Below are 52718 nucleotides of genomic sequence, written 5' to 3' on the forward strand. Positions count from 1 at the left end.
TTATACTCATTATTAAGCAATATCATTATGTTCCATCATTATTACTATAATTCATAAAGAATGAGTTCTTTTCTAAATGATATCTTTAGGCTAGGTAAAAATAAAAAACCACAATTAAAAGTGTGGTCAATTTGGAGAAAGTCTCAGGTCTAAAAAGAAAAAAATAGTTAATTTTCCTCTTCACAGAAATTAGTAGAGCAATGCTTTCCTGATCTTTTTATCTGTCTTATACTGCGATAAAGTATATACAGCCCAGATTGCGGCCGGAATCCACCCTAAAATCGTAATCTGAAGAAATAAACAAATCATTCCTGCAAATGGACGACCTATCGTAAAAAACAGCAGCCAGGGAAAAATTAAAGCAACCAAAAGTCTCATATTACGGTCCTACTGATACGTTATTTCAGGTGAATTAATTTTCATTGAAGGGGTAAATTAAACAATTTTCGATCACGTTCTTCTGTTAAATACTTATCCATTTGTGTAATTAATTTGGCTCTAGCCTTTTCATCATCTCCGGTAATTTTCAACATGCAGGATCCGATTAAAATCTTGCGTCTAGTATCACTGAGAAAATCCACGATTTGATGCATTTTTATCATCATCTTGATTAGCCATATCTATACCGCCTTTGATTATTCTTCGCGAAAGGTAAATAGCTTGTCTATCTTAGTGAGTCGGCCATACTGAATAGCTACCGATTTTGTAGACACCTTTTAGTTAGATAAAAAAGCAATTTTTTTGATCTTTAAAGAATGAGGATATAGTATTTGTAAAATTACTTAGCTGCTTAAAACTTAATTCTAATTGGTTAATAGGTGAAAAATGAAATTAGCAGAAGCTCTCTTACTTCGAAGTGATCAACAAAAAAAAATTATTTCATTAAAACAACGTATCAATGCAAATGTATTGGTACAAGATGGTGATAAACCATCTGAAGATCCAAATGAACTATTAAAACAAGTATTTTCTTTAATTCAAGAATTTCAAAAATTAAGTTATGCAATTCATGAAACTAATGCTTTAACAAAATTAAATGATGGCCGTTCTCTACTTGCTTTATTGTCTTTGCGTGATGAATTTGTAGAACAGCACAAAACCCTAACTGCAGCAATAAGTAATACATCTCGTGAATCTGATCGTTATAGTACGCGGGAAATAAAGTGGCATAAAGTTATTCCAGTTTCATCACTACAAAAACAAGCTGATGATATTAGTCTTAAATTACGTGATTTAAATGTGTTAATTCAGTCGAATAATTGGAAAATTGATTTGATTGAAGCCTAATAGTCCTTTAGATATAATCAAGTTGAACATACTGGGCGAGTACAAGATCCCTTACTTCCACAACATAGGATTGTAAATAAAGTGTAGTGGCTTGCAAAGCAAGTGGATAAGCTTAAAATTTTAAGTACAAATCAATCCATCACTTGGCATAATTCAAATCTTTGTGCGAACAAAGTTACACGTTACTTATAACTACCATGTACTGACAGTATGTTCACCTCAATTACTAAAAATAAAGAAATGAGCAAGCATCAGCTCAACTACATTTCTATTTTTAATTCAGTTCGGCTTTGTTGCATAAAGAGTTGAAAGATAGACTTTGAAAATTATTGTAAGCCCAAAATAGAAATGTCCGGTTTCTCCAAAGTAAAAATGTCCGCTTTTAGAATATGCACTTTTGCAATTTCCTTAGCGGACGGTTTGATATGTTGGTGTCTATGTCGGATAAAGAACTTAAACGATTGTCGATCTTGCAGGAAATCTGTGATCAACGCATAACTCAATCCCAAGCTGCTCAGCTACTGCATATTTCAGAACGTCAGATCAGACGCTTACTGCAAAAATACAAAGCTCAAGGTCCCACTGCATTAGCCCATGCCGGTCGTGGCCAAACCAGCAATTCTAAACTTCCTGAAGAGATCAGACTCAAGTGCCTCAATATTGTTTCAGATCAACTTTATGGTTTCGGACCCACTTTAGCGCATGAAAAGCTCACCACCGTGCATGGATTCGATCGTTCAGTAGAAACCCTGCGTTCCTGGATGATTGCAGCCGATTTATGGATTCCTCGCGCCAAGCGCCTGAAACGCCCGTATCAGCCTCGATATAACCGGGATTGTTATGGTGAACTGATCCAAATTGATGGCTCACATCATGACTGGTTTGAAGGACGTGCAGCTAAATGCTGTTTACTGGTGTTTATTGATGATGCCACAGGAAAATTGCAGCATTTACGCTTCTGTGAATCAGAATCAACCTTTGACTATATGATTTCAACACGCCTGTATGTTGAACAGCACGGTAAGCCCTTAGCGTTTTACAGCGATAAACATTCAGTGTTTAGGGTAAATCAAAGCAGTAAGAAAGACATCAGGATTACCCAGTTTGGACGCGTACTCAGTACCCTCAAAATCGATATCATCTTCGCTAACTCACCCCAGGCCAAAGGTCGTGTGGAACGAGCGAATAGAACACTTCAGGATCGTCTGATTAAGGAGATGCGCCTGGAAGGTATCAATTCGATTGCAGATGCGAATAAGTGGTTGCCCTGCTTTATTGAGCAATTTAATCGTAAATTTGCCAAGATGGCTTTTAATCCCAAGGATCTACACCGGACTGTCACTGAAACAGCCGAAGAGTTAGATGATGTTTTTACCTGGCGTGAACCACGCAGAGTGACGAAAAGCCTGACCATTACTTATGATAAATGTGTATATCTCTTGGAGAATACAGAAGAAAATCAGAGGTTGATCGGCAAGTATCTTGAATTTCTAGAATACCCGGATGGTACTGTGGCCATCATGCATGAAAGTCGGAAGATCAATTACAGCATCTTCGATAAATTAAGTCAGCTGAACCAGCGAGAGATTGTTGAGAATAAACTGTTGGGTGCTGTTCTGAATCATATCCAACAGCAGCATGAAGAACTGGAACAGCAAAACAAACGCAATCGTTCTCAAAAGATGCCAAGCAGACGTGCACAGAAAACAGCAATTCAACAGCGAAATCTGAATCCTGTGCTTGACTTGGAAATGTCCATATAGGACATTTCTATTTGGTTATTAGGTAGGACATTTCTACTTGGGAATAACACTAACATAACAGCATTCAAAAAAACATCTATATATCAATGCATTGTGATAAAATTAATGTAGCGCAAAAAACTAGAAAAGCCGACTTGAAAACAAGTCGGCTTTTTATGAGCAGTTTTAATACATTCCGCCGATAAAATCGGTTAAAAAATAATTAAATTTGATATTTCCCCAATATTCTCGGTCTTCCCCAGGCCAAAAATATCCCCAATTTCTGTGGATAAAATTTAGGCTATCCAGTCAAAATAAATTTAACAATAAAATTGAATATTTTAGAACTTTGTATGAAGGCAGTCCTGAGGAATTTAAAGTTGAAGCACCGCATAGGGTTTATGGAAAACTTGGTTCTAGTCCGATAATTAACTTAAAACTTGTTCCTGATTTTAATCCTAAAAGTAATTTTATTGAGTGAGTCTATTCAGAGATAAATCATTAGATTTTTAGAGTAGAACGACTTACTATTTTTTTATTTATCTTTTACATCTTACTCAAATATTTGCTTGCTTGGGGTAACCCTGTTCTTAGCCTTCTCTTAAGATAATTAATATAAATATGTCATCGAAAAATAGACTTTTCCAAATTAAAATTTATTTCACGGAAACAAGACTATTTAAGCTTAACAGAATTAAACATTTTATCTATATTTTATATATTGTTAGGTTAAGTTTTAAGTGCTACTTTAAGTCTGCGAATAAAAGAAACGCCTGTAAGACGAAGAAAATGACTGCAACATTAGCCCACTTAATCTTTTGATTAAGTGGGCTTTTAATTATTAAGAAAAAAGCAATACTTTGTTTTTTTGAGGGAGCTATTTTAATGTCCAGAATTGCTTTATTCTTTAGAAAAGAATGGATCAATATCATGAATGTTTTTTCTATGGAAGAGTTGAGGTCACTACTCGTGGCTACTACACAAGAGAATGAAAAGTTAAGGGAAGACAATCAAAGACTATTACTCATTGTCGCTGATGCTACTAAGCAAATAAAAGAGGCGAGCAATATGGCGGAAAAATATCAACGAATGTTTAATAATTTATCTGAATCTGTTGAAGCTAAATATGACAATGAATTCAGCATTGATAACATTCCAGGGCAGTAAAATCTATATTTGATTATTTTCCAACCAAGTCTTTAATAAATAATAACTTAAGGCAAACATCTCCATACACATTACTTATACTTACTATACTTTTCATTTAAATTTTTAATGATATAATTTAGTCATTCCAAGAACTTAACAATTAGAACAATGTAATGTGAATTAAAAAGCCTACTTGATTAGCAGCAATTAAGTAGGCTTTTTATTTTCATCAACAGTAAGTTAATCCACATACTAAAAAGGGGGGAATTTATGCTCCGATTGAACTGTACCGGGTTTGTCGGAGAGACAATATTCTGAGAGACTATCCCGATGACAAAATTAAAATATACCCCTGAAATCAGAGAAAGAGCGGTTCAATTATTGATTGAATCTGAAAAAGATTATCCATCGAATTGGGCTGCGATCACTGCTATTGCTCCCAAGATAGGTTGTACTCCTGAAACACTAAGTGTTTGGTATCAAAAATATTTAGATAAACAAAATCCAGTTAAAGTACAGCAGCTTTCAGACCAAGAACGTATCAAACAACTCGAACGCGAAAATAAAGAACTGCAACGCGCCAATGAGATTCTACGTAAAGCAGCCGCTTTTTTCGCCCAGGCGGAGCTCGACCGCCCACACAAATAATGGTGGATTTTATCCATAATAATAAAGAGCTGTACGGAGTCGAGGCGATTTGTAGAATTTTACCGATCGCACCTTCAACCTATTACCGGACTTTAGATCTCACAGTAAATCCAGAACATCGAGCGAAACGAGATTTACATGATGTGCATCATGCTGAGGAGATTAAGCGAATTTGGAAAGAAAGTTCAGGTCGATACGGTGTGCGTAAGGTCTGGCAACAACTGAAACGTGAAGGCTATGTGATTGCCCGTTGTACTGTGGTTCGATTGATGCAAAAGCTGGGTATACAGGGTGTTTGGCGGGGTAAGAACAAACAAACCACATGTAGTAGAGATGATCAAAAACGAGCACCTGACTTGGTGAAACGGAATTTTAGAGCTGATCAGCCTAATCACTTGTGGGTTGCTGACTTTACCTATATTCAAACTAATTCTGGCTGGGTGTATACCGCCTTTATGATTGATGTGTTCTCACGAGCCATTGTTGGATGGAAAGTATCTACACGAATGAATACCGATATGGTGCTCGATGCATTAGAGCAAGCATTGCAGGATCGAGGCATGCCAAAGAATGTGATTCATCATTCCGACAGAGGTGATGTGTGCTGAAAAAACAGGAGAAATTGTTACTTATGTTTGGGGTAAAAGAGATATAGCTATAGTCCAACGACTGAAGGAAAAGTTGAAACAGTTAGGTATTCACTATACCCGAATTTCAAGTAATCAATGGGATAGTTTTATCACTACATTTAAAGACTGTCAGCAAAGTATTGGTAAGTTTTTCACTATAGGTATTGAAGGAAATAATTGCAAAATAAGGCATCGGATTAGATGTATTAGTTCAGTATTGAGTGTGGCTTTAGCGAAATACGGATATTAATGCTTCTCGCAATATTTTAGCGGTAGGACATACCACTTTGTCTGTGGAGGGAAGATGCGGTAAAGGTCGCTCTGTGAAGCAGAAAGCATGCGAAATCCGTGAGGAAGTCGCCTAAGAGCTTTTGCTTTTAGAATCCCTGAGAAACATGTTTCGTAAAGAGTTAGTCGAAAGTGGGGGGAGTATGTCAGAAGTTTAATTTTATAAGCTATTGTAAAGATTCGGAAAGTTAATTATAGCATCCAGTTGCAGAGCCAATAGTGACTTCATTTAATCTCAGCATACTTTTTGAAAACTACCTAAATTTTTAAGGTTTATAAAAAATATTGTTCTTTTTTATACTATGGGGTACTATAGTATCAATGCTAGAAAATAAGGAGGTCTGATGCCTAATCAGGTCGAAGACAAAAAAAAGATTCTTCTACGCGTCAGAAAGATCAAAGGTCAGACACAAGCGATTGAAAAAGCGCTAGAAGACAATGTGGAATGTGGTGCGATTCTGCAACAAATATGCTCTGTGCGTGGTGCTATTAATGGTCTAATGAATGAGATGTTAGAGGTTCATTTAAAGGACACTTTAGTATCAGGTGAAACCACAGAACAACAACGAAAAGAAGAACTGGCTGAAATCGCCAAGATTCTAAAATCATATTTAAAATAGATCTGTATAAGGAATTATTCCATGAAGTCACGTGCTGCCGTTGCGTTTGGTCCTGGTCAACCTCTTCAAATTGTTGAAGTTGATGTTGCACCACCGAAGAAAGGTGAAGTATTAATTAAGATCTCCCATACCGGTGTGTGTCATACAGACGCATTTACTTTATCTGGCGATGATCCTGAAGGTGTTTTTCCGGCTATTCTCGGGCATGAAGGTGCTGGTGTTGTAGTTGAGGTTGGTGAAGGCGTGACTAGCGTCAAACCAGGTGATCATGTTATTCCACTTTACACTGCTGAATGTGGCGAGTGCGTATTCTGTAAATCTGGAAAATCGAACTTGTGTATTTCCGTTCGCGAAACTCAAGGTAGAGGGGTAATGCCAGATGGTACCACTCGTTTTTCCTACAATGGTCAACCGATTTATCACTATATGGGCTGCTCAACGTTCAGTGAATACACGGTAGTGGCAGAAGTATCATTGGCTAAAATCAATCCTGAAGCCAATCATGAACATGTATGCTTACTGGGTTGTGGGGTAACAACGGGTATCGGTGCAGTACACAACACGGCTAAAGTACAAGAAGGTGATAGTGTTGCGGTTTTTGGTTTAGGGGGTATTGGTCTGGCAGTCGTACAAGCCGCACGTCAAGCTAAAGCAGGACGTATTATTGTGGTTGACATGAATCCAGACAAATTTGCGCTGGCAAAAGAATTTGGTGCAACGGACTTCTTGAATCCTAAAGACTACGATAAACCAATCCAGCAAGTAATTGTCGAAATGACTGGCTGGGGTGTAGATCATTCATTTGAGTGTATTGGTAACGTGAATGTGATGCGTGCAGCCCTTGAAAGTGCACACCGTGGCTGGGGACAATCCGTAATTATTGGTGTAGCTGGCGCAGGTCAGGAAATCTCTACCCGTCCATTCCAACTGGTTACTGGTCGTAAATGGCTAGGTTCTGCCTTTGGTGGCGTAAAAGGTCGTACGCAACTTCCAGGAATGGTTGAAGATGCCATGAAAGGTAAAATTCAATTAGAACCATTTGTGACACATACGATGGGCTTGGATCAGATCAATGAAGCCTTTGATCTAATGCATGAAGGTAAGTCAATTCGTACTGTAATTCATTACGAATAATTGCGTCAGACCTTATGCTTTTCCATGCATGTGAATCATGATTGACATGCATGGAATCCTCTAAAACGGTACATTATCTGTAAACAGATTTATCTGTGTAGGCATCGTGTATAGGTTCAATAAACCTGCCTACATTTTAATTCTTTATCACTATTCTCTGTGGAGAATGTCAGACTCTTTGTTTACTCGATTTCTCATGAAGTCTTGCTCAACATAGGTAATTGATTATGGAAATAATTGAGAAACATGCTTCTTTTGGTGGATCGCAAGAAGTGTATCGCCATCAGTCAACAGCATTAAACTGTTCAATGAAATTCTCAATATATCTGCCACCTCATGACAAAGATGAGCGGTTGCCAGTTTTATATTGGTTATCAGGACTGACTTGCAACGAACAGAACTTTATTACTAAAGCCGGAGCACAAAAGTATGCGGCTGAACATAAAGTCATTATTGTTGCACCAGATACCAGCCCACGTGGAGAGGATGTACCAGATCATGCAGATTATGATTTAGGCCAAGGTGCAGGATTCTATGTGAATGCAACACAAGCACCCTGGTCACAGCATTTCAAAATGTATGATTATATTGTGGAAGAGCTCAGAAATCTGATTGACCTAAATTTTCCGACCAATCAAGTCCAAAGTATTATGGGTCATAGCATGGGTGGTCATGGTGCATTAGTCATTGGGTTAAAAAATCCTGAGCTGTATAAAAGTATTTCTGCTTTTGCACCAATTGTTGCACCTAGCCAAGTACCTTGGGGGAAAAAGGCTTTTACACACTACCTAGGTGAAACCGAAACTTTATGGAAAAGCTATGATGCGATTGAATTAATCAAAAACGCAGAAGTTCATTTACCTATTTTAGTCGATCAGGGAACAGCTGATGATTTTCTTGAAGAACAGTTAAGGCCTAAGCTTCTTAGTGATATTTGTTTGGAACAAGAATATCCTCTTACACTTAACCTAAGAGAAGGCTATGACCATAGCTATTACTTCATTGCGAGCTTTATAGAGAAACATATAGAGTTTCACAGCAAATTCCTAGCTAAATAACTTTCATAGATATGAGGATGTACAATATTGTTCTTGAATGCTTCTTGAGCAATATAATTTCCAGATGAAGAGATCAGCTTATAAATCTAAGGTAGAGTCAATTGGTCCTTATATAACTAAGATTGAATTTAATCATCTCATATCTTGATTTTTTGATTCAAATGTTAATGATATTAACTTGAATAAATTCATAGCATTATGTCGAAATAAAAACCTAAATTTTGGCTCAGCTATGGGATTTTTTTTAACTTTTATACAACAAAACTTTCTGACATGCATACATTAGCAATGTCAGAATCAGTTTGAATTCTAATCAATTGTGGAGTTTTAGTCATGCTTAAAACAGCTTTATATGTCCGCCTTGAAGCTAAACCAGGTAAAGAAGACGAAGTGGAAGCTTTCCTTAAAGCCGGTTTACCTATTGTAATGGAAGAACCTGCGACAGTTGCGTGGTTTGGCTTACGTCTTGGACCTACAACATTTGGTATTTTTGATGCATTTCCTGATGAGGCGGGGCGCCAAGCACATTTATCTGGCAAGGTTGCAGCTGCGTTGATGGCTCAGGCCGATGATCTATTTTCAGAGCCACCGTCTATTGAGAAAGTAGATGTTTTGGCGAGTAAACTACCAGGTTAAACCGACGCTTAAATGTATGAGTGTGCTGCCTGAAATTTTGAATGAAAGGCAGCACTTTATCGCTGTGAGGTTTGTCAGAGGCTTTTTATTCAAGTTGGGCTACTTTATTTATTGGCTTAATCTCATCATTTAAATGGGTCAATATCCAAAACAGGGCAGGGTAAATAAACGAATGCAACTATTTACATGCTTTATATTGAACCAATCTATCTAATTTACTGTCGCATTTGTACATCTGCTAAACCGTGCCAATCTGCTTTTAAAATATTCAATCATTGCTATTTTGTATGAGCCATTCACTGTTTTAGCCAATGCGTTCACGACCATGTCAATAGTCATACATGTTTATACCTTCCATCCAACAATCGCTCGTGAAAATACATCAATAATAAAAGTGGTATAGAACAAGCCTGAATGTGTTTAACCATCACTCAAGTCGCCAAGTTGAAATAATTTTTTATAAAAAATAGACGACTGGTCTATTTTTATGTATAGTTAGCAAATAGTGCATTCAAAAGCCGCAGTATTGTCCAATTTTTTAAAGTTTATTTGATGAATAACGGTGGTTTTTCAAATCAATTAACTGATTATCCTAGGATAAAAATATGCTGAATTTTAACTTTTATAATCCGACCCGCATTATTTTTGGTGGCGATACAATAGCTAAAATCAATGACTATGTGCCTACAGAAGCAAAAGTATTAATGTTGTTTGGCGGTGAAAGTGCACGTAAGAATGGTACTTTAGCTGAAGTGCGTGAAGGATTAGGTGCAAGAGAAATTCATGAATTTGGCGGAATTGAGCCGAATCCGAGTTATGAAACCCTCATGAAAGCTGTAGAGCTGATTCGAGAACAAAAGATTGATTTCTTGATGGCTGTCGGTGGTGGATCGGTAATTGATGGTACTAAATTTATTGCAGCAGCAGTCAATTATACAGGGGATACATGGGAGATTTTAGAAACCCATGGTACTAAAATTACTCAAGCTTTGCCTTTTGCGAGTGTACTCACCCTTCCGGCAACTGGTTCAGAAATGAATAGCGGTGGGGTAGTCACCAGAAAATCGACCCAAGCCAAATTGTCATTTAGCAGCCCCTTTGTTTTTCCGCAATTTTCCGTACTCGATCCGAATAAAACTTTTAGCTTGCCGACGCGCCAATTAGCAAATGGCGTAGTCGATGCATTTGTTCATGTCATGGAACAGTACTTAACTTACCCTGTCAATGCACAAGTACAAGATCGTTTTGCCGAAGGTCTATTGCAAACTCTGATTGAGATTGGACCGAAAATCTTGGACGATTCAGCAGATTATGACACGCGTGCGAATTTGATGTGGGCTGCTAGCATGGCACTGAATGGGCTAATTGGAGCTGGTGTACCACAAGATTGGTCAACCCATTTGATTGGGCATGAGCTCACGGCTTTACATGGTATTGATCATGCTCGTACCTTGGCCATTGTGTTGCCGGCCAATCTACAAGTGCGTCGTCAAGAGAAGCGAGAAAAATTACTACAGTATGCAGCTCAAGTCTGGCAGATTGTCGAAGGTGATGAAGAACAACGTATTGATACTGCTATTGCTCGTACTCGAGCCTTCTTTGAGCAACTTGGATTGCCGACTCGTCTTAGCGATTATGGACTGGGGGAGACAGATATTGAGATCATCATTACGCAACTTAAATCACATAATCTTACACAGCTAGGCGAACATAAAAATGTTTCATTAGAGCTCAGTCGCCAAATTCTCGAGATGAGCATCTAAGCTAAATGCGCGTATCTGGCATGCTCTGACCCTGTAACAATGCTCCTCAATCATGAAAATTATCGGAGAAATAACATGAAAATTTTAATCGTTTTAACCTCACATAATCAACTTGGCAATACTGGTAAGAAAACAGGTTTTTGGTTAGAGGAACTTGCTGCACCGTATTACACCTTTATTGACTCTGGTGCTGAAGTTACGCTGGCGTCGCCTCAAGGTGGGCAGCCACCACTAGATCCGAAAAGTAATTTAGCCGATGCTCAAACTGAAACCACTCATCGTTTTGAAGCAGATCCAACTGCAATGCAAGCATTAACACAGACGCATAAACTTAGCGAAATTTCTGTAGCTGATTATGATGCAGTGTTTTATCCAGGCGGGCATGGCCCATTGTGGGATTTAGCAGAAGATCCGATTTCAATTTCTCTGATTGAACAGGCGATTCAGTCTGGCAAACCTGTTGCAGCAGTGTGTCATGCCCCGGGTGTTCTTCGTCATGTGAAAGCGAGTAATGGAGCGCCTTTAGTTAGCGGTAAATTAGTGACTGGTTTCACCAATACTGAGGAGGCCGCTGTAGGTTTGACTGAAATTGTACCATTTTTAGTCGAAGACATGCTTAAACAAAACGGTGGTCATTATTCTAAAGTGGATGATTGGCAAGTATATGTTCAAGTAGATGGCTTGCTGGTTACTGGACAAAATCCAGCCTCTTCTGCTGCAACCGCTACAGCATTACTTCAATTGTTGAAATAAAGAGTAGCTAGTGTGTGTTGTGGTGCTTAGCAGTGAATAAAACTTCTGACTCTGAGCAACTGGCGCAATAAGCAAAATAACCCTCATTTAATGGTGAAGGGCCTGAGTGAATAGCTTTACTTCCTTTATTTTTCTATATACAGGAAGGAAGGGTATTTTTTTAATTTAGATCAATTAAGTCATGATGACTTGGATACAATGAAATGAAAGACAGCAAACTTTTTCAAAACTTAAGCTTAGGCCCTTATGTTTTGCGAAACCATATTGTATTGCCACCATTAACGCGGTCGCGCAGTACTCAGCCAGGGAATATTCCAAATGAATTAATGGCAACCTATTATCAACAGCGTGCCGGGGCAGGATTTATGGTCACCGAAGGTACGCAAATCGAGCCACGTGGTCAAGGCTATGCTTGGACTCCTGGTATTTACAGCCCTGAACAGATTGCTGGATGGCGTAAAGTGACGGAAGCAGTGCATGCTAAAGGAGGCATTATTTTTGCACAACTTTGGCATGTTGGGCGTGTTTCACATACATCTTTGCAACCCAATCATGCATCACCGGTCGCACCCTCGGCTATTAGGGCTGATAGTAACGTTAAAGTGTTTATTGAGACCGGGCCCAATGCAGGGGCCTTGGCTGATCCTTCAATGCCACGTGCTTTAAGCAATGCAGAAGTTAAAGAATTAGTGCAACTCTATGCTCAAGCAGCACGCAATGCCTTGGCTGCTGGTTTTGATGGGGTTGAAATTCATTGTGCAAATGGTTATTTGGTGAATCAATTTATCTCTGCACATAGTAACCACCGTGAAGATGAATATGGTGGATCACTAAACAATCGTTTGCGTTTTTTACGTGAAGTAGTAGAGGCAGTTGCTGAGGTGGTTGGTGCAGATCGTTTAGGAGTGCGTTTTGCCCCGCTATTTGAAAGTACAGAGGAAGATCGTGTTTACATAGGGTTGGTTGAAGATGATCCACATGTGACTTATATTGAAGCCATAAAAATACTTGAAGAAGTTGGGATTGCCTATTTATCGATTGCAGAAGCTGATTGGGATAATGCACCAGAACTTCCTCATGATTTTCGTAGAGATGTCAGAGACACTTTCAGTGGTCGGATTATTTATGCAGGTCGATATACGGCAGAAAGAGGGACTCGAATTTTAGAGGCAGGACTGGCCGATTTAATTGCATTTGGACGCCCATTTATTGCGAATCCAGATTTACCCGATCGCATCGCCAATGGCTGGCCATTGAATGCAGTAGATGCAAGCACTATGTATGGTGGGACGGAAAAAGGCTATATTGATTATCCAGCTTACGCAGATTAATCTCGACTAAGTGAGTTATTTTGCCAACCTTTGTGGTTGGCAAAATAAGGGCTTAGGATTGCTGTTGCCAGCACAATTTCTTGTTAAAACAAATTCTTAAAATTTTTTAGCTGTGTAATGAGCCAACCTGCCAGTGGGAAAGAAATCAGTTGCGTTACTGGCACAAATACTATGACTTCAATCAACACCATCATCGGGAAACTTTGATGCTGAGTAATTGGCTTTAATAAAGTGAGTACCAGTAATAGCGTGGGATATAAGCCTAAATATTCGACTAAAATACGAGTCATGAGGGCTTTAGAAGGAGAATTCATTGTGCGCTATACTCATGGATTGTAAATCGATCTAATAGCAATACATGAATAAGTAATCATTGGACTGCTATCATGAAAAGTTAATTATGTAGTTGATATTTAATTTTTATGAATCTTCACTTTTTAATAGAAATTTAGTTGCTCTCAGAGCTTGATGTAATGGTGTTTTATCTTTTTGCAACTTACTCAGTAATGCTGCACCTAACCACATTTGGTAAAGTACTTGTGCCAACGTCGAGGCCTCAGTATCTGCTTGGATAGACTGATCCTGTTTTCCCAAATCAATTAAAGCAGCAATCCGTTGGATTACATCATCGACGCCAGCGGACATAATGGAGCGCATATCTTCAGATAGATCGGCAACTTCTGCGGCAAGTTTCACAATTAAACAGCTATCCGCCCAACCACACTGTGTTTCAGGATCTTCTATCCATAAATTAAAATACTCAATCAGCTTTTGATAAGGGGATTTATCGCTACGCCATACATCATTTAAACGGACTTGGTAATTATCTACATAATGCTGTACCAATTCACATCCGAAAGCTTCCTTGGATTGGAAATAATGATAAAACGAGCCTTTAGGGATTTCACAGCTCTGTAAAATTTCCTGTAATCCTACGCCAGTAAAACCTTTATGCAAAATCAGGTCTGAACTGGTGTTAAGAATGTGTAAGCGCTTCGCTTCAGACTTTTTAATAGGAGTAGGCTTCATATTAATTATTTACTCTATTATAAAAAATAGACCAGTCGTATTGTTTTTTATTATAACTCATCTACAATGGATGTAAAGAAATTTTAATCATAATTTTTGATTATGAAGAGAAATACTTTTAAATAAAACATGGAGTTATATGTGTGAAAACAGTTATTAATCAACGCATCGTTTTAGCTAAACGGCCAGTGGGTGAGCCAAAACACAGCGATTTTCGTATTGAGCAAGTTGAGCTCAATGAACTTAAACAAGGCGAGATATTGTTAAAAACCATTTACTTGTCACTCGATCCTTATATGCGTGGTCGCATGAGTGATGCTCCTTCATATGCAGCACCGGTTGAAATTGGTGAAGTGATGGTCGGTGGAACAGTCAGTCAAGTGGTGGCCTCTAAAAACCCAAAATTCAAAGAAGGCGAGTGGGTTCTTTCAGGAAATGGCTGGCAGGGCTACGCAATTTCTAATGGGACTGCATGTCAAAGCTTAGGTATGCAACCTGAACATCCATCTTGGGCATTGGGTATTTTGGGAATGCCAGGATTTACTGCTTATATGGGGCTGTTGGACATTGGTCAGCCTAAAGCCGGTGAAACTTTAGTCGTTGCAGCTGCAACGGGACCTGTTGGTGCTACGGTTGGACAGATTGGCAAACTTAAAGGTTGTCGCGTGGTTGGCATCGCAGGTGAGCCTGAAAAATGCCGTTATGCTGTAGAAGAACTAGGCTTCGATGCTTGTATCAATCATCATGATGAAAATTTTGCAGAGCAATTACAACAAGCAGCTCCCAACGGTATTGATATTTATTATGAGAATGTGGGGGGTAAAGTGTTTGATGCGGTATGGCCATTGCTTAACTCTGCGGCACGTGTACCGGTGTGTGGTGTGGTTTCCCAGTATAACGCTACCGAGCAAGCACAAGGGCCAGACCGTTTACCGGGCTTTATTTCCACCCTTTTAAAAAAGCGTATTCGCATGCAAGGCTTTATTATTTTTGATGATTATGGCAGTCAGTATCCGGAATTCTATCAGCAAATGTCTGAATGGTTGAAAGACGGAAAAATCAAATATAAAGAGCATATGGTGCAAGGTTTAGATAACACGATCAATGCTTTCAATGGTATGTTGAAAGGCGAAAACTTTGGCAAAGTGGTTGTAAAAATCTAAAAAAATAGGAATTATCATGATCACACTACATCATTTAGATCAATCACGTTCTTTTCGCATTTTGTGGTTACTTGAAGAAATCAAGCAGCCCTATGAGCTGAAACGCTATTATCGTGACTCAAACACGCATTTGGCCCCTGACTCTTTAAAAACCATTCATCCTTTAGGGAAATCTCCAGTATTGGAATGGGATGGCAAAGTTATTGCAGAGTCAGGCGCAATCGTTGAGTTATTAATTCAGAAACTTGCGCCGGATTTAGCACCAGATATGGATGAACCTACCTATGTCGATTATCTACAGTGGATTCATTTCTCAGAAAGCTCTGCCATGCTGCCATTTTTGTTAAAAACGTTTAATGCGATAGAAACCAAGCAGGGCACGAAGTTGGTATTTCTAGAAAATTATACTCAAGTTGAGTTCGATAAAGTATTTGGCCATTTAAATGAATATTTAAAAGATAAAGAATTTCTAGTGGCAGACCGTTTAACCGGTGCTGACTTTATGATGGGCTTTGGACTACATGCTTTAGTTTATCATATGGGACAAGGTGGAAATTATCCCCATATCCAACGTTATGTAGCAGGTTTAAGCCAACTACCTAGCTGGCAAGCCGCAGTACAAATTGAACAAAATGGTGTGAAAAGTCAAAAATAGCAAGATTGTTTTTTTTTTAAGGCAATTGAGAAAAAGAATCGTCATTGACAAGTACATCTAGTTATAAAATAAGCTGACACTTTTTTAAAGTAAACGCCTAATGAATTTCATCGGGCGTTCTCTATTTTAAAGATAAGGAATTACCATTATTTATGACAAGTTTCGCCTATTCTTCCCCTTCAAATTCCTATCAAAAGAGTTTGAATATCTCGACGGTTACGTTGAAAGATATAATCAACTTTTGAAAAAAAGAAACGTGACTAACGCACAGCAAGATTAAATTATTCCTCGGGTTATTAAACAAGTAATCTATATCATTTTAATAACATAAAAACATATGCGTAAAAATCACGCTCCGTTTAACTGGCAATAGTTTTTGAACCCTTGTATAAAAGTTTAAACGAATCTAGCAAGTCTTTATTTAATGTTAATACTCATCCAGTATTGAGGTTTTTTATCTTTTCTTGCCTGTGATCTAGGTTGTAATACTCTAATTTCATACTCACCTGAAGCAGGTAAAATATAAATACCATTATCATCAAGCTCTGGAGAATATTCTCCAAGATTGATGGAGTCTTTTAATTGATTACCCCATAAGTAAGTTTCAACATTTCCTCCAGTCAACCTCACTTTTAACTTTTGCCCTTTTTTAGCATAAAATTTGTAGGAATCATACTTGTATCCATCTATCCTTCCGTAATAATTTGCAGAGTAAGCTTTTTTTGCAAACTTAACTACAACAGTCTTTCGTATATCATTGTTATCATTTGCAAGTACGGCAGGGCTAAGCATAGTTAAAGTTAGTGCCATAAAAGCACCAGCTAGTAATTTCGTATTCGCTATTTTCATAAGGTTACCTTAATTCTTGTATCGCCCCTGACATAGTAACATAAGTAATAAGTAACCATGAATCATGGAACAGAAATGTGAATAGTCACCAAAATTCTATACACACATGGCTTGGTTGCATAAATCTACCTCTTAAGGCTTATTCAGCAATATAATTCTCAGATGAATAAGCCTACACCTAAAATTTACCGTACAACAAATTGGTCATCTAATGTGGTTCCGTTAATTAGACCACTCAATTCAGTTTTATAAGTGATAAATCCGCTCTAAATATTTAAATTATGCTGCCATTACTTTTAGTAAATGTTGATCATAAAATTCATTCGGTGTTGCCTTATTCAAACTTGAATGAGGATGTATCATGTTATAAAAATCCAAATATTCAGCAATTGATTGTTTCGCTTGTTTAACCGTATCGTAAGCCTTCAAATAGACTTCCTCATGCTTCACGCTGCGCCATAAACGCTCAATCATCACATTATCCATTCATCGTCCTTGGTCTGTATTAAAGACTTCAGGACAACCATATTTCACAATTGCTTCTTGCAACGCATCTATGCAAAAGTCTGTTTCCATACTGATCGATACACGATGAGCCAGTACTTTACGACTATGCCAATCTATAATTGCACACAGATAGACAAAGCCTTTAGCCATAAGAATGTACGTGATATCTGTATACCAGACTTGATTAGAGTGATCTATGACCATGTTTTTCAAAAGATATGGGAAAATACGGTATGCAAGATTAGGCTTACTGGTATTGGGTTTTGGATACAAGGAATGTATTCCCATCAAGCGCATTAAATGTCGGACTTTACGCAGACCTATTTGATGTCCTTGACGCTGTAGCATATCTAGTATCATTCGACTGCCCATAAATGGGTAGTCGAGATGAATTTCATCGATCAGACGCATCAAACTCTAATCAGTTGATGAAATCTCTTTGGGCTTGTAATACAACGTACTGCGATTGATTTGAATCAATTGCGATTGTTGTCGTACCGAAAGTTGATGGGTCTTATCGATCATTTTTTGCCGCTCAGCTGCCCTATTTTTCTGAGCGCACCTTCTAAAAAATCAATTTGCAATGCCTGATGTCCTATCTTGGCATGTAAAGCTTTGAGGTCAATCTCTGGTTCTTGTTGTGCTGTTGGTCGTGAAAAAATATTGACTGATTGCTCAAGCAGTTGATTTTGCCAATCAATTATTTGGTTTTGATGTAAATCGAATTGAGTAGAAAGTTCAGCGAGTGTGTGGTCGCCTTTAATTGCTGCGAGAGCAACTTTAACTTTAAACTCTGCTGAATGATTACGACTTTTTCTTCGTGTCATGGTTGACTCCAAAAACAAGCATTTCCCATGCTCATTGGGGAGTAGATTATCACTTATAGGCGTGGTCTAAAATCCTAGACCCACATCACAACAAAGCTTATTTCTTTCCCTAGCTCAACCATGCCAAGTATAAACTTTAATAAAAAAGATTACTTTTCACTTATGAAAGAGACCTAATCGATATTCTATAAAAATGTTATAGTCATAAGGAAAGACTAATGTTTCTTGTTAAGGGAGCAGTCATAAATGGAAAATATACAAACTTTTATAATAATGAAGCCAAGAATAGACCAAGGATTGAATAGAGGTTAAGCGAGGGTAGGAGCAAATGAGAGAGAGTTATGATACGTATCATATTTTTAGTCTTATAGGGCAGCACGCTGAATTAGAACCCATTCTAAATGCAATTTCTGGGTGGCTTGAATCCCATATTCCAGATGCCTTAGTTACGATCATGCTTTATTCTGAACATGACCAAACTTTAAAGCTTATCAGTGGTAAACAACATTTCTCAAATCAATACTGTAAAGCCGTCAATAATTTAAAAATTGGTCCTCAGCGCGGTGCTTGTGGAACAGCTGCATTTTTACGTAAGTTGGTCATTAGTCAGGATCTGATGGAAGATCCGAATTGGGCAGCTTATCGTGCATTAGTAAAGGCAGAGCAGCTTTCAAGTTGCTGGTCTATGCCTATTATTAATGCAAGAAATATTTTATATGGAACTTTTGGGACTTATTACCGAACTCCCAAAAAACCGACGAAACATAATATTCGTCTTTTAGAACAGGCCGCCTCTTTAGTTGCATTAGCGATTGAGCTTGATGATGAACGCCAACAAAAAATAGCCATAAATGAAAAATATAGTTCTTTTTACAATTATCATCCAGATGTAATTCTTGAACTTGATCTGCAAGGATACGTTCTTAATACCAATATTGCTTGTCGTGAAATTACGGGTTTTTCACAAGAGCAAATACAGGGGAAACACTATTGGACATTAATACCAGATGAATATCATGAATTAGTTGATGCTGCATTTAAATCTGCTCTACTGGGGAAATCTCAACATTATGAAATTCCCGTTTACAATGTGATAGAGAAAATTATATGGCTTGATATTATCAATTTACCAATAATTCAAAATCAAAAGGTTACAGGTGTATTTACGATAGCACGTGACATTAGTGTAAATCGGAAAAATAAGGAGAGCTTACGTCTTTTAAAGCGTGGAGTTGATGCAAGTCCGAGTGGGATGTTTATCACGGATGCCTCTGAAAACATGGTGATCAGCTTTGTTAATCCTGCTTTTCTTAAACAAGTTGGTTATACAGAAGAGGAAGTCATAGGTCGTAATTATAATTTTTTACAGGGCCGAGATACTAATCTAGAGCAGCTTGCTTTGTTTAAGCAAGCGGTAAAGGAGCAGAAAGATGTTCAGATAACGTTAAAAAATTATTGTAGGGATGGGAGCTGGTTCTGGAATAGATTAATGTTGGGGCCAATTTTGGATCAAGATGGCAAATGTACTCATTTTCTTGGAATTCAGGAAGACATTACTCAGCAACGTATCCATGAAGAATATATTGAATATCAAAATACTCACGATCAATTAACAGGCTTACTGAATCAAATAAATTTTGAAAAAGTCCTAGAGCAAACTTTCGAAAAACAAAAGCTTCTAACTTTACTTTATATTGATCTTGATGACTTTAGTTCGATGAATGATAGTTTAGGTTACTACGTTGGTAATAAAGTTATTAAAAATATAGCGAGCCGACTAAAAGATTTTTTAAAACCTGATGAGGTTTTGAGTAGGTATGCCGAAGATGAATTTGTATTATTGATCAAAGGCCAACATGATCATAAAAAAATAACCACAAGAGCTGCAAACATTCTTGATTTGATTTCAGAGCCGTTTCAAGTCGATGACCATACACTCCATCTAAGCGCAAGTATAGGTATCGTCATAAATAACAGTTTTATACAATGTGCTTCAGAGCTTTTATATCGGTCTACTTTGGCTATGAGAGAAGCAAAGAGACAAGGCCGTAATACTTGGCATTGTTATGAAGAAAGCAATAAAATTTCACCCAATTTAGATTATGCTCATCTGCGTTTAGAACTTATGGAAGCAGTAAAAAAGAAGCAGTTTACACTATTCTATCAACCGTTAATCAAACCATTAACAGGCGTGGTTCAGGGAGTAGAAGCGCTGATTCGTTGGTATCATCCCGAACGGGGTTATATTTTTCCAGATTTTTTTATTCCTTTAGCTGAAAGAACAGGACAAATTGTAAATATTGGACAGTGGGTTTTAGAAACAGCATGTTTAGATATCGCTAAATGGAATAAGGCGCATGATAGTCAGCTCACAGTTTCAGTTAATATTTCTCCTTTGCAGTTTGGACGTGCTGGATTTCTTGAGGAACTCCAAAAAGCGCTAAAAATAAGTCAATTACCAGCTGAGCTGCTTAAAATTGAAATTACCGAAGGCGTTATTATTAGTGGTGCGGACAGGGCAATTGAAATTCTAAAATCAATTCGTGCTTTAGGAGTGCATGTGGTCATTGATGACTTCGGCACTGGTTATTCGAGCCTTAGCTATCTACGACTACTACCGATTACTCAAATCAAACTGGATCGAAGTTTTATTGTGAATCTGACAATTAGTGTTCAAGATGCTGCAATTGTTCGGTCGATAATTTTTCTAGCCCATCAGCTGAATTTAGAGGTCGTAGCGGAAGGTGTTGAAACACTAGAACAAGCTAGTCTGCTCTATCAACAAGATTGTGATTTATTTCAAGGCTATTTTTATGCACGGCCTGCCCCAATAAGTGACTTGAATTCGAAATTTTTGCCGTTGGAAAGTTTAAGTTAACGTAATTAATCTTTGTAAATTGTAATAAAAATCTAATTGTAACTTTAATTCTATGTTAAAAGTGTAATAGAACTAATAAATTGTGGCTAATTAATTAAAAATGGAAATATTTAAAATTAATTTAAATTTAAGAAAATTAATACTTTTTTTAGCGATTTTTTCGGTATTAAGTCTTTTTATTATTAGCTCAGTAATTAGCTATTATATAGTAAGAAATCAGCTTATAAATAATTCATTAGCACTTAATTCCGAACACGCAAACAAGATTGCAATAATTATAGATAATCACTTTAAGAATATACTGATCGAACTTGGATACAGCGCAAAGATTTTAGGGAAAAAATTTGATGATAATGAGATCCGAGAAACAGAAGTACAGAGATTAAAAATGCAATCTGATTACTACAATAGCGTGGTTGTCAGTGATTCAGAGGGTAGATTGATTAATTATTCACCAAATATATTGAATATTGATAAAAATAAAGTACAAACTACGTTAGGAATTAGTAATTCAATAAAGGAAAAAAAACCATATATATCATCGCCATATCTTTCTGTTAAAAAGAATATGATTGTTTTTATTTCATATCCGATATTCGATGAAAAAAAGCGCTACAGAGGGTTTGTTGGATCTGCGATATATTTAAAAGAAAAAAATGTAATTAATCAACTTTTATCAACGAATGAAACATATCGAAAAAGTTACATGTATGTAATTGATAAAAATGATAAAATTATATTTCATCCTGATCATGAAAGAATCGGTGAGATAATCAAAAATAACACTGGTTTAGATTATATAAAAAAACAAAATTCAGGGAAAATTCGTCTTATCAACAGTAGAGGTGTTGATAATCTTGCTGGATTCTCACATGTAAAAACGACGAATTGGATAATTGTCTCCCAGCAACCCACAAAGCAATTATTAAAACAAGCGAATTCGATTATTTATAAAGTATCAGCGGGAATCTTTATATTTTATTTACTAATTTTTTATGTTGTTTGGAAGTGTTCTTTTTTTATAGCATCTCCTCTGCATAAGCTTGCAAATATGGCAAGCTCTTTATATCAGCCTGAAGCAAGTAGGGAAATTAAAAATATTAACCCATGGTATTATGAAATCGTTAAATTTAAACGTGCTCTTTTATTGAGTGTTCATCACTTTTCAAAAAAAATGACTGAGATGGATTATTTCATTAATACGGATCCTCTTACTGGTTTGATGAATCGTAGAGGGATGCATTTGTCTATAGATCAGAAAATAGCTTTGAAAATCCCCTTTTCAATATTATTAATAGATATAGATTTCTTCAAGAGAGTAAATGATACATATGGACATGCTGAAGGTGATTTAGTACTGAAAAATATTGCAGAAATGATGCAAAAGAACTTTCGGAAAGATGATGTTTGTTGTCGCTATGGTGGTGAAGAATTTATTGTTATTGTACCTGATGTTAGCCAGCAAGACGTTTATGAAAGTGCTGAAAGATTTAGAAGAGAAGTGGAAGCGCAATCGATAGAAAAGGTTGGATCGATTACAGTCTCTATAGGTATCGCTTCTTGGCCTGAAGCTTCTGAAGATATTTCAGAAGTATTTATTCTGGCTGATAAGAATCTTTATGAGGCTAAAAACAGTGGACGAAACTGTGTAAGATTATAATTTATATGATTTTATTGAGAAAGTATTTCACCGTTAAATCTACTCTAAGTTGGTCAGATTTAGTAGTAACTTGGGTATGAGGTCTACTAATAATTGGATGAATTTTATACTGCATTTTTTACAAGATAAAAAAAAGCCTATAATCCGCCTATATTTTAATTTAGTGCGTCGTATTTCATATTACACGGGGGCATGGAAAAGATTATTGTTTCGGCAGTTTTAGGTTTTTTTTGGTATCCGCCATGGATCAAGTTGAAGCAAAATGACACAAAGAGCATTATGAGCAAAACATAAACGGCGCATCAATGATTCATCTAAAGGATATGCCACAACACTTGGTTGATGGAGGGCTTATTTCATTCGTGACCAGCGCCGTAAGATTCACAACATCGAAACCAATTTAAATGGTGATTAATCATGTCATGTAAATCATGTGAAGAACGTCGACAGAAACTAAAGGCAATGTATGAGCAGTCGATAGAATCCATCACAAAAGTAATTACTTACCTTACCAACAAAGGTGGTAAAACAGAACAATCACCTGCAAGTGCAGACGAACCTGAACAACGAATTATTGTTAACACTCGAAGAGCAGGAAGAGCCAAACAGCCATGAGTATATGAATCAGTAACCATGCCAAAGCTACAACGATTGCAGAGCAGACTTGATGCCATATACTAGACTTGCCAGCATTCCCGCCTTATTACCACACAACTAGAACTAGAGCATATTGTTAATGTTGCTTAGAGTGTTACCGATGATGAATCTAACCTGCAATCGTTGTGTCCGCCGTGCCACAAAGATAAAACCTTAAAGGAGAGTTGGCAGTGAGTCATGAAGAACTACTAGAGCAAATTGAATCAGCGGCTAACTTTGTGCGAGGTATACAGTTTGATCAACGCTTGCTAAACGATGCTCGAGAAGCTTTACGAGAACGTGTGATGGAACTAGATGATTTTGTGGATAATTATTCCAATGAAAATGCATCAAAATGGTGCATAAAAACCAGCAGGCAGGGGGGCGGTCAAAAGTTCAAAACCTTTTGCCCTCGGACTCCCCCACTGACGTATAAAAAATTTTCCATTTCGCAAATATGTTAAAGGAGTGCATATGGCTTTAACAGCAAAAAAAGAAGGCATTTGCCCAAGCTAGAGCTGATGGCTCTTTTAGATTTGTCCCACCGAGCAACTTTCCAAAAAAAATTATTTAACTCCGGTAGTAGAAGCAGGTGTGGTTGAACGCATTCTTTCTGATAAGCCTTAGAGTCCTAAGCAAAAATACAAAGTAAAAATTGAGTTATAATGGGGTTAAGGTGATTATTTGTACTATAAGAAAATAATTAAAATGATATAAAATTGTAATTATTTTCAAATATAGAGTTCTGCTATAATGCCCTACTCCATTTCAAATCCGTGCATTGGGATGTGAACAAGATTTATAAGTGATTCAATACACTAAATCTGATGTGGGTCAAAATTGGGTCAATGAATTTTTTTATTCAATGAAATGTCTTAAGAATTAATGTTTTGGGTTTTGAGTTCAATTGACGCCACCTCAATTGGTGGAACGCCATTTTGGCGAATTAACATTTGCAATGCTGAAACAATATCTACAAAAAAATCATTCAACTTAATGGGGGAGTAACTCAATAAACCCATATCTTAAACTCTTCGCTACGACGGTATTGTTATTTCTTTAACGATCATTACAAAATTAAAAATTATTATTTCTTTTTTACTGGTGATGTAGTTATAAGTTGACTAAAAGGCTATTCACTACATCTTCTAGGAGAGTTTTATTTGAAATGTTTTTGTTTAGGGTGCGTAAATCGTAGTAACCAGCTAAAAAACTTTGAGCCATTTCAAGGGCTGAAGCTTTGATATTGAATTCCCTATGTACTTGTCCCTCGATGAATAGTGCGATGAAAGATTTCTCTAAACGTTGTCGATATTATTTATTCAGACTTGCGATGACCGGCTATTTATCTCCTATTTCTAAATCGCAGAATAAGACTATTGCTTCGTGCTTTTCTGATTGTGAAAGATCCTCGACAATCTCCCAAAGCAAGAGGTGTCATAATCGAGCGATACTGAGAAATAGTTTTTTAATTTAATAGTTTTAATTCGATAGCAAATTTTTCTCTTACGAAATAATCGGGCTAAAAGCCCGATTTATATATTTCTCAAAGAAAGTATATTGGAACTTGAAATAATAATTTTTCGTAGCTTAAAATTTAAAAGAGTATGTCGTAAAAAATCTATTCTCTGTGTAATCACCTTGAATATCATTTTTATAATTCAAATTCAGCCACTGAAAACCTAACCCTTTTAATTTACCCTCAGTAATTCTATAGTTCGCAATAAAATCAAACTCACTTTCGTCATATCCTTTTTGGCCATTAATTGCATAGTTTTGTCCATCAACATAGCGTGCCAATAGGTTTAAACCTGGAACTAACCAACTGGCATCATGATTAAAAGTGAAATGATAGGAAAGTTCATTTGCTTTATTAAAAGTTCCCTGAGTCCAATTGACATAACTTAAAACTGGAACAGCACCATCTAACATCGGGAAATTACTCTTCCCTTGAATTTTTTGGAGACCTAAACCAATAGTATTTGGCCCATAACCAAATTCTTGCATCAAGCCAAAGTACTGGTTATCAATATAACCAAGTAGTTCATCACCTGTTTCTTCTGTATAATAATACCTAAATTTAGTATTCAACCGAAATTGGTCAATACTATTTTTATAGTCTAGACCGATAGAATATTGATTATATAAATCTTCTAATTCACTCACAAAGATTTGAGTCTGTAATTTACGATCAAAAGCTTTATGCTTTAAATCAATATAAGTTAAGCCATCAGATTCTTTTTTATTGACAGAAAGTTTTCTAAACTCTTCTTCATTTCGTGGCGAGTATTTATCTAAATAGCCCACATCCAGTTTTACCTGCTCATTCAACTGGCCTGAATATAATAAACCTTGATAAATTGTAATCAATTGTCGACTGTAATCTGTTGTTGCGAGAGGCGTGTCTACCCATTGTTCCCCCAACTTAACTGATGCTGCTTATACTTCGCTCCAATCGAACCTGCAATTTTATTGTAATTTGAAGCCTGCTCCTTTGTAACAGGATCAAACGGTAAAATCATATCATTGAGATGCTTATCATCACTTAAACGTTGCGCGTATTGAACGGAACCTGTAAACGTTAAAGCAAAATCTTGTGTTAGTTCATGCTCCCCCTTGGCACGGGCGATAATGCCTTGACTCCAACTCCCGACTGAGGGTTTGGTAGCGTCATCAAAATCCCGATCTGCGTATAAGTTTTTTAACGTGACATCAATGCTCATCTCTTTTGCATAGGCGCAGTTCACCACTGCTGCCATTGCTATAAGCAATGGCACAGCCATTATGTTTCTCTTCATGTTTTAATCCATTAAATTATTGAATATTTTTAATTGTCCTAAAACCGACATGGCTAATGCCTAAATCGATTTCTTGTGAGTGTCTAGCAGCGGCTCGGTAACGCATACAGTAATTTGATGCGCACAGGAAAGAGCCACCTTTGATGGTATAAAAGTTAAAAGCGGGATTATCTTGATGATGCTCAAGTTGATTCATTCCCATGTGATCATCATGCGTTCCAGTAAATGGACTTTTGGTGTATTCCCAGACATTGCCAATCATATCGTAGAGACCAAAGCCGTTTGCTGCAAAACATCCCACAGGTGCAACATCTCGGTAACCATCTTTATTCTCATTGTGGTAAGGAAATTCCCCTTGCCAAACATTGGCATCCACATGTTTTAAATCTGCGCTTACATCTCGCTCATGGCTAAAGCCTTTTGCGGCATATTCCCATTGTTCTTCTGTCGCAAGATCTCGATCTAGCCAGTCTGCATATGCCATTGCATCTTTTAAAGTGATCATTCGTACAGGTTGATTGGGCTCAATTTTACGATGGCTATTCGGCCCCCAAGGTTGTTTCCAATTCGCTCCTTTCATCAATGACCACCAAGCTAACTCCTTGACTGGTTTTTGGGGTTCAGTAAATACTGCTGCTTCTCCCTGTTTTTCTGCTTCAGTTACATAGGCAGTGGCATCAACAAAGCTTTGAAATTGAGCATTAGTCACTTCAGTTGCATCTATCCAAAAATCTGTAACTGTTCTTTCACTTTTGTAAAGTGCTTTCTCTTCTCGGTAGCTTTGATTGTTCCCAATATTGAAGGTTCCACCCTGAATTTTGACCATGCCCGCTTCAGGTTTCTTTTGCCAGTTTTGTGGTAAACCTGAATACTGTTTACATTTATTCCTATCCCCTAAGTTCAGTTCAGTTTTTTGCTGCTTAATTTCTGGCGTGGAGGGGAGACCACATGCACTTAAACCGATTAAACCGAATAAGATAGTAGCGTGAATAAACTTCATATTTTAATTCCTACTTCCTTGAGAGAAGTATTTCCACATTATTTGCTTTGGTTTATCTAAAAGACTATCTTTTTAATAAGCAAAATTTTTCCTAACATGTTAATACTTCTAAGAATTAAACTATTATTACTTGCCTAGATTTTTCAAAAAAACTGGCTGAATACATTGATCATAAAAACAATTCATTTGACCGTATTTGTAGCGAACTGGAGCCTCCACAACCCCTACACGTTGAGCATACTCAGCCCAATCTTGAGCAAGTTCTTGGGTCTTACTTGGATTTTTAGATGCTAAATTAATGCGATAAGACGGATCTAATTTTCGATTGTAGAGTTCCCATTCTCCTGTACCATAAGGAGGGACTTGAAATTGAACAGCCAATCACCTTTGTATAAGGCGCGACGGGTATTAAATTCCCAACCTAAAGTACGTTCTGGTAAAGCTTTACCTTTAAATAGGGGAAGAAAAGAACGTCCTTCCATTTTTAATAAAGGTTGTCCATTGCGTGTATCTGGTCGTGTAGCACCTGTAAGTTCTAAAATAGTGGGAACAAAGTCGATGACGTGAATGGTTTCGGAATTAATTTGACCTGCCTTTATTTGAGTTGGATAACGAATAATTGCAGGCACGTGAATTCCGCCATTTGACAAAATACTTTTGAAATAAGGCAATGGCGTAGAGGCAACTTGTGCCCATTGTGGACCTAAAGTCACATATGACCCTTTTTTCCCCATGTTCTGAGGACTATTGTCAAATGTCGCATCGACCCATTCACGAATACCATTTTTATCTTCAGTTGTGCCTAATGATTCTGGTGTAGCAGACTCCGCACCATTGTCAGACATAAATAAAATTAGCGTATTATCTAGTTCACCAGTCTGTTTTAAATAGTTAACCACACGACCGATATTGTGATCCATGTTGTCAATCATGGCTGCATAGATTTGCATGGTTTTGGTTTGATCTTTTTTCTGCGCCTCGGTTAACTTATCCCAAGCAGGGAAGACATCCATGAGCGGATTATTAACTTTTGTTCCCTTTGGCATAATGCCTAATTTGATCATACGCTCTAAGCGGGCTTGACGAACTTTTTCATAACCTTCTTTATAATATCCGTCATATTTCTTTAAGTATTGATCTGGAGCTTGCAAAGGCCAGTGTGGCGCGGTGAACGCCAAATATCCAAAGAATGGCTGATCTTTTTTACGGTCATTTTCTAAGTAAGCAAGCATTTTACTGGTAAAGAAATCACTCGAATAAAAGTCTTTAGGCAAGGTTACATCTTTACCATCTTCTAAATATCGAGCTTTATAATTTCCTGGGAACATTTGGCTTGCATCCATATGTGCAGCGCCACCAGGCATGAGCGTAAATGAGCGATCAAAACCACGTGCTTTTGCGTTGCTCTCTTCTGTTGCACCCAAATGCCACTTACCTGTGACAAAAGAAGCATAGCCTTGAGGCTTTAATATCTCAGCTAAGGTTATCACTCGATTATTTAAACGGCCTTCATACCCCGGTTTGCCTTTCTGTTCGGGCTGTAAAAACTCAGCCATGCTGCCCAGACCAGCTTGATGGCTATCATTTCCTGTCAATAACATAGAGCGTGTGACTGAGCAGGTTGGACCTGCATGAAAGTTACTGAGTACGGCACCTTCTTTGGCTAATTTTTTTAGATTTGGTGTAGAAATTTCGCCACCAAATGGTTGTATGTCCGAAAATCCCAAGTCATCAGCCACAATGACCAAGACATTTGGCTGTTTAGCAGGAGCAGCCCGAGTGGATAAATTGCAGAGTAGCGTGGGTAAAAATAACGCTACTAGAGCGAGCTTTTGAGTAACCATAACGAATCCTTGATAGTGGTTAGTGTTATTATTCAGTGATCTAGCTGATTATGCTGAGGTGGACCTTGATTAGACGCTTGCGCGACGACGATCGATCTCTGTCGGTGGTGCTTGATTGAGTTCTTTGACCAATTCAAAATTAAATATGATGTGTTTAAAGGGTTTATCTATATTGAATTTTGACATTTCTGCTGGATCAACAACATCGGTTGCCGTTGCAACTAATCCATCACGTGTTGCAAACGCAAAGTCATCCCAAAGGTATTGATCACCCTCAATGTTAAATTGGGTAGTGAGTTTGCGATAACCTGGAGCCGAGACAAAATAATGAACGTGAGAAGGGCGATTACCATGACGGCCCAAGAGGTTGAGAACAGCTTGCGTGGTGCCTGCAGGCGGACAGCCATAGCCTACGGGCATGGTGGTTAAAGCCGTATATTTACCATCTGCATCGGTAAAAATGGTACGGCGCAGGTTGAACTCGGATTGTGATTTATCAAAGAATGAATAATTGCCTAAACCATTAGCATGCCAAATTTCAACTTTCGCATTGGGAATAATATTGCCATTCGTATCCGTGACGAGACCTTCTATCACTAAGCTATCGACTTGGTCTGACTCAGAACCATCATCCATGCGGGTAAAGCCGACTGATTCAGGCGCTCCTGCAACATAAAGCGGTCCTTCGATGGTACGGGGTGTTCCACCAGTAATACCTGCTTTAGCATCAGCTTCGTCAGCACGAAGATCAAGATAATGCTCAAGACCTAAGCCAGCAGCCAAAAGACCAAGTTCGTTAGCTTGACCTGCGTCAGTGAAGTATTCTAAGCCTTTCCACAATTCAGTTTGAGAAATGTCTAAGTCTTCAATGGCTTGGAAAAGGTCACCTACTAAACGCACAACAATTTGCTGGATACGTGTATCGACAGGGTTAGTCGCTGTATCAACATTCATTTTTTTCACAAGCGTATCAATTTGTTGTCGGTTCATCATGATCATCCTTTGATTGATGAGAAATAGATTCGAATGATCTGGAACGGACATGTAACAAATCATTCGAAAAGTGAAGAACTCATAAAAGATGAGTTCGCATTTGTTGACTTAACATCAGATTGAAAAATTTAGCTATTTAAAACTGCGTAATGTTTATGCAGTTTTTAAGCCCTGCTTAAATATGTCTAAATAAAGCAGAACGTGCTTGATTAGAGGCACCATCCGCTGCACTTAAGAAACGCTCAGTATGAATATCTTTTTCAAAGAGACGGCTTTGCATCAGCGTTGAAATAGCAGCATCAATCATCGGTGGTGGACCACATAAATAGGCTTTATGGCCACTGCATTTATTTTCAAAATAATCTGCGACTGCTTCATGTACAAAACCTGTGAATCCTGTCCATTGATCTTCTGTTTTGGGCGCATTCAGTGCAGGAATATAGCGGAAGTTTGGATAGTCTTTGACTAAGGTCTCAAACACTTCACGGTTATAGAGTTCAGAAACATCACGCGCGCCTTGGAAAAGATAGATAGTACGTGTATCACCTTGTTCTAAAAGGTCCAAAATCATGGATTGGGGACTGGATAGACCAGAACCACCGGCAATAAAGATGGCATCTTTTTCATCGGATTTACGCACAAAGAACTGTCCATAAGGCCCAGAAACTTGGAGTTCATCACCCGCTTGCAAAGTTTCGTGTACATACGTGGTGGCTGTACCGCCTAGTACTTGGCGAATATGCAATTCAATAATGCCTTCTTCACTCGGCGGATTCGCAATTGAAAATGCACGTGTCCCTTCAATATTTGGCAATTGAAGATTGATGTATTGCCCAGCCTGAAATTCCATTGGACGGTCAATCTGCAAACGTACGCCTTTAATGGTGGGTGAAAGCTGTTTGATCTCTAAAACTTTGGCTTGATAGTCTTGGACTAAATAACCTAAGAAATCCTCGTCTTCATCAACATCGGCTTCAATCACCATGTCAGATTCTGGCTTACAGCAGCAAGCAAGGACTTTATTTTCTTCACGTTCTATATCCATCAACGCAAAAGGAGACGCTTCACCGACATCATAAAAACCGTCAGTGACCTGAACTTTACAGGTGCCACAGGTACCATGACCACAGGCAAAGGGTAGCCAAACCCCTTGACGTAAAGCGGCATCTAAAATGGTTTGATCTTCTTCCACCTCAATGGTCATGCCGACAGGTTCAATCGTGACTTGATAACTCATGATCGTTCTCCCTTAGACATGTGTGCCATTGTAGCCATCTAAACTGGGTGTCACAAAACGCAGTAGCGATTTATGATCAAAGTTTAAATCAGCCAAACTTTTAGAAAAATCGATATCTGTTAAGCATTCACGATTCAGGGTGAACTGTACTTTTGACCAATCGATATGTTCAAAGTCTGGGTGTTGATTGAAACCTGCTTGAATTTGCTGATCAATCAGGTCTTGTAAACTTTGCTGTGGTGAAACGACAAAAGCATGTGCGGCACAAAACAGCGTGTGATGATCCCATCCCACATAAAGCAACATGTTGTCGCCATAATTTTTTTGTGCATCACGTGCATCAAATTCATAGTTTTTTTGAATCGCTTGTACTGGCATGAGAAAACTCCTAAATTCCTTGTGTGAAGCCATCTTGAAATTTTGATCCATGAGATGACTTCTAATCCTTTTTACTTATGCAACGTGACCTTTCCATTTTCTCCAGCGTTCTTGGTCTGGAGAGCCTTCAATATCCATATTGTCTGCGCCGACATTGAAGTTGTAATAGTCACGTAAAATGCTTTCTAAATCAGGACCACCACAGTTGCCTTGTAAAATTTGGTTCACTGGCAACCACGCTTGAATATATTTTTCAGGTTCACGTTCAAAAATGTCATGACAGCCGTCTGAGCAGGTATGGTAACGCTCGCCTTTATAAATACTGTCACGGTAACTGAACATGGTTGCGTCGCCATCCATTTCAGTAAAGGTCATTGGAATTTGACAGATTTGGCACAGTTGCGGTAAGCCATTGCTATAGAAGCGTTTACCTTCAGCTTCTAACTTACGCGCCAATTCCCATTTCGGACGGTAATATTTATCGAAGGTGTCAGGATATTTCTCAGATAACCAATCCATTTCTTCATCGGTTGGAATCCATGTATGGAAACCAGCAGCATGACCGAAGTTATAGAAAATCCACCATGCTTGATGTGAAATATGCTCTTTTTCTTTCACAATCACGTCGGAATATTTCGGCATACGAATACCGTAACGGCTGAGGTCTTTAAACAATGCGCCGCCCGCTTCTTCGAAATAGGTTTCCCATGCTTCTTTCCAAGACATCACTTTGTTTGGCAGCATGTAATCCATCATCATGCCGACAATAGACAGCAGACGAGTACCACGCCAGAACCATTTATCAATCCATTCCTGAACAATCGGCACGTTATCTTCATGTTGTTCCAATAGGAATTTGACAATTTCCAAACCTAAGGTCATGTGACGTGCTTCATCCGACTGCGCACTAAAACCGAAGGTCACGGTCGCCATATCGCCGTTATATGCTGCACCTGACATGAATGGCACAAACAATAAATTGGTCAGAACATATTCAAAAGAGAAGCTAATCGCCAATAAGAATTCGAATGGGCCTGCTGAACGCGCATCTTCAAAGAATGATTTTGGTACGGAGAGATACCAAACACGGTCATGCATGTGCGCCCAGTCCTGGAAGCCATCAAAGAACTTGTTGTAATGGCTCATGGCATGAATTTGCGTTTGGACATGACGCAGTTCATCAATCGATTGCATTTGCGATGCGATACGTGCACCGATCCCGCCAAATTGGCGACCCACATGTGCATAACCTTGATACGCCTGATATTCCAGTGGTGTAACGGCGGTTAAAAACAGTTTAATGGCATTGAGGTAGCGTTCATTACTGACATTCATCTGACCATTGTTTTGAGAAAATGCATCAAAAATGGCATACAGTTTTTTCTCTTTTTCTGACTGATATTTCCAGTATGAATCCATGGTTAAGCGGAATGGGTCTTCCCATTTTGACCAATCGGTAATTTTAATTCCTTCAAACTCTTCGTAAGGAAAAGCCTCTTTACGATCTGCATAGGAAAAATCCCAATCCAGATCACGGGTCAGCATACGGTAACGGTCTTTCGCATTGAGTTTTTTAGTTGCTGTTTTTGTCGCATTTTGTGCTTGGCTATTCATCTTGATCATCCTTTTCAATCTGTTAAAGCGATCGGCTTCTTATGTTTTCCGTGTAGGCTTAATTCCATTGCAACGTGAAGATGTCATCATCTTCATCCACATTGCCACCTAAGGTGATCATGTTGAGTTGCAGTTCTTGAATATCCCAATCTTGTCCTAGTTTTTCAGAGACAGTTTCAGCGCGAACCACTAATTTTCCGAGGTTTTCCACACGAATCATGGCAGGAAGGTATTGAATGGTAGCTTCTGGGTTATCTTGCTCAATCGCTTCAATGATATAGCGTGAGGTGTCGTTATCTTGTAATGCCAAATAAACTTTTGAGCTCATGTCTGCGTATCCTTATGCAACCGATTCTAATTCAAGGGTTAAACTTGCTTTTTTACTGCGTTCTGCAATGACCGCTAAGCCATTGGCTATAGATGGATGTCCAAGAGCAGTATTTGACCATGCACTAAAGGCTTCAGTCACTTGAGGTAAAAGTGTGTCTATCCAACCTTGAATTAAGGCTTTATTTTCTTCAGATTCAGCAATAGCTGTTTTTAAAACAGGGTCTGACCATTTGCCTAAATCGGTTAAACAGTCCTTCATAAATTCAGTCAGCATCGCCACATCACGTGCGCCGTGCTCAACTAACCATTGATCCAGTTCACCGTAAACCAGAGCTTGCATTAAGCTGTCGATGATTAGGTTTTGCAGGATATATAGCTTGAACCAATCTTGTTCCGTTAAGCTTTGTTCACATAGTTTGCGCAGTGGTTGCCAAGAGGCATCATTCATCCAGCTATCTTTGGCTTGTTGTAATGATTCACCGGTATTGCCATCAATGAGTAAGCCAATACGAGAGAGATATTGCGCCATGCCCAAACGATCCATTGCCGCAAAAATACAAGCTTGAGTAATGACAGTGCCATAGCCATAGGCACTGCCTGACATCATGTGTAGATTGGCGGTTTGTTCGATATAACGAAACGGTAATAAGCAAGTGATGATTTTCTGTTTCACTTCATCACTGAGATTTTCAATTAAATGGCGTTTTTCAAAGAATGAGTAATTGCTTTCAGCGGTCTCTTGTAAACGTGCACGATGCTGTACATAAGCACCATAATAAAATTGGCGCGGATCTTTAAATACATACCAATCTTGCATTTGTAACGCTGTATGGGTGTGATCATTTAACGTTTTGTCTGGTTTCCACAATGGGCGATAATGAAAATTGGTTGCACCTTGTACGTCAAAACTGACTTCTTGATAACGCGTCGCTGGCTTTTTACCAAAGCGACGTTCGATATAGGCATAGGTTTGACGAATAGGTTCGAGGTTGGATGTTTTAATTTCTAAAGTCATCACGATTTCCTTATGGGCTTAAGATTGATCTTCTTGATCTAAATATTCGTGGGCTTGGCTTAAAATGGTGGGTTCAACGCCATAACGCCATTTATCTTCTTGTGCGTCATTCCAAGCTTGCTGGGCTCCGGTCATTTCTACAACATGATTAATTTCGCAAAAATGTTGAAAGGCTTGCTGAGGGAGAATGAGTTCGACAAAAAGTGTTGGATCGTGGATTGCGAAGTCAAATTCAACAAACTTGGCATGACGGTCGCCTGTTACACGAATGTATTTGGTGAGCTGATCATGTTGTAGTGTTTGAGTCATTTGGAAAATCCTTTATCTCTACGCTGAAATCATTTCAGCTGTGACACAATATGTTGTTCCTTGTTAGACTTATATCAAAATGCGTGCCAACTTTAATTAATTTTTATTAATCAATTGTTTATTGTTTTTATCTCCTTTGTTTATATCATTTGAATGATAAATATTCATCGAATAATGAATATGAAAATTTCTGATTTCATCAAATCATGAAAACTGGAGATAAACTTGAAAATAGATTGATCCAGATAAGCCGGTTCTATAAATTAAAATTATTCGTATCTATATGATTTTATGAATTTAATTAAAAAATACCTTAGAGGTATAAATTTATGATAATAAGATAGTAAAGGTTTTTAGTTGGAATTGAGTAAGATAAGGGGGAAGACCTATAGCCAAGGATGGATATTCAGTCATGCCTCAAGCCAAAGATGCGAATTTTTATACTCAGATTTTGGAGAAAAACAAAGATATTCAGGATTTACTAGATAAAATTCAGTTTGATAGCCAGCATGGAAAAATTTGGTTCGAAGAAAACCGTATGCTGCTCATGCATACCAGCATCATGGGCTTTCTAAGAAAAGATTTGTATAACATGTTGGGTTGGGAACGGACTAAGCGTTTTTTTATTCGTTTAGGTTATCAAGCCGGTGTGAGGGATGCAGAAGTCACTTCTAAATTGCGTCCGAATTTAAATGAAGCTGAAGCCTTTATGGCTGGACCGCAAATGCATGGTATTCGTGGCATGGTTCAAGTTGAAGTCAATGAACTTCAATTAAGTCATGATGAGCATCAATTTTATGCAGATTTTAATTGGCGCAATTCTTTTGAAGCGGAAGTTCATTTAAGTGAATTCGGGGCTTCGGAAGAATCAGTTTGTTGGATGCTATTGGGCTATGCTTGCGGTTATACCAGTTTTGTTATGGGACAAACCATTATTTATCAGGAAACCCATTGTGTAGCAAAAGGTGATGATTGCTGTCGTATTATCGGCAAGCCTTTAAAAGAATGGGAAAATGCCGATGAACTTATTCAATTTATGTCACCTGATCCTGTTTCAGATGAATTAATTGCCTTGCAAGCAGAGCTGAATGAGTTAAAGAAAAATATATATACAGATGTAGAAGCCGATTACACCATGTTTAATTCTATTGGTGAATCGGTGGCTTATCGTAAAGTCTGTGATCTGTTGAAAAAGGCGGCTGGCAGTAAGGTTGCTGTATTACTGCAAGGTGAAACAGGAGTGGGCAAGGAAGCTTTTGCTAGAGGGATTCATGAAGGTAGTTCTCGTAAAGGGCAACCCTTTATTGCTGTAAACTGTGCCTGTATTCCACCAGACCTAATTGAAGCTGAACTTTTTGGTGTTGAAAAAGGGGCATTTACAGGGGCAACACAAACTCGAAGTGGAAAGTTTGAACGTGCCGATCAAGGAACTATTTTCTTAGATGAAGTGATTGAGCTTTCTTCACGTGCGCAAGCTGCCTTGCTGCGAATGTTACAAGAAGGAGAATATGAAAGAGTTGGAGATCATCAAACTAGAAAAGCGGATGTACGTTTGGTTGCAGCTACCAATGAGGATCTGGAACAAGCTGTGAAAGAGGGAAGATTTCGTGCTGATTTATATTATCGCCTGAATATTTTCCCTGTCATTATTCCGCCACTACGTGAGCGCCGTGATGATATCCCTTTATTGATTACACACTTCTTGTCGCGTTTTGAGAATATGTATGGAAAGACGTTAAAAGGTTTAAGTGACAAAGCTAAAAATTTTGTCATGACCTATGAATGGCCCGGTAATATTAGGGAACTTGAAAACTTATTAGAACGGGCGACCTTACTGACGGATCATCAGGAGGAAATTAAACTCCATCATTTGTTTCCGCAAATTAAGCAAGATATTGAACCCAGGTCTGAAAAAGTGGATTTGGAAGCAGTCATACAAGAGGGCTTTTGTTTGGAAGATCATGAGAAAAAACTAATTTTTATCGCGATGCAAAAAACAAATAATAATATTTCTGAAGCAGCCCGTGTATTGGGGATCAGCCGACCTGCTTTAGACTACCGTTTAAAAAAGCAAGCTATTAATATAGGTAAAAAGTAGATTTCAATTAAACACAAATTGATTGTGATGATTGGTTTTTTAAAAGACAAACTTTTAAAACAGCTTGATACGTCTTATTTAAAGACAGTATTTTATTTTCCGAATCTAGGTAGCAAGTGTCGCCATGGTAATCCCCCTAAAAATAAAAGGATCTAAAAGTAGAATTTTTTCTTAGGATACAAGCAGGAGATTCTGCATGAAAACAGACGTGGCACGCAATATATCCTCAACAGTTACAAGACTAAATATTTTCTAATTTATTGAAAAATCATCAATATTCGAAAGTAACCTATTACTCAACTAGAGATGAGAATCTAATTTCAGTCAATTTTAATTGCATCTAAGACTGCCATTCCTACAGTAACTAATTGTTTTTTTTCATCAATTTCTGTTGGTAAGAGAGCTCCAATTGGGCAAAAATTGATATTTAAATAACTAGCTACTAATGCTAAATTTCCTAATAGAACTCCAGCATCACGCCAAACTAAACTGGCTCCATCGGTATATTTTGATGAAGTTTTTTGTGGTTCCGCAATCAAGAGTATTAAACTGGCTGAATTACAATTTAATATTTTTTCACAGTCTCTTCTAACGTTTATAAAATATTTATTTTCCTTATTAATGGGCCAAAGGCTATGACAAAAAGGGTCATATCTCCACCAAATATCAGTATATGGTGAGTTTATAAGAATATGAATAGGGTGTATTGCACCAGCCGAAGGAACTGGCCTTAAAGTTATAGGAAAGCCCATAGTTGAATCAATACAATCTTTAACTCGATTAGTAAGCCATAGAAGATGTGATAAATGATCAATTGAAACGAGTTTAAAAGATCTTTGTGACTTCCTTTCAAACATAACTTGTGTAAATGGAATTGGCGTAAAAATCTCAGGCTCATCTAACCTGATGGATTTATTACTAAGATCCCACTTATAAGGAATATACTTATCAACTTTCTGTTTAGGAACAGGATTACCCAAGTTTACCCAAGTCATAGCCTACTTGCTCGAATATCTCAAAATATTTATTACAGCCACGGCAATTACCACAGGTCACCTCAGATTTATGACAACTATGAGACCATGCTAACAATTCAGCAGGAATATTAGATAATTGAATCAGTTCTTTAGTCGATAGGTTGATAGCAGGAGCTTCTACAGTTATATGGCCCTCTTGCAGGAACATTAGCTGATTCATTGCATCAATAAATTCATGAGAGCCATCTGTATGGCCGTTATCAGTTTTAACTGTTCCGATTAAAATCTTAGAGATATTAAAAGGGAGCATCTTCATGCCAGCTAGAGTAATTAAGAGTTGATTTCTATAAGGCCACCAATCGGAAGCGGGTGCATGTTTACTCTCAATAGTACCAGCCATATCTCCTGAACCAATATTTCTACAATCAACAGTCAATATCTCGTGCGGAATATTCAAATATCTACATATGGATTGTGAAGCAGCTATCTCAGCTTTTGCTGCAAGCTGCCCGTAGTCTATTGTTAATGCATAATCTGGTCTTTTCCACCATGCTATTGCTGTAGAATCCATGCCACCAGAGAGTAATAATACAGATTTCATTAAGTGATTGCCGTCCAAAGAGTATGATAAATAGCGGTAACGTAATCTTTAAGAATTTTGCAATCTGATCCTTCCATCATTTTAAGGTTTTCTTCACTTTCATTTTCTGCATAGACTACAACTGGTTTGTTAATTGCTCTAGCGTATCCAATCTCATAAATTGTGCCTGAGTCCATACCGTCAGCTATGGCGAATAAAAGATCACAATTATGTATGCCTTCAAGATCTTTATCTACCACATCTTCAGCATTACCTTTACATACATCATGATAGGGAGAAAAAACCTCTAATCCAAGATCTTGTAAGTTTTTTCTCGCTTCCTCAATTAACCATAGTTGTGCAAGAGTAAAAAAGGGGCCAGCAAGATAAACCTTGGGTTTACAACCTTTTTTAAATTGTTCAGAAAGAATGATAGGAGAGGGTGAATATTTTTTTAAACGTTCTGGTGTAATAAATCCTTCCGTTTCACAATAATATGCAGTTGCTTTAGAAGCTTGTAGAGCTGCTTCATAAGCACTCTTTTTTTGTTCCATCCAAGCATATCCAAAATGGGCAACAAAATTATCTCCAGAACCTATTTTTGATACCTTGTTCGTACTAAAGGCTGGCACATGCTTAATCTCATCAAGTTTATGGTCGTAAACCAGACATCCATCAGGTCCTTTTTTTAATATAACTACCTCAGCTTGTTGAGATACAGCAATTTTCCTAAGTAACTCATTAGTATCATCAATCTGTAATAATGATTTTGCTTCATACTGATTAAGTAAAATCGCTAGGTGTTTAGCTTTAGATCCATTTGCATGGAAAAGTTCTACTGAGGCTACATTTTGAGGATCGTAAACAGCATATTCACTGTCTATGATAGCCGTACCTTCCAAGAATCCAAATCTAATAACGTTTTTTTCTTTAATTTCCAGTGGCGGATTATTAGTGGTTCTATTGTAAATTAAGGGCTTAGCAAGAGCATGAGTATAATGAAATTTAGTATTTACTGGAATATTAATAATACTTAATTCGAAGCCCTCCAGTTCAGCACGGGCCTGAATAACTTCTTGTATGTTTTTAGAGCAATACGTGGTTAACTTAACTTCTCCCTTCATTGCTGCAATTGCAGAAGCAGCTCTTCCTCCTGAACCAAAAATATTATATCTATAAGGATGCATACAATATTCTTCATATATTCCGCCTGTAATAGTTATCATAAGTGGCTCCTTTTTTAGTGTTTAATTGCTGTTATTTTAACTCGAACTTGTCCTTGATTGACTTGATACTCTTCCTTGATATTTCGTGCCACTACGTAAGCATTCACGTAATTTTCCTATAACTGGGGCAGCAATACCGCCAGCAATATCGTCCTCATAGAAAGCATATACAGTGGTGATATTATTTGATTCAAAGCCAATTCTTAAAATATCACCTTCTGTTAATTTTGAAATGATAGCTTCTTTGGGTGAGCTGAGTTGAACATTAATTGTTAAATCTTCACAAGATTGGAAATCTGGAATTGGTGTTCCGCCCCCACCACCTGAACCTGACATATTACGTTACCCTTTGATTTATTGTATAAAAATTATTTAAATTTTAGTTTAATTATTTATTTCTTGTAAAGCAAGGTGTTAAATTTTCATAGTTTATAAAACGATGATTATAGACTCTATTTTTTTTAAAAAATTTTGAGTATAACCAACTGGCCATAGTTTGGGATGGTTGTTAATTGTTTTGAATTAAAGTAAGTTAAAAGTGGTTTTCTTTGGAAGGGTTTTATATATTCCAGAATTGTTTGACCATCTTAATGAGGAGAATCCGCTCATTATACGATGCCCAATCCATCTATTATCAATAATTTTTAAGGATGAGTTTGATGGGTTGACCAATAATAATGATCCCATAAATTTAAGCCATTCTTTATGGGTTAAAAGTTTAGACGAATAAGCATGAAATGAGTTACCTGTGCTATAGAATGTCATATCTGAAAGTATCTTGTAATCTATAAAATTTTTTAACCGATAATAAACCTCTCTATCTAACCTTGAGGTAGAAAAATCTATCATTGGAATATGGTATATTTTCCTACTTTTGGTTTTAACTAGAGAATGGAATGCAAGTTCTTGATCTTCTTTTAAACTTTTCAATATGGAGTTAACATAATCTATTGAAAAATCTTCACCTGATATAGTGTTAATAATTCTATCATCAGATAAAGAATCGGGTAGATAAGTATATTTAGATAGTGAATATGCCGATTCACTATCTAAAAGACTGTTAATGAAAAAATAAGGGTGATCTGTATTAATCATTGAATTCTAATGCCTTCTAATAACTGATACATTTCTAAGGCAAAATCATCGGTCATTCCTGAAATGTAATCGACGATTAAATGTGCTCTATAAATGATTTCATTTGATGGGTCTGCTTCCACTGATAGAATATATTTCTTAATATGATTCTTTGGCAAGCGTCTTAATAGACGCAATTCAAAGTCGAGCCCTAACTTTTTAGGGGAGAGCATGCTTTTTTCAGGGTATTTAAGTAAACAATTGAATTTATCTTCAGATAAGCACATCAAAATTTCGCAGTGATTTAAAAGGCCTTGTATAATATTTCGCCCTGCGAGTTCAATTTTTTCAGCTGACTCATGGCAGTAGATATTTTTCTTAGCATAATCGAATACTTCATCTAGAATTTTATGGATGTCTGTATTTTCTTCTATAAGCTCTATATTATCTGTCCCATCTAATAATAAGCTTAAATTTGCACAGAAGTTTGTGGCAGCTTCTTTTGCGGCAGTATTTATAATGCACGTTTTAAACTTTAAGAAATTAAGTTGTTCATGACTTAATTTGTCTACGTTAAATATTGTGCTGGCATCAATTTCTTTATTTCTGTTAAAGAACTCAACGAAATAACTAATAATTTGTTTCTCTGTGACAATCTGTTTCTCAATAGCATCTTCTAGATCACTCATCGAATATGCAATAAAATCAGCTGTATCCATAATATTTTTAAGTGGGAAGTGTTTTCCTTCCGGCCAATTGATTTTTTTACAGGCTTCTTGATAGCTTGGATAGCAAAGCTTAAAAATTCCAATTTTTTCATTATTTTGTATTTTATCAATGGTATATGGGTACTTAACTGTTGATAAAAGTAAAGAGCACGTTAAGTTTAAACCGAATTCATCATTTCCACTTAATAATCTTATTAATCGAAAACCTTGAGGATTACCATCAAATTTATGAAGATCTAGGTTATTAATATTGCTAGATAACTCTTTAAACATACATTCGCCTAGGTTATTTTTATAATTATCAATTTGTTTTTTAAACCATTGCCTAATTGCAGCTTCACCTAAATGTCCAAATGGAGGGTTGCCAATATCATGTAACAAGCAAGCTGTTTCAACTGTATTTACAAAAGATGTCATCTTTTCAAAGTCTAAGCCTTCTACTTTATATTCCTTCTGGATTTTATAAAGAATTTCTTGGGCAATATAGCAACCGATATGAGCAACTTCTATAGAATGTGTTAGCCTACTCCTGACAGATGCATTTGCTTCTAAAGGGAATACTTGAGCTTTTTGTTGTAGTCGGCGAAAAGCTGGTGAATTGATGACGCGTCCTTTATCACTTTCTGTTGCTTCTAAAAGAGTTTCAGAGACTTTAGATGTTTTTCTTAGACGTACTGGCTGAATAAAAGATAATAATTTATTTATATTTTCAGATATGTTTTCCATCAAATTTTACTTTAGTAACGAATATTATTTACGCACTTTAGCAGAGAATCAGCTTCTTAACAAAAAGAAACATGAGGCTTATTAGAGACGTAATAGAAAAGCATTTTATCAAATCTTTATTCGCAATAAGTTTCTAACACATTAATTAAAATATTATTTTTGAGTTCTACGGGTATTTGAATTGTAATAAAGTCATATTTTCCCCCTTAAATTATCAATAAAATTAGCCCATTCCTGCATCATCTTTGTTCGATAGTCTAAATGCTGCGCATGGTTATACGCTTATGATACGGCATTACCAACAGTATGTGCTAACTGAATTTCAATAGCATCATGCATATAGCCTTGCTCATGTGATGTTGTAGATGCCAGTCCATGAAAACCATGCCCCGTCATTGGACTGCTCCCAGTATCTTAGACATGAAACAGCTTCAAAATGAAGCTGTTTCAAAGGTTTTTATATTCATCCCATTGAGATAGGAATGACGCCTGATCCGATTGTAAAACATCTCGATATAATCAAACACATCTGCACAGGTTATTTCTCGAGTTTTATAGGTTCTTTTTAATCCATCTGCCTTTAGTAATATTTAAAGGACAGATTGCATGATAGATTACCGTGATAATCGCAGTCCATGACTCAGCAAGAATTGGTATATGCACTTTATAGAGAAGTTAGTCTTTCAATGAGTGGAGAACAGCGGTAATAAGGTTCTATTAAGGCTTATTTTAGAATTAATATCATGTTGTTGAGTTTATAAAACGATGTTTGCAGAACAAAACTCAGCCCAATCTGCCATTAAACCTTTACGTTTTTCCAGATAAGCCCCTCGTAAATATGCTGCTTCGACTTCATCAGGAAGTTTATGGGCAAGAACATGTTCACATACCTCACGAGGGTAATCCGTTTTATCAGCAGACCAATCACGGAAAGTTGACCTAAAACCATGAGTAGTAATTACCCGATTTTGTTTCGGATCAATATAGCCTAAACCATTTTCTTTAAGCTTCTGCTCATGCATACGCTTGATCAATATTGTTAGAGACATATCAGAAAGCATTGCACCATTCCGTGGTGCTGGAAAAATAAAATCTTGTGGCTGAGTATATTCTTGGATGGATTTAAGCAAGTTAACCGCTTCTTGAGATAGAGGCACACGGTGTTCTTTGTTTGCTTTCATGCGCTCTTTAGGAATGATCCAAACTTTATTCTTAAAATCAATTTCCTGCCATTTAGCTCCGAAAATTTCACCAGATCGACAAGCAGTTAAAATTGCAAACTCCAGAGCTTTAGGTGAAATCCCTTTTTTCTGTCTCAGATGTTGGATAAACCCAGCAACCTGTTCATAAGGTAACGATGGATGAGGGCGTGATTCCTGTTTTATGTTACCGAATATAGGTTCAAGATTACCTTTCCATTCAGCAGGGTTGTCACCTTCAAAATATCCCATAGCCTTGGCATAATCAAAAATAGTTTCTATACGGCCACGAATACGTTTGGCTGTTTCATTTTTTTTAATCCAGATAGGCCTAAGAACTTCGGCAATATCAACTTTAGTAATGGTGCCAATACTAATATCACCTAAAGTTGGGTAGATATAGGTTTCTAATGTAGATGTCCATTGTCCGATATGTTTTTCATTTTTCAGTTCACGGGTTTTATTGGCAATAACAACTTTTGCACATTCCATGAATGTTTTGTCACGAAGTTTCTGAACATACAGCTTTTCTAGTTGTTCTTGTTTATGAGCAATTGGGTCTATACCACTTCGTATTTGTAATCTTAATTCGGTGGCTTTGGCACGAGCTTCAGCTAGAGAAACCTCAGGGTAGGGACCGATTCCAATATCACGGCGATGTGGTTTTAACTTCCCATCTTTATCTAGCCTTTTGCCAACAACTGCACGCAAAATCCAGACACGGGAGTTACCTTCAACATTCAGGCAAAGGCCATCAACGCCCCCTACAGAATGTCGCCCAGTATTCTTAATTTTTGCTACACTGAGTGCAGATAGCTCTTTAGATTTCTTTGGCATGTCTTGATTTACCCCACAACCTACCCCTCATAAAATACTGGAAATGGTAGGATTAGGCAAGATGGCTTAGGACAGTAAAAATATTAAATAATTGAAAAATATATGTTTATAATATTATCTGGGATTGCTTAGGACTACTGTTAGACGGACACCGCTTCCGCCAGAATTCTAAATAAGCCGCTTATCTAGTGGCTTATTTTTTTATCATTGTCTCTTTAATAATAGCCATTTATTAATAAGAGTAGTGTAGACAATGAAAAATATTAAAATTAATGTAGTAAAATAATTTCTATTTAATCCTTATTATTGAATGTTAGAATTTGTTAAAAAGATTAATCTTCTTATTATTTAATTCCCTGTTTTAAATAAAATTAGTATGTAATCAATAAATAATTTTCTCACAGTACTATCGGTTTTATCTGTATTTTTATTTTAGAGAATATAAGATAATCATTATCTCCGTGACTTTTATAGTATTTATAAAACAATGAAAAAAATCTACTTAACGATTTTTGGGTTTGTGATAAGTTTAGGGGTACAGGCTCAAAATGGCCCAATGGATACCGCTGACGTTTATCCATTGTGGGAGCAGTATTACCAGGTTGAAAGTCAGGATACTAATAAAGCAGACAGTTTACTTAACCAGATTGCCCTAAAGACACCAAATGATCCTAAAGTCTGGAAAACTTGGGCATACTTGGCCTTGCGTCAAAATGATAATAATAAAGCTTTAGAATATATTAATCGTTCGCTTGCCTTAGACTCATCTGATGATCAGCTTCTCATGCAAAAAGCTTATTTGTTAAATGTGGCGCATAGAAATGATGAAGCACTCGTTATATTCAAGCAATTACAAAGCTCTTCCAATCCGGAAATTGCATCCCAGTCTAAACAGGCGGTACAGAACCTGTCAGGAACAGGTAATACGCCAGCCAAGAAAACCTTTGCTGATGTTTATTCCTCACCTTCTTATGAAGGACGCTATGACACTACAATTTTACCGTTAAAGATTCGTTATGGCCGTTATTTAGATAAAAACAATCAAGGCCAGATCTATGGATTTGCCAGTGTCAATCGTGATACCCGTTCCACAGGCGGCGCCCGTCCAGAAATTATTGACCAGAATGCCGCCATAGTAGGTTTGGGGGTAAATTACCGTCCGTGGAAATGGCCTGTTTACCTATATCTGGAAGCGGGTGGTAGCTATGATCTGATTGATCTGAACCGGAAAAAATTTAGGGAAAGCATTAATGGTGGTTTAACAGGCTATCAGGAGTGGTACTGGGGGATGGATCAGACCAGCCATATGCCAGCTCAGCAAAGCAATCAGTATTTTGCTGAACTTTATGGTAATGCCGCTGCTTATTCACGTGAGGATTATAATCTGATCGGTGATTTGCGATTACGGACAGGCTGGAATTTTAACTATAATGATTGGGGTAATATACAGGCTTATGTGAAACTGCATACCATTAATGATAGTGAACAGGAATATTATAATAACATAGCAGAAATAGGGCCCGGCATCGCATGGCAACCAGCAGGGCTGCCGTTAAAACTACGTATTGAACAAATGTACGGGAAATATGTTAATGGAACCCCGGCATCTGTAGATAGTAGCTTTGATAATACCCGTGTTGAATTAACGTTTTACCGGAGTTTCTAATAATGCCAATACATATTTCTTTTATTTTCGGAACTCGCCCTGAACTGATTAAGCTGGCTCCAGTAATTTTACAAGCACGACAAGATTTCCGTTTCGAAGTAAGTGTAGTATTTACCGGGCAGCATCTAGAATTGGTACGTGATGCTATAGATTTTTTCCAGATTGAAATTGACCATCATCTACAGGTCATGCAGCCGGGCAAAAGCTTGAATATTTTATTGAGCACGGCTCTAACCGAACTGGACCGTGTCTATACCCAAATGTCAAAATGTGATGCTATTGTGGTGCAGGGCGACACGACAACAGTACTGGCTGGGGCTTTAGTCGCATTTAATTTAAATATTGGACTGGCTCATGTAGAAGCTGGTTTGCGCTCTTTCGATTTGCTGCATCCTTTTCCAGAAGAAGGAAATCGTCAGTTAGTATCTCGTCTGGCACGCTGGCATTTTGCCCCGACTGCACTTTCGGCCAGTAACTTGTTACAGGAAAATGTGCCTGAAGAACATATTTTTGTCACAGGTAATACGGTAGTAGATGCCATATACAGTGCGCGTGAGATTATGCAGGCTTCTTCACAGCAATCTCAACAGCGTTTAAAAAGACTTGGCTTAAATCTGCAGGAAAAAAATAAACTGGTTCTAATTACTGCCCATCGACGTGAAAATTTTGGGCAGGGTATACAGAATATATGTCAGGCCATACATGAGCTATGTCAACATTATCCAGAGTTGCATTTTGCCTGGCCAGTTCATCTTAATCCGCATGTGCATACAGTTGCTCATCAGGAGTTCGCTCAACATCCGCAGGTACATTTACTTAGTCCATTAGATTATCCTGACCTGCTTGCTATTTTGCAGGCCTCATATCTGATTATGACAGATTCTGGAGGGATTCAGGAGGAAAGTCCAACCTATCAAAAACCAGTTCTTATTTTACGGGATGTCACTGAACGTCCAGAAGTAGTGGAAGCTGGTTGTGGTGTTCTGGTTGGCACAGATGTGACTAAAATCGTTCAGGAATTTTCACGACTGATAGATGATCATTCATATTACCTTCAGCATGCTGAAGTTGAAAACCCATTTGGTGATGGCCGGGCATCGGGTCGCATTCTTGAGCAGATTATCAAAGATTTAAACCCTGTTTCCTCTTAAAAATTGATTTTCATCCATAAATAGAGCCATAAAACACTGGCTCTATTTAAATAGTGGGGACCATCAAAAATGAAGATTCGCTGTCCGGAATAGGCTTTAAGCTGTTTACTGATTTCCCAAGGATAGGCAGCTCTGAATGTTCCATCTTTTTTTAGTCGAAATGCCTCTAAAATAATTACCACCCGGTCTTCACCAAATTGCTCTTTTAAAGTTCCATAAATTTGTGCAGCTTCTTCAGGACTGCGCGTTCCTACACCGACGCCATCCTGGAAAAAAACTTTTGCATTGGGGGGCAGCCAGCTTTCTAACCAATATTCTAGAAATGGGGCTTCAGGTTCTGCACTATAAATACTTACCCAGACAGGTAATTTAAACTGAGCAATATATTGTCCTAGAGTATGGACACCATTCCATGTAGGGTCAGCTTCTACAGGAAAATAGTAGCTTGTGACTGGTACAGGTAATTTGGCTTGAATAATCTGCCTAGACTGCTGATAAAGCTGATCAATATTTTCACGCGCTACAGGTTCCTGAAATCTGCCGGCCAGCCCTAAAATTACATGTTTTGCCCAAGGCTGTTTGCCAATATGTTGCCAATCGGGTTGCATATCCCATGGCTGCACCGGAATTTCATTAAAAAAAGACCGTCCGTCTACAATACTCCACTGGTTAACCAGCGTATCTACACCCAAAAGCTGCCAATTACCAGAAGGCTGACTCATCTGGTCGACTTGCCAAAAAATACCCTCAATTTTAGGTGCTGCTGTATTGGCATCTGCCTGCTCCATTAATAAAGCAGAAACTATAAACACGGCCACAGGAAAACATATAAATATCAGTAAACCTACAAATGCATACTGCCTTATACTCATTCACCTGTTCCTTTGACTTTACGACGGCTTCTGCGCCATAGAATTAAAGCGATAATAATCAGTGTAATTATGGTGAGAACAATAACAAGAGTACGGGTAGAGACTTGCTCGACAACGGGCGCCTTAGCTTTATTCACCGAATTTTTACTCAAAACCGTAATCTGGCCTTGTGCTGAAACAAATAGTACTGCTGTATTGTTGGGAATGCTTTGCTGGATTATGGGCCAAAAACGGGTAAAAGTCTGTGCTCCGGCTGCACTGTCCGTATTAATCCAGAATCTGCCATCTTTCACAGAAACAATAAACCCGCCTGCCGTAGCAGGTAAGTAAAGTAGCTGGCTGTATCGCTGTAATTCATCATTAAAACGGGCTGTATTAACTAATATATTGATTTTTTTAGGCCTATTAGCATTCAGCTCAGTAATGTTTACAGGTACAGGCTGGTCGCTTAACAGCATTGTTTTCGCAACATTTGCTACAGTAATGGCCATACTGGTCGCAGCCGGATTGTTGATGGCGATCTCTGGAGTACTGGCGAAAATGGTAGAGAGATTGATTACGCCCTGTTTCATCTGATGGGGGAGGTTAACAAGTGATTTATTTGCATCAATCCATAGTGCAGTGCCCGCATTTGGCAAACAGGCTTCATTGTTTAATTGAGAGTTTATTAAAGTCATATTGTAATTGTTGACATAAGGATAATCCGCACCAACAAAATCAAAACGACGCTCAACCGGATTTGAATCCAGTTTAGCCAGACTTAAGCTGCCGGCCAAATATTCGTTTAACCAGACCTGTAAAGTTGAGCCTTGTAATAAGCCACTTTGTGCCCGAAAGGCTAATTTTCCCTTTAATACGTCTGTTGCTTCCCATACAGGCGGGAAAATTAGAGAAATATTTTTAGATGAACTGTCGAGAGCAAAATCAGAAATACCCAAGTCAGCCAGCGTCTCGAATTTGCGTATTACCGCCCATGCTGGCTCGGCAACCGGTTCGCTTAATGTAGCAGTAGTTGTATTAAGCTGCTGCAGATAATTCTGGTTTATTAAAGCATTAACTGCCATAAGCAGCTGGGATTCTGATGAGTATTCAATATTTAGCCGGGGAATCTCATTATTCTGGCTTAAACTGATTCTTGCACCTGCTAGAGGCTGTTCTACCTGTTGTATGCTAATTACAAAATCAGGTGCTTCTTGCGGGGTAGACTCAGTAACTTGCCACTGAACTGGGGTGTTAAACTTCCATGCTGTAGCCAGGCGGGCAATCATGGATGCTTCTAAACGGTTCTGGTTATTAAATTGCAGTAAAGCCTTAATTGGCGCTGTACGGCTCAGCTGTGTATTAAACAGGGCATCGGGTAGTTGATTGAGCTGTAATATGCCATGCTGAGCCTGATAGTTTAAAGTCAGTTTAGTCAGGGCTGTATAAAGATTAGTGGACTCTACACAGTAATTATTGCTGATGGGCCCGTTAACTGACGGCTTTTGTAAAAGCATGACATCGAGGCGATGAAAACCGGCAGTACTTGCAGGTAAGGTAAAGCTCAACTCACCTTTACCATTTAAACTCTGTCTATGAATCATCTGATTATCATAACGGACTACCAGCGTGCTTTCGCCCTGACTGTCAAACTGGCTATTGAACTGTATGTTTTGCCAGGTTTCACCCTTGCCCACATAAAAGAAATAAGGAGACTGGTACTGGGCAGTACGTGATATCAGGTCATCTAGCTGCCAGGTATCAGCATAGACCTGAGAGCCATATAAGGAAAGAAGGACAGAAGATAACACCGTAAAACGGGATTTTTTAAAGTGACTGATCATTTTTTTCCTTTTTTCGCTCTGTTTTATACCAGGTTATACCTTCACCTTTAATTTTACTTTTAAGCATATCCCAAGCAGCTTTAAACACGATCAAAAGAAACACCTGTGAGTAAGTAAAGTAAGCGATGAACGCGTAAAAATAAAAACGTTTTGGAACTTCTTTTTCCAGACTTAGAGTAAACCAGATTTGTGTAAGGTAAAGAATGAATGCAAGAATAAAGAGTAAAGTAAAAGGCCCAGGTATAGTTGTGCCATCAATACCGAGCAGTCCTACGACCAGTGTCATATGGCTTAAAAATAAAGCGGGCACAAACATGATATAACACATGATATTGTTGCCAATTTCCATGCCAATCGGGAAAGGATGACGTATTGCCGTACTTAGATACTTGCGTGTGACATAAAAATTTCCTTGTGTCCAGCGGGAGCGTTGTTTAATAAAAATATTTAGATCACCCGGGTCTTGCTGCCATCCAATTGCATAAGGTACCCATTTAATGCGTTTATGGCCCAGAAAAATGCGATAACTCATTTCGGTATCATCAACCAGGGATTTTTCATCAAATCCCCCTAGAATATCCAGCGCATCACGCCAGATTACATAATTGGTTCCCATGAGGGTAGAAAGACGGAAGCGTAACCAGCGACCACCTTGAAAAATCCACTGGAAATAAATAAATTCTATGGCAATAAATGTACTTAGCGGGCTGTCTTTCCAGTTGCGGGTCCGAACTTTACCATTAACCGCAACCAGATTTGAGTCAGCCAGAAGGGTCTGAGCAATAAGTCTTACACAATCTGGTTCAGGGGTACTGTCTGCATCATAAACTGCAATCAGCTCACCATGGGCATGTTTTAGGCCATTATTCAGAGTGCGGGACTTACCTTTACCACCTTGGCCTTTAGGAACATTGATGACACGAATTACCGAGTACTCGGCTGCCATCCGGTCAGCAATTTCCTGTGTCCTGTCTTTGGAAGCGTCATTAATCAGCAGTACTTCATAGCTTTCTGGCGGATAGTCCTGTGCTGCTAAAGCCCGCAATGTATCTTCAATAACTACTTCTTCATTGTAAGCCGGTATCAGTACACTCAGCATTGGCCAACGTTCGGGTACAGGTAAATTCGAAAGTTCCTGATTGGCCCGAATCGAATAACGCCAAGCCGAAAAACTCAGCCAAGCCCAAAAAGCTTGGGGAATCCAGATACCAATAAAGCCAACAATAAAACAGATATCAATTGTATTCATGATTTCTTGAATATCCTCCATAGCATGGTACTTACAAGGATAATCATTAATACAATAATCATGAATACAGATAACCAGGATGTGGATGTACCCCAGAAACCCAGTAATTCAGGATAATGAAGAGACAAGATCAGATGGAGCGGTAGAATCATTAGACCAGCAGCTAGCAGCATACGCCCAGCAATACTGGTATGGATCCGGTCGGGCTGACTGTAAAAGGAGACATTCAGGAATTTCCAACCAATTCCTAACACCGGATAATTAATATCTTCATTTGAAAGATTGCCTTCTGGATTTAATAAAATCCCCGTCCCATTAAAACCATATGAATTGGGATAAGCGGTATAAAATAAATGCTGTCCGCTCTGAATTGGTAAAGCAGGTAGGGGAATCTGGCCTTCGTTGGCCTGAATAATATATAACCCTTTTGGAAGAGTTTTTAATAAAGGATTCCAGCCATCATGAACATAAGCACCCATAGGCCGCAGGCCGGCACTGGTCGCTAGAGTAGCCAGGCTGTTAAAACGTGATGGTTCCACGCTACTAAAGTCGAGTAAAGGTATGGCACCTCTATTTATCTGTCTTTTTAACTGGAAATAAATGAGAGGATTCATAAAATTTTCTGGAATCAATAACCCCGGTTTAATGCCCTGATCCATGATCTGTTTAAAGTTTTTTGAATGCACCTGATCAACAGTAAATACAGGCCATAATTTTCTTTCAGTAGGAAAGTGTTCTGGTATCTGATAAATACTGGAAACATTTTTGGATTCTAAAGTATTCGCAGGCCGCAACGGACAATCATAATAGGTCTGATAGTAAGATGAGAGAGTAGGATCCGGTAAGGTACTGACCGAAAGCAATAGGCCGCAAACATAGATTAATGTGCTCATTGGAGAACCTCCGAGGAGGATTCTTCTACCGTATGCGTGTTTATTGTGATTTGCATCTTAAGCAGGTCAAGTACTCTGAGCTGTTCAGCCAGTTCTTTAACCTTGCTAAAATCTCCATCTGTAATAATAATAATTCGAATAATGGAAAGTCGGGTATCTGTGAAATAAAAGTGAGGTAAAGTACGCTGGGTTTCCAGTACATCAAAAATCTTTTGCTGTACTGCTTTAAACTCGTCAACTTGCAGCATGTCACGCAATAATTCGTGATTGGTAATATCCACCCTAATTTCAGCATAATTTTGAATCATGTTAAGTGAAAGCATACGCTGAAATTGTAGATGGTTATATTGGTAGCTACCAATTGGTAAAATGCTATAGGTCAAATTTTTTCTATAAGCATCCAGTAAATTATCTGTCTCCTGATTAGTCGACATAATTTCATAATAGATACTTAGAAATAACGGGGCGATAGGTAAAATAAAAAGTTGTAGAATTTTAGTACTGGTATCAAAGTTGGTATTTTGAATATCAAATAAAAGATAAATAAAGAACAGTAGAAATATCAGTACACTAAGAATAACAGCTTGAACCAGATTAAGAAAACGTCCTAATAATAACAAGGCAATAAAAAGCGCCCAGCTACCTACTAACTCGGCACGCAACCATTCATAGCCAATTAAACCTATAAATATAACAATGATCATAGGTAAAAAGGTAATAGACTGATTTGTTCTTATAAGCCAGTTCTTCGCCATATAGTATTCATTTTTCTAAATATGTATTCATACATAGAAGTATAAATAAATAGGAATGAAATTTTAAATTTTGATAAGATAATTTAGATGTAATTAGTCACTAT

Annotated in this window: 45 protein-coding genes, 9 pseudogenes and 1 other annotated feature; of the genes and pseudogenes, 22 read left to right on the forward strand and 32 right to left on the reverse strand. The window is 37.8% G+C overall.

What is annotated here, in order from left to right:
- Positions 1-189: 189 nt before the first annotated feature.
- Both J502_RS08025 and J502_RS08030 read right to left on the reverse strand, forming a co-directional pair.
- The gene (locus J502_RS08025) at positions 190-378 is read right to left on the reverse strand and encodes a YqaE/Pmp3 family membrane protein (RefSeq protein ID WP_005015434.1); all 189 of its coding nucleotides are present in this window, start codon (positions 376-378) and stop codon (positions 190-192) included.
- A 41-nt stretch (positions 379-419) separates the two neighbouring features.
- On the reverse strand, positions 420-533 hold the full coding sequence (locus tag J502_RS08030) for a DUF8583 domain-containing protein (RefSeq protein ID WP_005015433.1): 114 nt from the start codon (positions 531-533) through the stop codon (positions 420-422).
- Positions 534-825: 292 nt separating this feature from the next.
- Here J502_RS08030 and J502_RS08035 point away from each other — a divergent pair, with 292 nt between their 5' ends.
- From J502_RS08035 to J502_RS08080, 9 genes and pseudogenes are all read left to right on the forward strand, one after another.
- Positions 826-1287, forward strand: a complete 462-nt coding sequence (locus J502_RS08035; RefSeq protein WP_004733111.1) for a DIP1984 family protein — start codon at positions 826-828, stop codon at positions 1285-1287.
- 437 nt (positions 1288-1724) lie between these two features.
- Positions 1725-3050 carry an ISNCY family transposase gene (locus J502_RS08040; RefSeq protein WP_081403951.1) on the forward strand — a complete coding sequence of 442 codons (1326 nt, stop codon included), beginning with the start codon at positions 1725-1727 and terminating at the stop codon, positions 3048-3050.
- Between the two features lie 864 nt (positions 3051-3914).
- Entirely contained in the window at positions 3915-4196 is a 282-nt protein-coding gene (locus J502_RS08045; RefSeq protein ID WP_005015419.1) for a hypothetical protein, read from the forward strand.
- Between the two features lie 312 nt (positions 4197-4508).
- A pseudogene (locus J502_RS08055) lies at positions 4509-5422 on the forward strand (IS3 family transposase); the annotation flags it as partial.
- Positions 4784-4900 (forward strand) — a sequence feature (AL1L pseudoknot). It overlaps the preceding pseudogene by 117 nt.
- Before the next feature lie 13 nt (positions 5423-5435).
- Positions 5436-5657 (forward strand): annotated as a pseudogene (locus tag J502_RS08060) (IS1 family transposase); the annotation flags it as partial.
- Between the two features lie 430 nt (positions 5658-6087).
- A complete protein-coding gene (locus J502_RS08065; protein ID WP_001133624.1) occupies positions 6088-6363 on the forward strand; it encodes a metal/formaldehyde-sensitive transcriptional repressor in 276 nt (91 codons plus the stop codon).
- Positions 6364-6384: 21 nt separating this feature from the next.
- Positions 6385-7497 carry an S-(hydroxymethyl)glutathione dehydrogenase/class III alcohol dehydrogenase gene (locus J502_RS08070; protein WP_000842149.1) on the forward strand — a complete coding sequence of 371 codons (1113 nt, stop codon included), beginning with the start codon at positions 6385-6387 and terminating at the stop codon, positions 7495-7497.
- Between the two features lie 227 nt (positions 7498-7724).
- The gene (gene fghA, locus J502_RS08075) at positions 7725-8555 is read left to right on the forward strand and encodes an S-formylglutathione hydrolase (RefSeq protein ID WP_004682262.1); all 831 of its coding nucleotides are present in this window, start codon (positions 7725-7727) and stop codon (positions 8553-8555) included.
- Positions 8556-8888: 333 nt separating this feature from the next.
- Positions 8889-9191 carry a putative quinol monooxygenase gene (locus J502_RS08080; protein WP_005015410.1) on the forward strand — a complete coding sequence of 101 codons (303 nt, stop codon included), beginning with the start codon at positions 8889-8891 and terminating at the stop codon, positions 9189-9191.
- 85 nt (positions 9192-9276) lie between these two features.
- Here the strand turns inward: J502_RS08080 and J502_RS17110 are convergent.
- Positions 9277-9611 (reverse strand): annotated as a pseudogene (locus tag J502_RS17110) (IS3 family transposase); the annotation flags it as partial.
- A 185-nt stretch (positions 9612-9796) separates the two neighbouring features.
- Between J502_RS17110 and J502_RS08085 the strand changes: the two are divergent.
- The 3 genes from J502_RS08085 (at position 9797) to J502_RS08095 (ending at position 13038) form a co-directional block, all read left to right on the forward strand.
- A complete protein-coding gene (locus J502_RS08085) occupies positions 9797-10954 on the forward strand; it encodes an iron-containing alcohol dehydrogenase (RefSeq protein WP_005015408.1) in 1158 nt (385 codons plus the stop codon).
- 75 nt (positions 10955-11029) lie between these two features.
- Positions 11030-11707, forward strand: coding sequence for a type 1 glutamine amidotransferase domain-containing protein (locus J502_RS08090; protein ID WP_005015403.1), 678 nt, complete (start codon positions 11030-11032; stop codon positions 11705-11707).
- 203 nt (positions 11708-11910) lie between these two features.
- Complete coding sequence (locus J502_RS08095; protein WP_005015400.1) at positions 11911-13038, forward strand: alkene reductase; 1128 nt, start codon at positions 11911-11913, stop codon at positions 13036-13038.
- 83 nt (positions 13039-13121) lie between these two features.
- On the opposite strand, the gene J502_RS08100 is transcribed toward J502_RS08095, so the two are convergent.
- Together J502_RS08100 and J502_RS08105 are read right to left on the reverse strand one after the other, a co-directional pair.
- Positions 13122-13352, reverse strand: a complete 231-nt coding sequence (locus tag J502_RS08100) for a hypothetical protein (protein ID WP_005015399.1) — start codon at positions 13350-13352, stop codon at positions 13122-13124.
- Positions 13353-13458: 106 nt separating this feature from the next.
- Entirely contained in the window at positions 13459-14067 is a 609-nt protein-coding gene (locus J502_RS08105; protein ID WP_004281836.1) for a TetR/AcrR family transcriptional regulator, read from the reverse strand.
- 143 nt (positions 14068-14210) lie between these two features.
- On the opposite strand from J502_RS08105, the gene curA reads away from it, so the two are divergent.
- Together curA and J502_RS08115 are read left to right on the forward strand one after the other, a co-directional pair.
- Positions 14211-15230: an NADPH-dependent curcumin/dihydrocurcumin reductase gene (curA, locus tag J502_RS08110; RefSeq protein ID WP_005015397.1), complete on the forward strand. Its 1020-nt coding sequence runs from the start codon at positions 14211-14213 to the stop codon at positions 15228-15230.
- 16 nt (positions 15231-15246) lie between these two features.
- Positions 15247-15885: a glutathione S-transferase family protein gene (locus tag J502_RS08115; RefSeq protein WP_005015392.1), complete on the forward strand. Its 639-nt coding sequence runs from the start codon at positions 15247-15249 to the stop codon at positions 15883-15885.
- Positions 15886-16302: 417 nt separating this feature from the next.
- Here J502_RS08115 and J502_RS08120 read toward each other — a convergent pair whose 3' ends face one another.
- Together J502_RS08120 and J502_RS16550 are read right to left on the reverse strand one after the other, a co-directional pair.
- Entirely contained in the window at positions 16303-16734 is a 432-nt protein-coding gene (locus J502_RS08120; RefSeq protein WP_005015390.1) for a PPC domain-containing protein, read from the reverse strand.
- A 279-nt stretch (positions 16735-17013) separates the two neighbouring features.
- Positions 17014-18068: pseudogene (locus J502_RS16550) on the reverse strand (IS3 family transposase).
- A gap of 328 nt (positions 18069-18396) precedes the next feature.
- Here J502_RS16550 and J502_RS08135 point away from each other — a divergent pair.
- The 5 genes and pseudogenes from J502_RS08135 to J502_RS17120 form a co-directional block, all read left to right on the forward strand.
- Positions 18397-20946 (forward strand): bifunctional diguanylate cyclase/phosphodiesterase, encoded by a 2550-nt coding sequence (locus J502_RS08135; protein ID WP_005015369.1) that lies wholly within the window; start codon positions 18397-18399, stop codon positions 20944-20946.
- Between the two features lie 100 nt (positions 20947-21046).
- A complete protein-coding gene (locus tag J502_RS08140; protein ID WP_005015367.1) occupies positions 21047-22606 on the forward strand; it encodes a sensor domain-containing diguanylate cyclase in 1560 nt (519 codons plus the stop codon).
- A gap of 681 nt (positions 22607-23287) precedes the next feature.
- Positions 23288-23437: pseudogene (locus J502_RS17285) on the forward strand (HNH endonuclease); the annotation flags it as partial.
- Positions 23434-23706: a hypothetical protein gene (locus J502_RS16940; protein ID WP_005015366.1), complete on the forward strand. Its 273-nt coding sequence runs from the start codon at positions 23434-23436 to the stop codon at positions 23704-23706. The pseudogene J502_RS17285 and the gene J502_RS16940, both read left to right, overlap by 4 nt.
- Before the next feature lie 51 nt (positions 23707-23757).
- Positions 23758-23869, forward strand: a pseudogene (locus tag J502_RS17120) (Fic family protein); the annotation flags it as partial.
- 963 nt (positions 23870-24832) lie between these two features.
- On the opposite strand, the gene J502_RS08155 reads toward J502_RS17120, so the two are convergent.
- From J502_RS08155 to J502_RS08205, 11 genes and pseudogenes are all read right to left on the reverse strand, one after another.
- Positions 24833-25666, reverse strand: a complete 834-nt coding sequence (locus J502_RS08155; RefSeq protein WP_005015362.1) for an OprD family outer membrane porin — start codon at positions 25664-25666, stop codon at positions 24833-24835.
- Entirely contained in the window at positions 25648-26040 is a 393-nt protein-coding gene (locus tag J502_RS17125) for an OprD family porin (protein WP_228127341.1), read from the reverse strand. Before J502_RS17125 ends, J502_RS08155 begins: the two co-directional genes overlap by 19 nt.
- A 16-nt stretch (positions 26041-26056) precedes the next feature.
- Complete coding sequence (locus tag J502_RS08165; RefSeq protein WP_005015359.1) at positions 26057-27040, reverse strand: SUMF1/EgtB/PvdO family nonheme iron enzyme; 984 nt, start codon at positions 27038-27040, stop codon at positions 26057-26059.
- Positions 27041-27166: 126 nt separating this feature from the next.
- Positions 27167-28884: pseudogene (locus tag J502_RS08170) on the reverse strand (arylsulfatase).
- Between the two features lie 69 nt (positions 28885-28953).
- Complete coding sequence (gene catA, locus J502_RS08175) at positions 28954-29874, reverse strand: catechol 1,2-dioxygenase (RefSeq protein ID WP_005404257.1); 921 nt, start codon at positions 29872-29874, stop codon at positions 28954-28956.
- Between the two features lie 178 nt (positions 29875-30052).
- On the reverse strand, positions 30053-31114 hold the full coding sequence (locus tag J502_RS08180; protein ID WP_005015348.1) for an NADH:ubiquinone reductase (Na(+)-transporting) subunit F: 1062 nt from the start codon (positions 31112-31114) through the stop codon (positions 30053-30055).
- 12 nt (positions 31115-31126) lie between these two features.
- Positions 31127-31492, reverse strand: coding sequence for a phenol hydroxylase subunit P4 (locus J502_RS08185; RefSeq protein WP_005015346.1), 366 nt, complete (start codon positions 31490-31492; stop codon positions 31127-31129).
- Between the two features lie 75 nt (positions 31493-31567).
- Positions 31568-33106, reverse strand: a complete 1539-nt coding sequence (locus J502_RS08190; protein WP_005015344.1) for an aromatic/alkene/methane monooxygenase hydroxylase/oxygenase subunit alpha — start codon at positions 33104-33106, stop codon at positions 31568-31570.
- Between the two features lie 58 nt (positions 33107-33164).
- Entirely contained in the window at positions 33165-33434 is a 270-nt protein-coding gene (locus J502_RS08195; protein WP_005015343.1) for an MmoB/DmpM family protein, read from the reverse strand.
- A 12-nt stretch (positions 33435-33446) separates the two neighbouring features.
- Positions 33447-34451: an aromatic/alkene monooxygenase hydroxylase subunit beta gene (locus J502_RS08200; protein WP_005015341.1), complete on the reverse strand. Its 1005-nt coding sequence runs from the start codon at positions 34449-34451 to the stop codon at positions 33447-33449.
- An 18-nt stretch (positions 34452-34469) separates the two neighbouring features.
- Positions 34470-34760 carry a phenol hydroxylase subunit gene (locus J502_RS08205; protein WP_005015339.1) on the reverse strand — a complete coding sequence of 97 codons (291 nt, stop codon included), beginning with the start codon at positions 34758-34760 and terminating at the stop codon, positions 34470-34472.
- A 412-nt stretch (positions 34761-35172) separates the two neighbouring features.
- On the opposite strand from J502_RS08205, the gene mobR reads away from it, so the two are divergent.
- Positions 35173-36858, forward strand: a complete 1686-nt coding sequence (gene mobR, locus J502_RS08210) for a phenol degradation transcriptional regulator MobR (protein WP_005015337.1) — start codon at positions 35173-35175, stop codon at positions 36856-36858.
- A 320-nt stretch (positions 36859-37178) separates the two neighbouring features.
- On the opposite strand, the gene J502_RS08215 is transcribed toward mobR, so the two are convergent.
- The 9 genes and pseudogenes from J502_RS08215 to J502_RS08245 all read right to left on the reverse strand — a co-directional run bounded on the left by J502_RS08215 (position 37179) and on the right by J502_RS08245 (position 44205).
- Positions 37179-37853: a nitroreductase family protein gene (locus J502_RS08215; protein ID WP_005015336.1), complete on the reverse strand. Its 675-nt coding sequence runs from the start codon at positions 37851-37853 to the stop codon at positions 37179-37181.
- Positions 37831-38436: a 7-cyano-7-deazaguanine synthase gene (locus tag J502_RS08220; RefSeq protein WP_005015330.1), complete on the reverse strand. Its 606-nt coding sequence runs from the start codon at positions 38434-38436 to the stop codon at positions 37831-37833. Before J502_RS08220 ends, J502_RS08215 begins: the two co-directional genes overlap by 23 nt.
- Positions 38436-39641: a PfkB family carbohydrate kinase gene (locus J502_RS08225; protein ID WP_034683772.1), complete on the reverse strand. Its 1206-nt coding sequence runs from the start codon at positions 39639-39641 to the stop codon at positions 38436-38438. Before J502_RS08225 ends, J502_RS08220 begins: the two co-directional genes overlap by 1 nt.
- A 36-nt stretch (positions 39642-39677) precedes the next feature.
- Entirely contained in the window at positions 39678-39977 is a 300-nt protein-coding gene (locus J502_RS08230; RefSeq protein ID WP_005015326.1) for a hypothetical protein, read from the reverse strand.
- 186 nt (positions 39978-40163) lie between these two features.
- Positions 40164-40736 (reverse strand): primase 1D-like protein, encoded by a 573-nt coding sequence (locus tag J502_RS08235; RefSeq protein WP_005015325.1) that lies wholly within the window; start codon positions 40734-40736, stop codon positions 40164-40166.
- Positions 40733-42169, reverse strand: a complete 1437-nt coding sequence (gene dgt / locus J502_RS08240; protein WP_005015322.1) for a dGTP triphosphohydrolase — start codon at positions 42167-42169, stop codon at positions 40733-40735. The genes J502_RS08235 and dgt overlap by 4 nt, the downstream gene beginning before the upstream one ends.
- A 192-nt stretch (positions 42170-42361) precedes the next feature.
- Positions 42362-42565: pseudogene (locus J502_RS16565) on the reverse strand (tyrosine-type recombinase/integrase); the annotation flags it as partial.
- 35 nt (positions 42566-42600) lie between these two features.
- Positions 42601-42735: pseudogene (locus J502_RS16570) on the reverse strand (IS3 family transposase); the annotation flags it as partial.
- Between the two features lie 189 nt (positions 42736-42924).
- Positions 42925-44205, reverse strand: a complete 1281-nt coding sequence (locus J502_RS08245; RefSeq protein ID WP_005015309.1) for a tyrosine-type recombinase/integrase — start codon at positions 44203-44205, stop codon at positions 42925-42927.
- Positions 44206-44692: 487 nt separating this feature from the next.
- On the opposite strand from J502_RS08245, the gene J502_RS08250 reads away from it, so the two are divergent.
- Both J502_RS08250 and wecB read left to right on the forward strand, forming a co-directional pair.
- Positions 44693-45871 (forward strand): tetratricopeptide repeat protein, encoded by a 1179-nt coding sequence (locus tag J502_RS08250; protein WP_034683774.1) that lies wholly within the window; start codon positions 44693-44695, stop codon positions 45869-45871.
- A gap of 2 nt (positions 45872-45873) precedes the next feature.
- The gene (gene wecB, locus J502_RS08255) at positions 45874-47022 is read left to right on the forward strand and encodes a non-hydrolyzing UDP-N-acetylglucosamine 2-epimerase (protein ID WP_034683777.1); all 1149 of its coding nucleotides are present in this window, start codon (positions 45874-45876) and stop codon (positions 47020-47022) included.
- On the opposite strand, the gene J502_RS08260 is transcribed toward wecB, so the two are convergent.
- From J502_RS08260 to J502_RS08280, 5 genes are read right to left on the reverse strand one after another with little or no spacing between them, the layout of a single operon-like run.
- A complete protein-coding gene (locus J502_RS08260; protein WP_005015303.1) occupies positions 47019-47894 on the reverse strand; it encodes an alpha-amylase family protein in 876 nt (291 codons plus the stop codon). The two genes, wecB and J502_RS08260, sit on opposite strands and share 4 nt — an antisense overlap.
- Entirely contained in the window at positions 47891-49717 is a 1827-nt protein-coding gene (locus J502_RS08265; protein WP_005015302.1) for a hypothetical protein, read from the reverse strand. The genes J502_RS08260 and J502_RS08265 overlap by 4 nt, the downstream gene beginning before the upstream one ends.
- Positions 49701-50966, reverse strand: coding sequence for a glycosyltransferase family 2 protein (locus J502_RS08270; RefSeq protein ID WP_034683780.1), 1266 nt, complete (start codon positions 50964-50966; stop codon positions 49701-49703). Before J502_RS08270 ends, J502_RS08265 begins: the two co-directional genes overlap by 17 nt.
- Positions 50963-51859, reverse strand: a complete 897-nt coding sequence (locus J502_RS08275; RefSeq protein WP_005015293.1) for a hypothetical protein — start codon at positions 51857-51859, stop codon at positions 50963-50965. Before J502_RS08275 ends, J502_RS08270 begins: the two co-directional genes overlap by 4 nt.
- The gene (locus J502_RS08280; protein WP_005015290.1) at positions 51856-52614 is read right to left on the reverse strand and encodes a hypothetical protein; all 759 of its coding nucleotides are present in this window, start codon (positions 52612-52614) and stop codon (positions 51856-51858) included. The genes J502_RS08275 and J502_RS08280 overlap by 4 nt, the downstream gene beginning before the upstream one ends.
- Positions 52615-52718 lie beyond the last annotated feature (104 nt).

It is taken from the genome of Acinetobacter sp. 1294596, from assembly GCF_000582925.1.
Lineage (GTDB): Bacteria > Pseudomonadota > Gammaproteobacteria > Pseudomonadales > Moraxellaceae > Acinetobacter > Acinetobacter radioresistens.

Excerpts from the sequence above, each read along its gene's own strand:
- J502_RS08270 (WP_034683780.1), bottom strand. The coding sequence starts at position 50,966 with ATGAATACAATTGATATCTGTTTTATTGTTGGCTTTATTGGTATCTGG.
- catA (WP_005404257.1), bottom strand. The coding sequence starts at position 29,874 with ATGAACCGACAACAAATTGATACGCTTGTGAAAAAAATGAATGTTGAT.
- J502_RS08180 (WP_005015348.1), bottom strand. The coding sequence starts at position 31,114 with ATGAGTTATCAAGTCACGATTGAACCTGTCGGCATGACCATTGAGGTG.
- J502_RS08040 (WP_081403951.1), top strand. The coding sequence starts at position 1,725 with ATGTCGGATAAAGAACTTAAACGATTGTCGATCTTGCAGGAAATCTGT.
- J502_RS08245 (WP_005015309.1), bottom strand. The coding sequence starts at position 44,205 with ATGCCAAAGAAATCTAAAGAGCTATCTGCACTCAGTGTAGCAAAAATT.
- J502_RS08185 (WP_005015346.1), bottom strand. The coding sequence starts at position 31,492 with ATGCCAGTACAAGCGATTCAAAAAAACTATGAATTTGATGCACGTGAT.
- J502_RS08080 (WP_005015410.1), top strand. The coding sequence starts at position 8,889 with ATGCTTAAAACAGCTTTATATGTCCGCCTTGAAGCTAAACCAGGTAAA.
- J502_RS08225 (WP_034683772.1), bottom strand. The coding sequence starts at position 39,641 with ATGATAACTATTACAGGCGGAATATATGAAGAATATTGTATGCATCCT.
- J502_RS08085 (WP_005015408.1), top strand. The coding sequence starts at position 9,797 with ATGCTGAATTTTAACTTTTATAATCCGACCCGCATTATTTTTGGTGGC.
- J502_RS08265 (WP_005015302.1), bottom strand. The coding sequence starts at position 49,717 with ATGATCAGTCACTTTAAAAAATCCCGTTTTACGGTGTTATCTTCTGTC.
- J502_RS08230 (WP_005015326.1), bottom strand. The coding sequence starts at position 39,977 with ATGTCAGGTTCAGGTGGTGGGGGCGGAACACCAATTCCAGATTTCCAA.
- J502_RS08065 (WP_001133624.1), top strand. The coding sequence starts at position 6,088 with ATGCCTAATCAGGTCGAAGACAAAAAAAAGATTCTTCTACGCGTCAGA.
- J502_RS08280 (WP_005015290.1), bottom strand. The coding sequence starts at position 52,614 with ATGGCGAAGAACTGGCTTATAAGAACAAATCAGTCTATTACCTTTTTA.
- J502_RS08140 (WP_005015367.1), top strand. The coding sequence starts at position 21,047 with ATGGAAATATTTAAAATTAATTTAAATTTAAGAAAATTAATACTTTTT.
- J502_RS08195 (WP_005015343.1), bottom strand. The coding sequence starts at position 33,434 with ATGAGCTCAAAAGTTTATTTGGCATTACAAGATAACGACACCTCACGC.
- J502_RS08235 (WP_005015325.1), bottom strand. The coding sequence starts at position 40,736 with ATGATTAATACAGATCACCCTTATTTTTTCATTAACAGTCTTTTAGAT.
- J502_RS08025 (WP_005015434.1), bottom strand. The coding sequence starts at position 378 with ATGAGACTTTTGGTTGCTTTAATTTTTCCCTGGCTGCTGTTTTTTACG.
- J502_RS08215 (WP_005015336.1), bottom strand. The coding sequence starts at position 37,853 with ATGACTTGGGTAAACTTGGGTAATCCTGTTCCTAAACAGAAAGTTGAT.
- J502_RS08250 (WP_034683774.1), top strand. The coding sequence starts at position 44,693 with ATGAAAAAAATCTACTTAACGATTTTTGGGTTTGTGATAAGTTTAGGG.
- dgt (WP_005015322.1), bottom strand. The coding sequence starts at position 42,169 with ATGGAAAACATATCTGAAAATATAAATAAATTATTATCTTTTATTCAG.
- J502_RS08035 (WP_004733111.1), top strand. The coding sequence starts at position 826 with ATGAAATTAGCAGAAGCTCTCTTACTTCGAAGTGATCAACAAAAAAAA.
- J502_RS08070 (WP_000842149.1), top strand. The coding sequence starts at position 6,385 with ATGAAGTCACGTGCTGCCGTTGCGTTTGGTCCTGGTCAACCTCTTCAA.
- J502_RS08105 (WP_004281836.1), bottom strand. The coding sequence starts at position 14,067 with ATGAAGCCTACTCCTATTAAAAAGTCTGAAGCGAAGCGCTTACACATT.
- J502_RS08135 (WP_005015369.1), top strand. The coding sequence starts at position 18,397 with ATGAGAGAGAGTTATGATACGTATCATATTTTTAGTCTTATAGGGCAG.
- J502_RS08090 (WP_005015403.1), top strand. The coding sequence starts at position 11,030 with ATGAAAATTTTAATCGTTTTAACCTCACATAATCAACTTGGCAATACT.
- J502_RS08120 (WP_005015390.1), bottom strand. The coding sequence starts at position 16,734 with ATGAAAATAGCGAATACGAAATTACTAGCTGGTGCTTTTATGGCACTA.
- fghA (WP_004682262.1), top strand. The coding sequence starts at position 7,725 with ATGGAAATAATTGAGAAACATGCTTCTTTTGGTGGATCGCAAGAAGTG.
- J502_RS08190 (WP_005015344.1), bottom strand. The coding sequence starts at position 33,106 with ATGAATAGCCAAGCACAAAATGCGACAAAAACAGCAACTAAAAAACTC.
- J502_RS08045 (WP_005015419.1), top strand. The coding sequence starts at position 3,915 with ATGTCCAGAATTGCTTTATTCTTTAGAAAAGAATGGATCAATATCATG.
- J502_RS08095 (WP_005015400.1), top strand. The coding sequence starts at position 11,911 with ATGAAAGACAGCAAACTTTTTCAAAACTTAAGCTTAGGCCCTTATGTT.
- J502_RS08260 (WP_005015303.1), bottom strand. The coding sequence starts at position 47,894 with ATGAGTATAAGGCAGTATGCATTTGTAGGTTTACTGATATTTATATGT.
- J502_RS08205 (WP_005015339.1), bottom strand. The coding sequence starts at position 34,760 with ATGACTCAAACACTACAACATGATCAGCTCACCAAATACATTCGTGTA.
- J502_RS08115 (WP_005015392.1), top strand. The coding sequence starts at position 15,247 with ATGATCACACTACATCATTTAGATCAATCACGTTCTTTTCGCATTTTG.
- J502_RS08275 (WP_005015293.1), bottom strand. The coding sequence starts at position 51,859 with ATGAGCACATTAATCTATGTTTGCGGCCTATTGCTTTCGGTCAGTACC.
- J502_RS17125 (WP_228127341.1), bottom strand. The coding sequence starts at position 26,040 with ATGAAGAGAAACATAATGGCTGTGCCATTGCTTATAGCAATGGCAGCA.
- J502_RS08100 (WP_005015399.1), bottom strand. The coding sequence starts at position 13,352 with ATGAATTCTCCTTCTAAAGCCCTCATGACTCGTATTTTAGTCGAATAT.
- wecB (WP_034683777.1), top strand. The coding sequence starts at position 45,874 with ATGCCAATACATATTTCTTTTATTTTCGGAACTCGCCCTGAACTGATT.
- J502_RS08220 (WP_005015330.1), bottom strand. The coding sequence starts at position 38,436 with ATGAAATCTGTATTATTACTCTCTGGTGGCATGGATTCTACAGCAATA.
- mobR (WP_005015337.1), top strand. The coding sequence starts at position 35,173 with ATGCCTCAAGCCAAAGATGCGAATTTTTATACTCAGATTTTGGAGAAA.
- J502_RS08165 (WP_005015359.1), bottom strand. The coding sequence starts at position 27,040 with ATGAAGTTTATTCACGCTACTATCTTATTCGGTTTAATCGGTTTAAGT.
- J502_RS08030 (WP_005015433.1), bottom strand. The coding sequence starts at position 533 with ATGTTGAAAATTACCGGAGATGATGAAAAGGCTAGAGCCAAATTAATT.
- J502_RS08200 (WP_005015341.1), bottom strand. The coding sequence starts at position 34,451 with ATGACTTTAGAAATTAAAACATCCAACCTCGAACCTATTCGTCAAACC.